Annotated in this window: 46 protein-coding genes; 16 read left to right on the forward strand and 30 right to left on the reverse strand. The window is 72.4% G+C overall.

Annotation, left to right across the window (positions count from 1 at the left end; translation table 11 throughout):
* Window positions 1-47 precede the first annotated feature (47 nt).
* From A5643_RS00815 to A5643_RS00830, 4 genes are read right to left on the reverse strand one after another with little or no spacing between them, the layout of a single operon-like run.
* On the reverse strand, window positions 48-1319 hold the full coding sequence (locus A5643_RS00815) for an HNH endonuclease signature motif containing protein (RefSeq protein ID WP_066851128.1): 1272 nt from the start codon (window positions 1317-1319) through the stop codon (window positions 48-50).
* Between the two features lie 36 nt (window positions 1320-1355).
* Window positions 1356-1715 (reverse strand): DoxX family protein, encoded by a 360-nt coding sequence (locus A5643_RS00820; RefSeq protein ID WP_066851129.1) that lies wholly within the window; start codon window positions 1713-1715, stop codon window positions 1356-1358.
* A gap of 9 nt (window positions 1716-1724) precedes the next feature.
* On the reverse strand, window positions 1725-2876 hold the full coding sequence (locus A5643_RS00825; RefSeq protein WP_066851130.1) for an SPFH domain-containing protein: 1152 nt from the start codon (window positions 2874-2876) through the stop codon (window positions 1725-1727).
* Window positions 2877-2888: 12 nt separating this feature from the next.
* Complete coding sequence (locus A5643_RS00830) at window positions 2889-3329, reverse strand: NfeD family protein (protein WP_066851131.1); 441 nt, start codon at window positions 3327-3329, stop codon at window positions 2889-2891.
* Window positions 3330-3387: 58 nt separating this feature from the next.
* Between A5643_RS00830 and A5643_RS00835 the strand changes: the two genes are divergently transcribed.
* Window positions 3388-4218: an Rv1486c family protein gene (locus A5643_RS00835; RefSeq protein ID WP_066851132.1), complete on the forward strand. Its 831-nt coding sequence runs from the start codon at window positions 3388-3390 to the stop codon at window positions 4216-4218.
* On the opposite strand, the gene A5643_RS00840 is transcribed toward A5643_RS00835, so the two are convergent.
* The 9 genes from A5643_RS00840 to A5643_RS00880 all read right to left on the reverse strand — a co-directional run bounded on the left by A5643_RS00840 (window position 4215) and on the right by A5643_RS00880 (window position 12986).
* A complete protein-coding gene (locus tag A5643_RS00840) occupies window positions 4215-5222 on the reverse strand; it encodes a ferrochelatase (RefSeq protein WP_066851133.1) in 1008 nt (335 codons plus the stop codon). The genes A5643_RS00835 and A5643_RS00840 overlap by 4 nt on opposite strands.
* 5 nt (window positions 5223-5227) lie before the next feature.
* The gene (gene inhA / locus A5643_RS00845; RefSeq protein WP_066851134.1) at window positions 5228-6037 is read right to left on the reverse strand and encodes an NADH-dependent enoyl-ACP reductase InhA; all 810 of its coding nucleotides are present in this window, start codon (window positions 6035-6037) and stop codon (window positions 5228-5230) included.
* A gap of 26 nt (window positions 6038-6063) precedes the next feature.
* Window positions 6064-6816, reverse strand: a complete 753-nt coding sequence (gene fabG1 / locus A5643_RS00850) for a 3-oxoacyl-ACP reductase FabG1 (RefSeq protein WP_066851135.1) — start codon at window positions 6814-6816, stop codon at window positions 6064-6066.
* Window positions 6817-6866: 50 nt separating this feature from the next.
* On the reverse strand, window positions 6867-7874 hold the full coding sequence (locus tag A5643_RS00855; protein ID WP_066851136.1) for a VWA domain-containing protein: 1008 nt from the start codon (window positions 7872-7874) through the stop codon (window positions 6867-6869).
* Window positions 7875-7893: 19 nt separating this feature from the next.
* Window positions 7894-8805, reverse strand: coding sequence for a DUF58 domain-containing protein (locus A5643_RS00860; protein ID WP_066851169.1), 912 nt, complete (start codon window positions 8803-8805; stop codon window positions 7894-7896).
* A 50-nt stretch (window positions 8806-8855) separates the two neighbouring features.
* Window positions 8856-9932 carry a chaperone MoxR1 gene (moxR1, locus tag A5643_RS00865; protein ID WP_066851137.1) on the reverse strand — a complete coding sequence of 359 codons (1077 nt, stop codon included), beginning with the start codon at window positions 9930-9932 and terminating at the stop codon, window positions 8856-8858.
* Window positions 9933-10057: 125 nt separating this feature from the next.
* On the reverse strand, window positions 10058-10789 hold the full coding sequence (gene ripB, locus A5643_RS00870) for an NlpC/P60 family peptidoglycan endopeptidase RipB (RefSeq protein ID WP_066851138.1): 732 nt from the start codon (window positions 10787-10789) through the stop codon (window positions 10058-10060).
* Window positions 10789-12189: an NlpC/P60 family peptidoglycan endopeptidase RipA gene (gene ripA / locus A5643_RS00875; protein ID WP_082948639.1), complete on the reverse strand. Its 1401-nt coding sequence runs from the start codon at window positions 12187-12189 to the stop codon at window positions 10789-10791. Before ripA ends, ripB begins: the two co-directional genes overlap by 1 nt.
* A gap of 212 nt (window positions 12190-12401) precedes the next feature.
* A complete protein-coding gene (locus tag A5643_RS00880) occupies window positions 12402-12986 on the reverse strand; it encodes an Rv1476 family membrane protein (protein WP_066851139.1) in 585 nt (194 codons plus the stop codon).
* A gap of 173 nt (window positions 12987-13159) precedes the next feature.
* Here A5643_RS00880 and A5643_RS00885 point away from each other — a divergent pair, with 173 nt between their 5' ends.
* Window positions 13160-15982 (forward strand): aconitate hydratase, encoded by a 2823-nt coding sequence (locus A5643_RS00885; RefSeq protein WP_066851140.1) that lies wholly within the window; start codon window positions 13160-13162, stop codon window positions 15980-15982.
* A gap of 11 nt (window positions 15983-15993) precedes the next feature.
* A complete protein-coding gene (locus tag A5643_RS00890; protein WP_066851141.1) occupies window positions 15994-16557 on the forward strand; it encodes a TetR/AcrR family transcriptional regulator in 564 nt (187 codons plus the stop codon).
* Window positions 16558-16567: 10 nt separating this feature from the next.
* Here the strand turns inward: A5643_RS00890 and A5643_RS00895 are convergent, their stop codons facing one another.
* From A5643_RS00895 to trxA, 3 genes are read right to left on the reverse strand one after another with little or no spacing between them, the layout of a single operon-like run.
* Window positions 16568-18199, reverse strand: coding sequence for an ABC-F family ATP-binding cassette domain-containing protein (locus A5643_RS00895; RefSeq protein WP_066851142.1), 1632 nt, complete (start codon window positions 18197-18199; stop codon window positions 16568-16570).
* A gap of 28 nt (window positions 18200-18227) precedes the next feature.
* Entirely contained in the window at window positions 18228-19052 is an 825-nt protein-coding gene (locus A5643_RS00900; RefSeq protein WP_156628418.1) for an enoyl-CoA hydratase, read from the reverse strand.
* A gap of 43 nt (window positions 19053-19095) precedes the next feature.
* Window positions 19096-19461: a thioredoxin gene (trxA, locus tag A5643_RS00905; RefSeq protein WP_066851143.1), complete on the reverse strand. Its 366-nt coding sequence runs from the start codon at window positions 19459-19461 to the stop codon at window positions 19096-19098.
* Window positions 19462-19565: 104 nt separating this feature from the next.
* Between trxA and A5643_RS18360 the strand changes: the two genes are divergently transcribed.
* The gene (locus A5643_RS18360; protein ID WP_197497609.1) at window positions 19566-19739 is read left to right on the forward strand and encodes a DUF8730 family Cys-rich protein; all 174 of its coding nucleotides are present in this window, start codon (window positions 19566-19568) and stop codon (window positions 19737-19739) included.
* Here the strand turns inward: A5643_RS18360 and A5643_RS00910 are convergent.
* From A5643_RS00910 to A5643_RS00940, 7 genes are all read right to left on the reverse strand, one after another.
* Entirely contained in the window at window positions 19736-20083 is a 348-nt protein-coding gene (locus A5643_RS00910; protein ID WP_066851144.1) for a metal-sulfur cluster assembly factor, read from the reverse strand. The two genes, A5643_RS18360 and A5643_RS00910, sit on opposite strands and share 4 nt — an antisense overlap.
* Window positions 20080-20574, reverse strand: a complete 495-nt coding sequence (gene sufU / locus A5643_RS00915) for a Fe-S cluster assembly sulfur transfer protein SufU (protein WP_066851145.1) — start codon at window positions 20572-20574, stop codon at window positions 20080-20082. Before sufU ends, A5643_RS00910 begins: the two co-directional genes overlap by 4 nt.
* 3 nt (window positions 20575-20577) lie before the next feature.
* Entirely contained in the window at window positions 20578-21813 is a 1236-nt protein-coding gene (locus A5643_RS00920; RefSeq protein WP_502686194.1) for a cysteine desulfurase, read from the reverse strand.
* A 28-nt stretch (window positions 21814-21841) separates the two neighbouring features.
* The gene (gene sufC, locus A5643_RS00925; protein ID WP_066851147.1) at window positions 21842-22615 is read right to left on the reverse strand and encodes a Fe-S cluster assembly ATPase SufC; all 774 of its coding nucleotides are present in this window, start codon (window positions 22613-22615) and stop codon (window positions 21842-21844) included.
* Entirely contained in the window at window positions 22612-23802 is a 1191-nt protein-coding gene (gene sufD, locus A5643_RS00930; protein WP_066851148.1) for a Fe-S cluster assembly protein SufD, read from the reverse strand. Before sufD ends, sufC begins: the two co-directional genes overlap by 4 nt.
* Window positions 23802-25253: a Fe-S cluster assembly protein SufB gene (gene sufB / locus A5643_RS00935; RefSeq protein WP_066851149.1), complete on the reverse strand. Its 1452-nt coding sequence runs from the start codon at window positions 25251-25253 to the stop codon at window positions 23802-23804. The genes sufD and sufB overlap by 1 nt, the downstream gene beginning before the upstream one ends.
* A gap of 69 nt (window positions 25254-25322) precedes the next feature.
* A complete protein-coding gene (locus tag A5643_RS00940) occupies window positions 25323-26027 on the reverse strand; it encodes a helix-turn-helix transcriptional regulator (protein ID WP_502686193.1) in 705 nt (234 codons plus the stop codon).
* Between the two features lie 116 nt (window positions 26028-26143).
* Between A5643_RS00940 and mptB the strand changes: the two genes are divergently transcribed.
* The 4 genes from mptB to A5643_RS00960 are packed head-to-tail and all read left to right on the forward strand — an operon-like array spanning window position 26144 to window position 30562.
* Window positions 26144-27823, forward strand: a complete 1680-nt coding sequence (gene mptB, locus A5643_RS00945) for a polyprenol phosphomannose-dependent alpha 1,6 mannosyltransferase MptB (protein ID WP_066851151.1) — start codon at window positions 26144-26146, stop codon at window positions 27821-27823.
* Window positions 27820-28770 (forward strand): ABC transporter ATP-binding protein, encoded by a 951-nt coding sequence (locus tag A5643_RS00950; protein ID WP_066851152.1) that lies wholly within the window; start codon window positions 27820-27822, stop codon window positions 28768-28770. Before mptB ends, A5643_RS00950 begins: the two co-directional genes overlap by 4 nt.
* Complete coding sequence (locus A5643_RS00955; RefSeq protein ID WP_066851153.1) at window positions 28767-29561, forward strand: ABC transporter permease; 795 nt, start codon at window positions 28767-28769, stop codon at window positions 29559-29561. The genes A5643_RS00950 and A5643_RS00955 overlap by 4 nt, the downstream gene beginning before the upstream one ends.
* Window positions 29562-29605: 44 nt before the next feature.
* Window positions 29606-30562: a COX15/CtaA family protein gene (locus A5643_RS00960; protein ID WP_066851154.1), complete on the forward strand. Its 957-nt coding sequence runs from the start codon at window positions 29606-29608 to the stop codon at window positions 30560-30562.
* Here A5643_RS00960 and A5643_RS00965 read toward each other — a convergent pair.
* Complete coding sequence (locus A5643_RS00965; RefSeq protein WP_066851155.1) at window positions 30512-31363, reverse strand: DcsG N-terminal domain-containing protein; 852 nt, start codon at window positions 31361-31363, stop codon at window positions 30512-30514. The two genes, A5643_RS00960 and A5643_RS00965, sit on opposite strands and share 51 nt — an antisense overlap.
* Window positions 31364-31421: 58 nt before the next feature.
* On the opposite strand from A5643_RS00965, the gene A5643_RS00970 reads away from it, so the two are divergent.
* Together A5643_RS00970 and A5643_RS00975 are read left to right on the forward strand one after the other, a co-directional pair.
* Window positions 31422-32414: a quinone oxidoreductase family protein gene (locus A5643_RS00970; RefSeq protein WP_066851156.1), complete on the forward strand. Its 993-nt coding sequence runs from the start codon at window positions 31422-31424 to the stop codon at window positions 32412-32414.
* 9 nt (window positions 32415-32423) lie between these two features.
* Entirely contained in the window at window positions 32424-33437 is a 1014-nt protein-coding gene (locus A5643_RS00975) for a carbon-nitrogen hydrolase family protein (protein WP_066851157.1), read from the forward strand.
* Here A5643_RS00975 and A5643_RS00980 read toward each other — a convergent pair.
* Window positions 33356-34291 carry a heme o synthase gene (locus A5643_RS00980; protein WP_066851158.1) on the reverse strand — a complete coding sequence of 312 codons (936 nt, stop codon included), beginning with the start codon at window positions 34289-34291 and terminating at the stop codon, window positions 33356-33358. The two genes, A5643_RS00975 and A5643_RS00980, sit on opposite strands and share 82 nt — an antisense overlap.
* Before the next feature lie 191 nt (window positions 34292-34482).
* On the opposite strand from A5643_RS00980, the gene tkt reads away from it, so the two are divergent.
* From tkt to A5643_RS01010, 6 genes are read left to right on the forward strand one after another with little or no spacing between them, the layout of a single operon-like run.
* Window positions 34483-36594, forward strand: a complete 2112-nt coding sequence (gene tkt / locus A5643_RS00985) for a transketolase (protein WP_066851159.1) — start codon at window positions 34483-34485, stop codon at window positions 36592-36594.
* A gap of 7 nt (window positions 36595-36601) precedes the next feature.
* Window positions 36602-37735 carry a transaldolase gene (gene tal / locus A5643_RS00990; protein ID WP_066851160.1) on the forward strand — a complete coding sequence of 378 codons (1134 nt, stop codon included), beginning with the start codon at window positions 36602-36604 and terminating at the stop codon, window positions 37733-37735.
* Window positions 37736-37791: 56 nt separating this feature from the next.
* On the forward strand, window positions 37792-39273 hold the full coding sequence (gene zwf, locus A5643_RS00995) for a glucose-6-phosphate dehydrogenase (RefSeq protein WP_156628420.1): 1482 nt from the start codon (window positions 37792-37794) through the stop codon (window positions 39271-39273).
* Window positions 39270-40175 (forward strand): glucose-6-phosphate dehydrogenase assembly protein OpcA, encoded by a 906-nt coding sequence (gene opcA / locus A5643_RS01000; protein ID WP_066851172.1) that lies wholly within the window; start codon window positions 39270-39272, stop codon window positions 40173-40175. Before zwf ends, opcA begins: the two co-directional genes overlap by 4 nt.
* Window positions 40172-40900 (forward strand): 6-phosphogluconolactonase, encoded by a 729-nt coding sequence (pgl, locus tag A5643_RS01005; RefSeq protein ID WP_066851162.1) that lies wholly within the window; start codon window positions 40172-40174, stop codon window positions 40898-40900. The genes opcA and pgl overlap by 4 nt, the downstream gene beginning before the upstream one ends.
* A gap of 8 nt (window positions 40901-40908) precedes the next feature.
* Complete coding sequence (locus A5643_RS01010) at window positions 40909-41283, forward strand: hypothetical protein (protein WP_066851163.1); 375 nt, start codon at window positions 40909-40911, stop codon at window positions 41281-41283.
* 13 nt (window positions 41284-41296) lie between these two features.
* Here the strand turns inward: A5643_RS01010 and ppc are convergent, their stop codons facing one another.
* From ppc to A5643_RS01035, 5 genes are all read right to left on the reverse strand, one after another.
* Window positions 41297-44125 carry a phosphoenolpyruvate carboxylase gene (gene ppc / locus A5643_RS01015; RefSeq protein WP_066851164.1) on the reverse strand — a complete coding sequence of 943 codons (2829 nt, stop codon included), beginning with the start codon at window positions 44123-44125 and terminating at the stop codon, window positions 41297-41299.
* Window positions 44126-44147: 22 nt separating this feature from the next.
* Window positions 44148-44384: a preprotein translocase subunit SecG gene (gene secG / locus A5643_RS01020; RefSeq protein ID WP_066851165.1), complete on the reverse strand. Its 237-nt coding sequence runs from the start codon at window positions 44382-44384 to the stop codon at window positions 44148-44150.
* 32 nt (window positions 44385-44416) lie between these two features.
* On the reverse strand, window positions 44417-44644 hold the full coding sequence (locus tag A5643_RS01025; protein ID WP_066851166.1) for a hypothetical protein: 228 nt from the start codon (window positions 44642-44644) through the stop codon (window positions 44417-44419).
* A 78-nt stretch (window positions 44645-44722) separates the two neighbouring features.
* The gene (gene tpiA, locus A5643_RS01030) at window positions 44723-45508 is read right to left on the reverse strand and encodes a triose-phosphate isomerase (RefSeq protein WP_066851167.1); all 786 of its coding nucleotides are present in this window, start codon (window positions 45506-45508) and stop codon (window positions 44723-44725) included.
* Between the two features lie 34 nt (window positions 45509-45542).
* On the reverse strand, window positions 45543-46706 hold a 1164-nt coding region (locus A5643_RS01035; RefSeq protein ID WP_066851168.1), incomplete at its 5' end, for a phosphoglycerate kinase.

Here is a 46706-nt window from a genome sequence, read left to right on the forward strand (position 1 = left end):
CGGTGCATTAGGTTCGGGGTCCTACCCCGCGTAACGGGTGCGCCGCTTTAGTTGTCGGGGGGGGGGTGTTGGGGTTGGAAGGGGTCGTACCACCACCAGTCGGCGTGTTCGCCCAAGGGTCCGGCGCACGGGGGCACCTGCGGGGGTGCGGTGGTGGGAGGTCGGGCCAGGGAGCCGGGGTGCAGGGGTTGGCCGTCGGGGCCGGTGACGCTGAGTTGGTCGGCGGGGCCGGTGATGGTGATGGCGCCGGCGTGGTGTTGGCGGTGATGAAACGGGCAGATCAACACCAGGTTGGCCAACTCGGTGGCACCGCCGTCCTCCCAGTGCACGATGTGATGGGCGTGCAGACCGCGGCTGGCCCCACACCCGGGCACCGCGCAGCACGGATGGCGTTGCTCCAGGGCGCGCCGCAGCCGACGGTTGACGGTGCGGGTGGCCCGCCCGCACCCGATCGGGCGTCCGTCGCGTTCGAACCACACCTCGGCGGTGGCATCACAGGTCAGATAGCGCCGCTCGGCGTCGGTGAGCAACGGCCCCAGATGCAACCTCGCCAGCTTCTCCTTGATGTCGAGGTGGACCACCACGGTGGTGCGCTGCCCATGCGGACGCTCGGCGGCCTCGGCGTCCCAACCGACCTCCACCAGGTGTCGGAACGCATCCACGGTGGTGGGCATCGGCGGGCGCCCACCCCCATCGCTGGCCTGATCGCCGTCACCTGTGGGGTCGGTGTCGTCGTGATCGCGGCGCCACTGCGCGATCAGCGCATCACGGTGTGCGGCCAGCGCCGACTCGAAGACCGCGGAGTCGGTGTGCGCCAAGGTGAGGCGCCAGAAGTCGAACTGCCCATCGGAGGTCTTGGTGATCCCGGCGTGGCGCCCGGGCCGATCCGGCTCCGGACGCGGCTCCAGCTTCACCGCGGTGCGCAACTGGGCGACGGTGGCGATCTGCACCAACTCCGCATAATGCTCATCACAACCCGCCCCGGCGCCGGCCCGCTCGGCGATCACCGCCACCTGATCCAGCGAACACCGCCCCTCCCGCAGGCTTTGGGTGCAGCGCGGCAGTTCTTCCGAGCGCCGCGCCACCGCGGCGATGCGCTCGGCATTGCTCGGCGAACACCCGGTCTTCCACGCCACCAGCGCCGGCAACGATCGCACCCCGGTCGATCCCCACAGCTCGTCGCGGTCGATCTCGGCCACAATCGCCACGATCCGCCCATCGATCGCATTGCGCTGCCCGGTCAACTCCGCCAACTCCTCGAAGAGCGCATCCAACCGCGCACCGGGCGTCTCAGCGGCGGCTGAAGCGATGGCGGTCATGACCCCAGCCTCCCACCGGGGTCTGACACGCCGGGGCTACCGGCGCGGCGACGGGCCCCGCACGGTCATGGTCGCGAAGGTCACCAGGAACGTCGCCGCCGGAATCGTGTTGACGACCCGGTCTTTGACCCGCACGTGCGCGGCCACCGCCAGGACGAAGTACAGCGTCAGCGCGGCGGTGGTCAGCCGGGCCAGCGCCGGGAACCGGGTGGCCGACAGCAATCCGAGCGCCGAGGCGATCTTGACCACCGGCAGGATCGGCCGCACCTCCGCCGGTACGCCCAGCGTGTCGAGGGACTGGGCGATGTAGGGCACCGGGATCGCGCAGGCCACCGCGTCGACGGCCTGGAAAGCGGCAAGCCCGGCATAGGTTTTCGGCGAGGTGAGGGCGCTCATGACCCGATCCTATTCCTCCCCGCGGGCCAGCTGCTGCGGCGTGGGCAGGCTGCCCTCCACCGGGGTGCGTGCGTCGGCTTCGGCCTTGGCCACCGCCTGGGCCAGCGCCGGGTCGGTGCGGGTGTGGAACCAGTCGGCCACCTCCTCGGAGTCGTCCTCCGGTTTGGGCAGGTCGTCCTCGACCGGCGACGGCTGGTAGCGGAACACCCCGTCCTCCCCGGGTGCGCCGAGCAGCTTGGTGAAGCCCTGCAGGGCGGTGCCGAAGTCGCTGGGGAGCACCCACACCTTGTTGGCCTCCCCCTTGGCCATCTCCGGCAGCACCTGCAGGTACTGGTAGGCCAGCAGCTCCGGGGTGGGCCGGCCGGCCTTGATCGCCGCGAACGTCTTCTCGATGGCCTTGGCCTGCCCCTGCGCCTGCAGATAGGCCGCGGCCCGCTCCCCCTGCGCCCGCAGCATCCGGGACTGCCGCTCGGCCTCGGCGGACAGGATCGCGGCCTGCTTGGCGCCCTCGGCCTGCAGGATCTGCGCCTGCTTCTGGCCCTCGGCCTGTTTGATCGCCGACTCCCGCTGCCCCTCGGCGGTCAGGATCATCGCCCGCTTCTCCCGGTCGGCCTTCATCTGCTTCTCCATCGAGGCCTGGATCGACGCCGGCGGGTCGATGCTGCGCAGCTCCACCCGCGCCACCCGCAGCCCCCACCGGCCGGTGGCCTCGTCGAGCACGCCGCGCAGCTGGCTGTTGATCACCTCCCGGGAGGTGAAGGTCTCCTCCAGCGTCATGCCGCCGACCACGTTGCGCAGCGTGGTCGTGGTCAGCTGTTCCACGCCGACGATGTAGTTGCTGATCTCATACACCGCGGCCTGCGGGTTGGTGACCTGGAAGTACACCACGGTGTCGATGGCCAGGGTGAGGTTGTCCTCGGTGATCACCGGCTGCGGCGGGAACGAGACGACCCGCTCGCGCAGGTCGACCCGGGCCCGGATGCGGTCGATGAACGGCATCAGCAGGGTCAGCTGGCCGGAGACGGTCCGGCTGTAGCGGCCCAGCCGTTCGATCACCGCCGCCTCGGCCTGCGGGATCAGCGCCACCGATTTGGCCACCACCACGATCGCGAAGCCGACCAGGATCAGCAGCACGATCAGGCCCGCTGCAGCACCGTCCATCGTTGTCTCCTTCTATTCCGTACCGGACTGCCACACCACCGCGGTGGCACCGTCGATCTCCACCACCGTGACGCGGCTACCCGGCTCGTAGGCGTCGATCTCGTTGAGCGGGCGGGCCGTCCAGACCTCCCCGTTGAGCAGCACCGTGCCGCCCTGGGCGGTGACCCGGTCGCGGACCTGGGCGTGTTTGCCCTCCAGCGCCTGGATGCCGGTCGGTGGGGCGGTGTCGGTGCGCATCCGGTGCCGCACCGCCGGGCGCACCAGCACCAACAGCAGCACCGACACCACCAGGAACACCACGCCGTCGGCCCAGATCGGCCACGGCAGCAGCGCCGAGGACCCGGCGGCGGCCAACGCCCCACCGGCGAGCATGAGCAACACCATGTCCCCGGTCAGGGTTTCCGCGCCGGCCAGCCCGAGCGCGGCGATCAACCAGATCAGAGCGGCGGGCATGACCCCACACTATCGCGCGGCCGGGCCGCGACGGCGCGGCAATTACACTGCCAGGATCATGTGGTGTCCGTCTGTGTCGCTGTCGGTGTGGGCCAACGCCTGGCTGGCCGGGGCGGCCGCCCCCGACGACGTGCTCGACGCGCTGGCCGCCTGGGCTCCGGTGCAGGCCATCGCCGCGCACGACCCGGTGGCCGCCGGCCACGCCGGGCTGCCGTATCCGGCCGCCGAGCACGGCGGGGCCACCTCGGTGCTGCAGACCCTGCGCACGGCCGCCGGCGCGCCCACCCGGCCCGGCGCCCCGCTCGAGGTGGTGTTGCCGGTGCCCGGCGACGTGCGGGGCCTGCCGCCCGGTAGTGCGTTCGCCCGCGACGCCCTCGACGTCGGGGAGGCGCTGATCCTCACCGGCGGCGCCGACGGCACCGCGGTCGGCCTGGTGCCCGACTACCCCGAGCAGGATCCCACCGAGCCGGTGACGCTGTGCTGGACGGCCTACTCGCTGCCCGCGCCGATGCCGACACCGCCCGCCGACCTGGGGGCCGCCGAGTACGAGCTGCGCTCGGCGGTGCGCACCGCCGCGGAGACCCTGGGCGCGCTGGACCTGGCGGCCGGGGCCGACGCCGACCCGCGCGCGCTGGTGGAGCAGTTCCTCGATGCCACCGCCGGGCACCGGGTGCCCGACCACGCCCCCGCCCGGGCGCTGCGGGTGCTCGAGCAGGCCGCCCACGTCGAGGCGATCCTGGCGGTCAGCGCCGAGTTGGCGCCGCTGGCGATGCACTCCTTCTCCCAGCACCGCCTCGGCGAGGGGGCGCTGCGGCCGCTGACCGGCGTGGTGCGCACCGCCCGGCTGGCCGCCCTCGACGCGATTCTGCGGTCGGCCTGGCCGGCTTAGCGCTCGCAGTGCGGGGTGCACGGCACCCCGTTGCGGCTCTGCCCGTACAGCGGCACCGGGTCGGGATCGGCGAGCCGGACCGGCTCGCGGCCGTCGCGCAGCTCGGCGATGAGTTCGGCGGCCAGCCCGGCGAACCGGGGGTCCGCGCCCGGGGTGCCGGCCCGGGCGAATGCCACCCCGGCCGCGCGGGCCTCCTCGGCGAGTTCGTGGTCGAGGTCCCACACCACCTCGATGTGGTCGGCGACGAACCCGATCGGGCAGACGATCACCGCCCGGGTCCCCGCGGCCGCCAGCGCCGCGACGTGGTCGCCGACGTCGGGCTCCAGCCACGGCACCTGCGGCGGCCCGGAGCGCGACTGCCAGACCAGGTCGTGGTCGGGGCGCCCGGCGGCGGCGGCCACCAGCCGCGCGGCGTGCGCGACCTGGCGGGCGTAAAGCCGCTCCCCGCACCAGGATTCGGCGGCGATCGGGATGGAATGGGCGGTGAACACCAGCCGGGCCTGCTCCGCCAGCCCGGCCGGCAGGGTGGCCGCGGCGGCGCCGATCGCCTCGGCGAACAGCGCCACGAACAGCGGATGGTCGAAGTACTGGCGCAGCTTGACCAGTTCCGGCGCCCCGTCGCCCGCGCTGCGGCGGGCCCGGGCCAGGTCGTCGACGTACTGCCGGCAGCTGGAGTAGCCGCCCCACGCCGAGGTGGTGAACACCGCGGCCCGGCGCACCCCGTCGGCGCCCATCGCGGCCACCGTGTCCTCCAGGTAGGGCGCCCAGTTGCGGTTGCCGAAGTAGACCGGCAGCCCGGTGTGGGTGCGCAGTTGGTCGACCAGCGCCCGGTTGATCGCGTTGATCGGGGACACCCCGCCGAAGTGCAGGTAGTGCTCGGCGACGTCGTCGAGGCGCTCGGGCGGCACGTTGCGGCCCCGGGTCACGTTCTCCAGGAACGGCCGCACCTGCTCGGGGCCCTCCGGCCCGCCGAAGGACTGCAGCAGGACGGCGTCGAAATCCATGGCCGTTAGAGCAACTGGGTGTGTGCGCCGCCGTCGGCGTAGACCACGGTGCCGGTGGTGGCGGGCAGCCAGTCGGACAGCAGCGCGCAGACCGTCTTGGCCACCGGGGTGGGGTCCTTCATGTCCCAGCCGACCGGGGCGCGCTGGTCCCAGCCCTCCTCGAGCAGTCGGATCTGTTCGCCGGCGCCCTCACCGAGGGCTCCGCCGACGATGGCGCTCATGGCTAGGGTGCGGATCGGGCCGGCGGCGACCAGGTTGGAGCGCACCCCGTGCGGACCGACCTCGCGGGCCACGAACCGGTTCACCGACTCCAGTGCGCTCTTGGCGACCGTCATCCAGTTGTAGGCGGGCATCGCGCGGGTCGGGTCGAAGTCCATGCCGACGATCCCGCCGCCGGCGTTCATGATCGGCAGCACCGCCTTGGCCAGCGCGGCATACGAGTAGGCGGAGATGTGGATGCCCTTGGCGACGTCCTCGTAGGGGGCGTCGAAGAACGGGTTGACCCCCATGCCGGTCTGCGGCATGAAGCCGATGGAGTGCACCACCCCGTCGAGTTTGTTGCCTGCGCCGATCACCTCGGTGACCCGGTCGGCCAGGGTGTCGAGGTGCTCGTCGTTCTGCACGTCGAGCTCCAGCAGGGGCGCCGGGTTGGGCAGCCGGTCGACGATGCGCTGGATCAGCCGCAGCCGGTCGAAGCCGGTACACACGATCTCCGCGCCGGCCTCCTGGGCGACCCGCGCGATGTGGAACGCGATCGAGGAGTCGGTGATGATCCCGGTGACCAGGATCCGTTTGCCTTCGAGAATGCCTGCCATGAGAAGTCCTTATCTGTCGGTGGCCGTCAGTGGCCCATGCCCATGCCGCCGTCGACCGGGATCACCGCACCGGCGATGTACCCGGCGTCCTCCGACGCCAGGAAGCTGACCGCGCCGGCGACGTCCTCGGCGGTGCCGACCCGCTTGGCCGGGATGAACTCCAGCGCGCCCTCCTGGATCCGCTCGTCCAGCGCCCGGGTCATCTCGGTGTCGATGTAGCCCGGCGCGACGACGTTGGCGGTCACCCCGGCCTTGGACAGCTCCCGGGAGATGGAGCGGGCCATGCCGATCAGACCGGCCTTGGCGGCGGCGTAGTTGGCCTGGTTGCCGATGCCCCACATGCCCGACACCGAGCCGATGTAGATGATCCGGCCGAACCGCTTGCGCTGCATGCTGCGCGACGCCCGCTGGGTGACCCGGAACGCGCCGGTCAGGTTGGCGTCGATGACCTCGGTGAACCGTTCCTCGGTCATCCGCATCAAAAAGGCGTCCTTGGAGATGCCGGCGTTGGCCACCAGCACCTCGACCGGGCCCTGGTGCTCCTCGACCTCTTTGAAGGCGCGGTCGACGGCGTCGTTGTCGGTGACGTCGCAGACCACCCCGAACAGCCCCTCGGGCGCCCCGGAACCGCGGTGGGTGACCGCCACCTTGTGGCCGTCGGCGGCCAGCCGCTGGGCGATGGCCAGGCCGATGCCCCGGTTGCCACCGGTGACGAGGACGGATCGGGACACGAAGGGCGGTCTGCCGGGGTTCTCCGCGGCACTCTGGGTGTCAGTCACCGGTTCAACTTATCGCCTCGGCCGCCGGGGGCCGAAACCGGCCGCGCCGCTCAGCTGGGCAGCCGGCGGTTGATCAGCAGCGCCGCCAGCGCCGCCAGCGCCAGGATCAGTGTGCCCAGCCGCAGCCAGGCCGCGCTGGCGTCGCCCTGGATGGTCTCGTAGCCGATCTGGTCCTGCAGGCTGTCGTAGACTTCGTTGAGCTGTTCGAGGCTGGAGGCGGTGTAGAAGGTGCCCTCGGAGAGGTCGGCGATCTTGTGCAGCGAATCGTCGTCGACCGGCACCGGCTGGCGCTGGTCGTTGATCTCCACGTAGCCGTAGCGGGTGCCGAACGAGATCGTCGAGACCGGCACCCCCTGGTCGCGGGCGGCGCGGGCCGCGGTGAACCCGCCGCGCGGGTTGTCCGGGTTGGGCGGCACCGTCTCCTTGCCGTCGGAGAGCAGCACGATGCGGGCCGGCGGCGGGCCCTCGCCGCCGCCGATCACCGCGCCGACGGTGGCGATGGCCTGCAGGGCGGTGAAGATGGCCTCGCCGGTGGCGGTGCGCTCCTCCAGCTGCAGCCGGTCGATGGCCAGTTTCGTCGGTTCCCGCTCGGTGGTCGGCGACACCAGCACCGAGGCGGTGCCGGCGTAGGCGACCAGCCCGAGGTTGATGCCCGGGGTCAGTTCGTCGACGAACTGCTTGGCGGCCTCCTGCGCGGCGGCCAGCCGGGTGGGTTCGACGTCGGAGGCGCGCATCGACAGCGACACGTCGATCACCAGCATCACCACCGCCCGGTTGCGCGGGATCTTGACGTCGTGGGTGGGCCCGGCCATCGCGACGGTGAACAGCAGCATCGAGATCACCAGCAGGATCGCCGACAGGTGCCGCCAGCGCGACGGCCGTTGCGGGGCCACGCTTTCCAGCAGTTCCATGTTGGCGAACCGCAGCATCCGGCGTTGCCGGGCCTGCTGGGCCAACACGTAGAGGACGGCGATGGCGGCCACGACGAGCAGGAACAGCAGGAACCACGGGTGAGCGAGGCCGGAGAAGGTGATCGTCCCGAGCAGCGGCAAGGTCATGGTGAGTCGGTCCTGTCAGTCACTGGCGTCCGGCCAGTGCGCCGCGGCGCCGCGAGGCGACGAAACGCACGATGTCGGCGATCCAGTCCCGGTCGGTGCGCAGCGACAGCAGCGGGGCACCGCACCGGCGCAGGGTGCGGGCCACCTCGGCCCGGTGGGCGGCCGCGGCGGTGGCGAAGTCGTCGCGCAGTTTCTCGTCGATGGTGAACTCGCGGGTGACGCCGCTCTCGGCGTCCTGCAGCACCACGTCGCCGACGTCGGGCAGTTCCACGTCGCGGGGGTCGAGCACCTCCACCGCGAGCACCTCGTGGCGGGCGGCGATGGCACGCAGCGGGCGCATCCAGTCGATCGGGCCGAGGAAGTCGCTGATGATCACCGCCATGCCGCGGCGGCGCTGCGGGCGGCGCAGCGCGTCGATGAGCACCCCCAAATCGCCGCGCACCCCCGCCGGGGCGCGCGGGACCGTGGCGATGGCGCGCAGCAGGCTCTGTTCGTGCTGGCGGCCCGACCGGGCCGGCACCCGCACGGTGGTGTCGCCGTTGGAGACCAGTGCGCCCAGCCGGTTGCCGCCGCCGCTGTTGAGGAAGACGATGGCCGCGGCGGCCGCCACCGCCAGGTCGCGCTTCTCGCAGCCGGTGGTGCCGAAGTCCAGGCTGGCCGAGGCGTCGACCACCAGCCAGGTCTCCAGCTCCCGGTCGGCGATCATCTGGCGCACGTGCGGGTGGGTGGTGCGGGCGGTGACCGCCCAGTCCATCCGGCGCACGTCGTCGCCGGGCTGGTAGAGCCGCGACTCCCCCGGCTCGGAGCCCGGCCCGGGGATCAGCCCGAGGTGGTCGCCGTGCAGCACCCCGTCGAGCTTGCGTTTGACGGTCAGTTCCAGGGTGCGCAGCGCGGCGGACAGCTTGGGGTCCTCGATCGCCCCGCGCATCATCGACGGCGGGTGGTGGCCGCCCGCCTGCTGCGGGTCGTCGGGCTGCCGGCTCACCGACTACTGGCCGGGGCCGCGGCGGACGGTGCCGGGGCCGCCGGCGGGCCCTGCTGCGGGACCGCGTTGACCTGCGGCAGGGCGACGGTCTGCAGCACCCGGTTGATGATCATCTCCGGGGTGATCTCGTCGGCGAGCGCGTCGTAGGTCAGCACCAGCCGGTGGCGCAGCACGTCGGGGATGACCTCGATGACGTCTTGCGGGATCACGTAGTCGCGGCCGCGGACCAGGGCCAGCGCCCGGGCCGCGGCGATGATGCCCAGCGAGGCGCGCGGGGAGGCGCCGAAGGCGACCCAGGCCTTGACGTCGTGCATGCCGAACTGGTCGGGCCGGCGGGTGGCCTCCACGATGCGCACCACGTAGTCGACCAGCGCGTGGTGGACGAAGTTGTTGGCCGCCGCGTCCTGCAGCCGCAGCAGCTCGCCGGTGTCGAGCACCTGCTTGGGCTGCGGCGGGGTCACCCCCATCCGGTAGATGATCTCCCGCTCCTCCTCCGCCGACGGGTAGTCGACGTTGATCTTGAACAGGAACCGGTCGCGCTGGGCCTCGGGCAGCGGGTAGACGCCCTCGTTCTCGATCGGGTTCTGGGTGGCCATCACCAGGAACGGGTTGGGCAGCGGGAAGGTCTGCCCACCGATGGAGACCTTGCGTTCGGCCATCACCTCCAGCAGCGCGGACTGCACCTTGGCCGGGGCGCGGTTGATCTCGTCGGCGAGCAGGAAGTTGGCCACCACCGGGCCCAGCTCGGTGTCGAACTCCTCGCGGCCCTGCCGGTAGATGCGGGTGCCGATGATGTCGGTGGGCACCAGGTCGGGGGTGAACTGGATGCGCGCGAAGGTGCCGCCGACCACCCGGGCGAAGGTCTCCACCGCCAGGGTCTTGGCCACCCCGGGCACCCCTTCGAGCAGCACGTGCCCCTTGGCCAGCAGACCGACCAGGATCCGCTCGACGAGCTGGTCCTGGCCGACGATGATGCGCTTGACCTCGAAGATCGCCCGCTCCAGGGCCTGTGCCTCGGTGCCCAGCCCGTTACCGGTGGTCGGTGACGCCGAGGTCCCGCCTGGTGATGTCATCCACGTCCCTTTCGCAGCTTGGGGGTCAGGTCCCACCGCTTCGACCGTATACGCCCGGCGGCACGCCCTCGCTCAACTATTCCAGGCCGGTCCGGATCCGTCGACGCGCGGGGGCGGGCACCGCCTCAGTACTCGATGATGCGGGCCAGGTACTCGGTCATCCCGGCGGTGCGCACCGGGCTGACCGTCACCTTGCCCGCGCTGCCGGAGGCCTCCAGCATCTGCCCCTGCCCCAGGTAGATCGCCACGTGCTGGCTGCCGCCGGGCCCGTAGAAGATCAGGTCGCCGCGCTTGGCCTGCGAGCGCGGTACCTGCCGGCCCGTCTTGTACTGGTCGCCGGAGTACTTCGGGATCAGCACCCCCACCCCGGCGAAGGCGAACCGGGTGAACCCGGAGCAGTCGTAGCCGATCTTGCCGGCGTCGTAGTCCACCCCGGCGCTGGGGCCGTTGGGTTTGCCCCCGCCCCAGGAGTAGGGCACCCCGAGCTGGGACATGCCGCGCCGGATCACGTACTCCACGGCCTGCCTGCCGTAGACCCGCGGCACCGCGCTCGGGGAGGTGTTGACCGCGGCCGGGTTCTCCCCGCCGACGTTGAAGCCGAGCCCGCCGAGGAACTTGCGGCCCAGATCCATCGTGGTCTGGGTGGCCTGGGCGGTGGCCTGCAGGGAGGCGTTGGCGATGGCGACCGGGTCGCCGGGGGCGCCGGCGCTGACGACCGCGGGCAGGGTGGGGTCCCAGGCGCCGTCGGGGGCGGCCGAGGCCGGCGCGGCCAGCCCGAGCAGCAGCGCGGTGGCCACCCCGGCGGTGATCAGCAGCGCCCGGACCCGGCCCGGCAGCGGGAAAACGCGTCGTGCCATCAGTACTCGATGTAGCGCACCACGTAGGGCGTCATCCCGCTGGTGCGCACCGGCGAGATCTTCACGTGGGATCCGGTGTAGGGGGCCTCGAGCATCTGCCCGTTGCCCAGGTAGATGGTGACGTGCTGGCTGCCGCCGGGCCCGTAGAAGATGACGTCGCCGCGGCGCATCTGCGACGAGGGGATCTTGCGGCCCATCTCGTACTGCGAGCCGGAGTAGTGCGGCAGTTTGATGCCGACCCCGGCGAAGGCGTAGAGCACCAGCCCGGAGCAGTCGAAGCCGACGGTGTTGGCGCCGGAGTCGATGCCGCGGCTGGGGCCGGCCGCGTTGCCGCCGCCCCAGGAGTAGGGCACCCCCATCTGGGACATGCCGCGCCGGATCACATACTCCGAGGCCTGCCTGCCGTAGACGACCGGGATGGCGCCGTTGTTGGTGTAGCCGGTCGGGGTGGGGGCCAGACCCAGCTTCTGCAGGAACTTGCGGCCCATGTCCTGGGTGACCTGCGCGGAGGTCTGCGAGATCCCCAGCACCGTGTTGATGATCGCGATCGGGTCGCCGCTGACGAACGCGCTGGGCACCGCGGGCAGGGTGGGGTCCCACGGACCGTCCCACTTCGCCGGGGCCTGGGCGGGCGGCGGGCCGGCCCGGTCCCAGTCGTCGTTGCTGACCGCGACGGTGGCCGGCGGGCGCGCGGCATCCAGCCGGGCCTGGGCGGCGGCGCGCTCGGCGACCAACCGGTCGATCTGCTTCTGCTGCTCGCCGAAGGTCTGCTGGGCGCCGGTCAGCGCGGCCACCGCGGCGTCCTGGCTGGCCTGGGCGTCGGCGACGGCCCGGTCGGCGTCCGCCTTGGCCTGGCGGGCGGCGGACTCCTTGTTGACCTGTTCGGTGCGGGCGGTCACCAGCCGGTTCATCACCTTCTCCGAGGCGGAGTGCACCATGTCGTCGGTGCCCGCGGCGGCGACCATCTCATCGGGGTTGGCGGCGGTCAGATACCCGCCGCTGGGCCCGCCCATGTAGGAGGCGGCCGCGAAGGTGTCGATGTTCCGCTGTGCCTCGGCGATGGCCGCGTCGGCGCCGGCGACCGCCGCCCGGCTGGTCTCGACGTCCCGCTGGGCGGCCTCGGCGGCGTCGCGGGCCTCCTGCACCTCGACGATCGCCTTGTTGACGCTTTCCTGTTCGGTCTGGATCTGGGCGCCCAGGTCCTGCAGCCGCTGGTTGGCCTTGGCGACGTCGGCGATGAGCCCGGCCACGTTGTCCGGTGCGGGCGGCGGGTCGGCCTGCGCCAGCCCGGGGGTGGCCAGCAGCAGGGTCGCGGCCAGCGCGACCGGGGCCGCGGACCGGGCGAGGGTGGCCAGCCTGCCGGCGGCCGGACGGATCGAGCCGTGGCGAGGGCGTCTCATGCGACTTGGTACTCCTATGGCTCAGCACGAACGGATGGCGCCGACGCCCCAGCAGCCGCAAAAAAACAACTGCAACGCAGGCACCAATTGCACCGTACGTCACATTTGCCACGGAAAACCCGTAGGTCACAGACTACATGTGTGTAATTGAAATGATTGTGACCGAACGGTGACCCGGCGAATTTGCCGGCACCGCCGTCGACAATTCCGGCTCAGCTATTGGCGGCCGTCGCCGCGTCGGGCTCGCCGGGATCGGCCGCCGGCCCGGCGCGGCGGGCCCGGAGCTGCAGCAACCGGGTGCCGACCGCCGCCGCCAGCACCCCCGCCAGCAGCACCACGGTGAACGCGGTCCACGGAAACGCCGGCTTATTCAACTCGTCGAGGAAATTCTGCGCCGAGACCACCGGGTTACCGGTCTTGGCCACGTCCTCCCCCGCCTCGAGCACCACCCGGTCGAAGTGCGGGCTGTAGGTGCCGGCATAGGACGGGCTGATCGCCAGCACGGTGGCGTCGGAGTAGTCCTTGCCGACCAGGGTGGCGATGTCGCGCAGCGGGGTGTCGATCGGCGGGTTGGTCTCGATGACGACGATCTTCAACTCGATGCCGTCGTCGCGGGCCTCCTGCACCACCTCGCGCAGCTCGGGCAGCACCGGGGCGGGTGCGCTGACCCCGTAGGCGGCGACCGACTCGCGGACCGCGTCGATGTCGACGTCGACCGGGATGTAGGCGGGCAGCACCGGGTGCAGCGCCACCGCGGTGTGCGGCGGCGCCGGGACGATCACGACTGGTCCGCTCATCGGCGCCCTTCCTAATCCGAAAATCTGCAAGCACCGTACGCGACGCCGGGTCGATCGGCACCGACCCGCGCCGGTCGACCCAACCGCCGGTAGCAGTACGTCCGTACTGTTAGGGTTGGGGCGGAACCGCCGGCACAGCCCGCCCGCGGTGGAAACCCGATCCGGGAGTAGATATGTCCAGCACAGATTCGCTGAATTCGTTCCAGGCCCGCACCACCCTCGAAGTGGGCGACGACCGCTATGACATCTTCCGCCTCGACGCGGTGCCGGGGCTGGCCAAGCTGCCCTACAGCCTGAAGGTGCTCGCCGAGAACCTGCTGCGCAACGAGGACGGCGCCAACATCACCACCGAGCACATCGAGGCCCTGGCGAACTGGGACCCGGCCGCCGAACCGAGCACCGAGATCCAGTACACCCCGGCCCGGGTGGTGATGCAGGACTTCACCGGGGTGCCGTGCATCGTGGACCTGGCCACCATGCGCGAGGCCATCGCCACCCTCGGCGGCGACCCGGCCAAGGTGAACCCGCTGGCCCCGGCCGACCTGGTCATCGACCACTCGGTGATCGCCGACCTGTTCGGCCGCGCCGACGCGTTCGAGCGCAACGTGGAGATCGAATACCAGCGCAACGGCGAGCGCTACCAGTTCCTGCGCTGGGGCCAGGGCGCGTTCCGCGACTTCAAGGTGGTGCCGCCGGGCACCGGGATCGTCCACCAGGTCAACATCGAGTACCTGGCGCACGTGGTGATGGCCCGCGACGGCCTGGCCTACCCGGACACCTGTGTGGGCACCGACTCGCACACCACCATGGTCAACGGCCTCGGCGTGCTGGGCTGGGGGGTGGGCGGCATCGAGGCCGAGGCCGCGATGCTCGGCCAGCCGGTGTCGATGCTGATCCCGCGGGTCGTCGGGTTCAAGCTCACCGGGGAGATCCAGCCCGGGGTGACCGCCACCGACGTCGTGCTCACCGTCACCGAGATGCTGCGCCGGCACGGCGTGGTCGGCAAGTTCGTCGAGTTCTACGGCAAGGGCGTGGCCCAGGTGCCGCTGGCCAACCGCGCCACCCTGGGCAACATGAGCCCGGAGTTCGGTTCCACCGCGGCGATCTTCCCGGTCGACGCCGAGACCATCGACTACCTGCGGTTCACCGGCCGCGACGAGAAGCAGCTGGCGCTGGTGGAGGCCTACGCCAAGGCGCAGGGCATGTGGCACGACCCGGACGACGAGCCGGCCTTCTCCGAATACCTGGAGCTGGACCTGGCCGACGTGGTGCCCTCGATCGCCGGCCCGAAACGCCCGCAGGACCGCATCGCGCTCTCCGACGCCAAGACCGCCTTCCGCAAGGACATCCACAACTACGTCAACGAGGAGGCGGAGGCGCCGCAGACCCAGCTCGACGACCAGATCGAGGGCACCTTCCCGGCCAGCGACCCGGCGACGCTGTCGTTCGCCGACGACGGCGCCGTCGACGCCGCCCCGCGGGTGGCCTCGGCCGCCGACGGGTCGGAGGGCCGGCCCACCAAGCCGGTGACGGTGCGCTCCGAGCGCGGCGAGTTCGTCATCGACCACGGCGCGGTGGCGATCGCCGCGGTGACCTCCTGCACCAACACCTCCAACCCGGAGGTGATGCTGGGCGCGGCGCTGCTGGCCCGCAACGCGGTGGAGAAGGGCCTGAGCGTCAAACCGTGGGTGAAGACCACGATGGCGCCCGGCTCGCAGGTGGTCAGCGACTACTACGAGAAGGCCGGGCTCTGGCCCTACCTGGAGAAGCTCGGCTTCTACCTGGTCGGCTACGGCTGCACCACCTGCATCGGCAACTCCGGGCCGCTGACCACCGAGATCTCGGCGGCGGTCAACGACAACGACCTGTCGATGACCGCGGTGCTGTCGGGCAACCGCAACTTCGAGGGCCGGATCAACCCGGACGTGAAGATGAACTACCTGGCCTCCCCGCCGCTGGTGATCGCCTACGCGCTGGCCGGGACGATGGACTTCGACTTCGAGGCCCAGCCGCTCGGGCAGGACGGCGACGGCAACGACGTGTTCCTGCGCGACATCTGGCCGTCGCAGAAGGACGTCTCCGACACCATCGGCTCGGCGATCAACTCCGAGATGTTCACCCGCAACTACGCCGACGTGTTCAAGGGCGACGAGCGGTGGCGCAACCTGCCGACGCCCAGCGGGGACACCTTCGAGTGGGACCCGGAGTCGACCTACGTGCGCAAGCCGCCGTACTTCGAGGGCATGCCCGCCGAGCCCGAGCCGGTCGGCGACATCACCGGCGCGCGGGTGCTGGCCCTGCTCGGCGACTCGGTGACCACCGACCACATCTCCCCCGCGGGCAGCATCCAGCCGGGCACCCCGGCGGCGCAGTACCTCGAGGAACACGGCGTGGCCCGCAAGGACTTCAACTCCTTCGGGTCGCGCCGCGGCAACCACGAGGTGATGATCCGGGGCACCTTCGCCAACATCCGGCTGCGCAACCTGCTGCTCGATGACGTCGCCGGCGGCTACACCCGCGACTTCACCGTCGAGGGCGGCCCGCAGGCGTTCATCTACGACGCCGCGCAGAACTACGCCGCGGCCGGCACCCCGCTGGTGGTGCTCGGCGGCAAGGAGTACGGGTCCGGCTCGTCGCGGGACTGGGCGGCCAAGGGCACGCTGCTGCTGGGTGTGAAGGCGGTGATCGCGGAGTCCTTCGAGCGCATCCACCGGTCCAACCTGATCGGGATGGGGGTGATCCCGCTGCAGTTCCCCGAGGGCGAGACGGCGGCGTCGCTCAAGCTCGACGGCACCGAGGTCTACGACATCACCGGCATCGACGCCCTCAACGACGGCTCCACGCCGCGCACCGTGCACGTGACCGCCACCAAGTCCGACGGCGGCAGCGTCGAGTTCGACGCGGTGGTGCGCATCGACACCCCCGGTGAGGCCGACTACTACCGCAACGGCGGCATCCTGCAGTACGTGCTGCGCACCATGCTGTCCTCCGCTTAGGCGGCGCGGCGGTGCCCAGGCTCAGCCCGGCCGAGCTCGCCGCGCGTCGTCGACGCATCCTCGACGGCGCGCGGCGCTGCTTCGCCGAGTACGGCTACGAGGGCGCCACGGTGCGCCGCCTGGAGCAGGCCATCGGGATGTCGCGCGGCGCGATCTTCCACCACTTCCGCGACAAGGACACCCTGTTCTTCGAACTGGCCCGCGAGGACGCCGAGCGGATGGCCGAGACCGCGGCGCGGGAGGGGCTGATCCAGGTGATGCGCAACCTGCTGGCCGACCCGGACGAGTTCGACTGGCTGTCCACCCGGCTGGAGATCGCCCGCAAGCTGCGCAACGACCCGGAGTTCCACCGCGGCTGGGCGGAGCGCTGCGCCGAACTCGACGCGGCCACCACCGAGCGGCTGCGCCGCCAGAAGCAGGCCGGGCGGGTGCGCGACGACGTGCCCAGCGCGGTGCTGCACTGCTATCTGGACCTGGTGCTCGACGGGCTGGTGGCCCGGGTGTCCTCCGGGGAGGACCCGGCGCGGCTAGCCGCGGTGCTCGACCTGGTCGAGGATTCGGTGCGCACCCACTGACCGTCGCGGGTCAGGCCAGCTCGATGAGGTCGGCGTACTCCGCCGACCAGTGGTCCTCGGTGCCGTCGGGCAGCAGCACCACCCGCTGCGGGTCGAGCGCCTCGGCGGCGCCGGGATCGTGGGTGACCAGCACCACCGCGCCGACGTAGCTGCGCAGCGCGTCGAACACCTGCTCGCGGGAGGCCGGGTCGAGGTTGTTGGTGGGCTCGTCGAGCAGCAGCACGTTGGCCGCCGAGGCCACCAGCCCGGCCAGCGCCAGCCGGGTCTTCTCCCCGCCGGACAGCGTGCCCGCGGGCTGGTCGAGTTGGGCGCCGCTGAACATGAACGCCCCCAGCAGCCCGCGCAGCTCCTGCTCGGGGCTGTCCGGGGCGGCGTGGCGGATGTTCTGCCACACCGTGGCGGCGTCGTCGAGGGTGTCGTGCTCCTGGGCGAAGTAGCCGACCTTGAGGCCGTGGCCGGGCTCCAGCGTGCCGGCGTCCGGGCGCTCCACCCCGGCCAGGATCCGCAGCAGGGTGGTCTTGCCGGCCCCGTTGAGGCCCAGCACCACCACCCGCGAGCCGCGGTCGATGGCCAGGTCCACCCCGGCGAACACCTCCAGCGAGCCGTACTGCTTGGTCAGGCCGCTGGTCATCAGCGGGGTCTTGCCGCAGGCCGCCGGGGTGGGGAACTTGATCCGGGCGACCTTGTCGGCGACGCGCTCCTCGTCCAGCGCGGCCATCATCCGGTCGGCGCGGCGCAGCATGTTCTGCGCGGCGACCGCCTTGGTGGCCTTGGCGCCGAGTTTGGCGGCCTGGGTGCGCAGCGCGGCGGCCTTGCGTTCGGCGTTGGCGCGTTCCCGGCGGCGGCGGGCCTCGTCGGTGGCGCGCGCGTCGAGGTACTTCTGCCAGCCCATGTTGTAGACGTCGACCTCGCCGCGCACCGCGTCGAGGAACCACACCCGGTTGACCACGTCGGCCAGCAGGTCCACGTTGTGGCTGATCACCACCAGCCCGCCGGTGTGGGCGCGCAGGAAGTCGCGCAGCCAGCCCACCGAGTCGGCGTCGAGGTGGTTGGTCGGTTCGTCGAGCAGCAGCGTGGTGGCCGCTCCCCCGACCCCGGTGTCGGCGGCGGCGAACAGGATGCGGGCCAGCTCCACCCGCCTGCGCTGGCCGCCGGAGAGGGTGCGCAGCGGCTGGGCCAGCACCCGATCCGGCAGCCCGAGGCTGGCGCAGATGCGGCCGGCCTCGCTCTCGGCGCCGTAGCCGCCGAGCGCGGCGAACTGCTCCTCCAGCCGGCCGTAGCGGCGGATCGCCTTGTCGCGCACCGCGTCGTCGGCGGCCTCGGCCATCACCGCCTGCTGCTTCTCCATGTCGGCGAGCAGGGTGTCCAGCCCGCGGGCGGAGAGCACCCGGTCGCGGGCCAGCACCTCCAGGTCGCCCTGTTTGGGGTCCTGGGGCAGGTAGCCGAGTTCGCCGGCGCGGGTGATGGTGCCCGCATACGGTTCGCTCTCCCCGGCCAGGATGCGCAGCGTGGTGGTCTTGCCCGCGCCGTTGCGGCCGACCAGCCCGATGCGGTCACCGGGCTGGATGCGCAGCGCGGCGCCGTCGGTGGCCAGCAGGGTGCGGGCCCCGGCGCGGACCTCCAGGTCCGTTGCGGTGATCACGCGTATAGCTCCTGCCTGCCGCGTGGGGCTACTTGTCGTCGGTGAAATGCGGGGTGCGCCGCTCGGCGCGGGCGGCGACGGCTTCTTCGAAGTTGTGGGTGAGCAGCCGCACGTAGAGCTGCCCGAGGCCCTCGGCCTGCATGTGCCCTTCCAGGCTAGCGGCGTCCAGCCCGCTCCACAGGGTGCGCTTGGTCAGCTCCACCCCGGGCCGGGAGAAGCCGGCGATGCGCTCGGCCAGCGCATAGCAGCTGTCCAGCAGTTCCGCGTCGGGCACCCGCCGGGACACCAGCCCGATCCGGTCGGCCTCCTCGGCGGGCACGTCGCGGCCGGTGAGCATCAGCTCGAAGGCGCGGGAGGTGCCGACCGCGCGCGGCAGCAGGTAGCTCAGGCCCAGTTCGCTGGCCGTGAGCCCGTTGTTGATGCCGGCGGCGCGGAAGTAGGCGCTTTCGGCGGCTACCCGGATGTCGCAGGCCAGCGCCAGGCACAGCCCGCCGCCGATGGCGGCGCCGTTGACCGCGGCGATCACCGGCTGGTGCAGCCGGCGCAGCGCCAGGATCACCTCGTCGAGCACCTCCATCGAGCGCAGCGCGTAGCTGGGCCGGGTCAGCCCGGCCACGTGCGGGACGCTGCCCGCCGACTTGTGGTCGGCGCCCGAGGAGAAGCCCCGGCCCGCGCCGGTGAGCACCACCGCCCGCACCGCGTTGTCGTGGTGGACCTCGGCGAGCACCTCGCGCAGCGGGACCATGACGTCGAAGGCCATCGAGTTCATCCGCTCGGGGCGGTTGAGGGTGATCAGCGCGACGTCGGGGCGCGGGTGTTCGAGCAGGACCAGGGCGGAGTTCACGGTCTGCACGCTATCGCGCTCAGGCCGCGTCCCCGGGGGCTGGGGCGGGCGCTCAGCCCTGGTCGGTGTTCCGCTGCTCGGCCAGCGCCGCCTCCACGTCGAGGTCCTTGAGCTGCTGCACCAGGTCCTCCAGCGCGGGCGGCGGCAGCGCGCCGGGCTGGTTGAACACCAGCGTGCCCTTCTTGAACGCCATCAGGGTCGGGATCGAGCGGATGTTGGCCGCGGCGGCCAGCTGCTGCTCGGCCTCGGTGTCGACCTTGGCGTGCACGATGTCGGGGTGTTTCTCCGCCGACGCGGTGAAGGTGGGCGCGAAGGCGCGGCACGGGCCGCACCAGGACGCCCAGAAGTCGACCAGGACCATGTCGTTGTCCTTGACGAGGTTGTCGAATTCGGCGGCGGTGATGTCTTGGGTAGCCATGCCCCGCCCAACGCGTGGGCTGCGGGTGATGTTCCCGGCCCGGCGGCCGGCCCCGCCGTTTATACCCCCGGGCGTATGATTCGGCGGGACGGAAGGAGACGGTCATGTGCCAGCCAGTGCGCTGCCGGCAGTGCGGGAAGACCACCTGGGCCGGGTGCGGCCGCCACATCGAGGCGGTGCGGGCCACCGTGCCCGCCGACCAGTGGTGCGGCGGGCACCAGCGGACGCGGCCGGAACCGCTGTTCGCGCGGCTGCGCCGCCGGCTGCGGGGTCGCTAGACGGTGAAGCCGAGCGCGCGCAGCTGCTCGCGACCGTCGTCGGTGATCTTGTCCGGGCCCCAGGCCGGGATCCACACCCAGTTCAGCTTGAGGTCGTTGACCAGGCCGCTGCCGATCAGCGCGGTGTGGATCTGATCGGAGATCATGTCCTGCAGCGGGCACTCCGCCGAGGTCAGCGTCATGTCGATGAGCACGGTGGTCTGGTCGCCCTCGCGCTGCAGCTTCATGTCGTAGACCAGCCCGAGGTCGACCACGTTGATGCCGATCTCGGGGTCGATGACATCGTGCATCGCCTCGTCGACCTCGGCGAACAGTTCGTCGTCGGTGGTGATGGTGTCGGTCATTGCTCTCCCTCCACTGAGTGGGCGGCGGCGGCTCGCGCCCCCGCCGAGTCTGTCGTGCCCGCCTCCGCGAGCGCCGCGATGAACGCCGTCCAGGCCAGCAGTGCGCATTTGACCCGTGCCGGATATTTTGCCACTCCGGCGAAGGCGATGCCGTCGCCGATGACGTCCTCGTCGCCCTCGACGGTGCCGCGCGAGGACACCATCTCGGTGAACGCGGACACGATCGTCATCGCCTCGGCCACGCTGCGCCCGATCAGCTGCTCGGCGAGCACCGAGGTGGCGGCCTGGCTGATCGAGCAGCCCTGCCCGTCGTAGGAGATGTCGGCGACGGTCTCCCCGCCGTCGGACAGCGCCACCCGCAGGGTCAGCTCGTCCCCGCAGACCGGGTTGACGTGGTGCACCTCGGCGTCGTAGGGCTCCCGCAGCCCGCGGTGGTGCGGGTGCTTGTAGTGGTCCAGGATCACTTCCTGGTAGATCTGCTGCAGCCGCACCGGTCACGCCCTCCCGAAGAAGTCCACGGCCCGGCGCACCCCGTCGACCAGCCGGTCCACCTCCTCGGCGGTGTTGTACACCGCGAATGAGGCCCGCGCGGTCGCGGCGATGCCGAACCGGCGGTGCAGCGGCATCGCGCAGTGGTGCCCGACCCGGACCGCCACCCCGTCGTCGTCGAGGACCTGGCTGACGTCGTGGGCGTGCACCCCGTCGACCACGAACGACACCGGCGAGCCGCGCTCGGCCAGCCCGGCCGGCCCGATGATGCGCACCCCGTCGACACCGGCCAGCCCGTCCAGGGCGGCGGCGACCAGCTGCTGTTCGTGCGCCTCCACCGCGGCCATCCCGATCGCGTCGAGGTAGCGGGCGGCGGCGGCCAGCCCGACGACCTGCGAGGTCATCGGCGTTCCTGCCTCGTAGCGTTGCGGGGCCGGCGCGTAGGTGACCTCGGTCATGCTGACCGTTTCGATCATCGATCCGCCGGTCAGAAACGGCGGCGCCCCGGCCAGCTGGTCGCGGCGGCCGTAGAGCACCCCGATGCCGGTGGGGCCGAGCATCTTGTGCCCGGAGAACGCCGCGAAGTCCACCCCCAGGGCGTGCAGGTCCACCGGCTGGTGCGGCACCGACTGGCAGGCGTCGAGCACCGTGAGCGCGCCGACCGCCCGGGCGCGGGCCACCAGCTCGCCGACCGGCGCGATCGCGCCGGTGACGTTGGAGTGGTGGCTGAACGCGACCACCTTGACCCGCTCGTCGAGCTGCAGCGAGTCCAGGTCGATGCGGCCGTCGTCGGTGACGCCGTACCAGCGCAGCGTCGCCCCGGTGCGCCGGGCCAGCTCGTGCCAGGGCACCAGGTTGGCGTGGTGTTCGAGCTCGGTGGTGACGATGACGTCGCCGGGGCCCACGGCCGCGGCGAACCGGTCGTCGCCGAACAGGTAGGCCACCAGGTTCAGCGACTCGGTGGCGTTCTTGGTGAACACCAGCTCGTCGGGGTCGGCGCCGACGAACCCGGCGATGGCGGCCCGGCTGTCCTCGTAGGCGTCGGTGGCCTCCTCCATCAGCTGGTGGGCGCCGCGGTGCACCGCCCCGTTGGAGGTGGTCAGGAAGTCCCGTTCGGCGTCGAGGACCTGGCGGGGCCGCTGCGAGGTCGCCCCCGAGTCGAGGTAGGCCAGCGTGTTGCCGCCGCGCATCACCCGGCTCAGGATCGGGAAGTCGGCCCGGATCGCGGTGGTGTCCAGCACCGGGCCGCCGCTGACCGAGACCGACACCTCAGGCCCCCGTGGCGGCCGCGTGGGTGAAGCGCTCGTAACCGCTCTCCTCGAGTTCGTCGGCGAGTTCCGGCCCCCCGGACTCGGCGATGCGGCCGTCGACGAAGACGTGCACGTGCTGCGGGCGGATGTAGCGCAGGATGCGGGTGTAGTGGGTGATCAGCAGGATGCCGCCGTTCTCGGTCTCCGCGTAGCGGTTCACCCCGTCGCTGACCACCCGCAGGGCGTCGACGTCCAGCCCCGAGTCGGTCTCGTCGAGCACCGCGATCTTCGGCTTGAGCAGCCCCAGCTGCAGGATCTCGTGGCGCTTCTTCTCCCCGCCGGAGAAGCCCTCGTTGACGCTGCGCTCACCGAACGACGGGTCGATCTCCAGCTCGCCCATCGCCGACTTGACCTCTTTGACCCAGTGCCGCAACTTGGGCGCCTCGCCGCGCACCGCGGTCACCGCCGTGCGCAGGAAGTTCGACATCGACACCCCCGGCACCTCCACCGGGTACTGCATGGCCAGGAACAGGCCGGCGCGGGCGCGTTCGTCGACGCTCATCGCCAGCACGTCCTCGCCGTCGAGGGTGATCGATCCGCTGGTGACGGTGTACTTGGGGTGGCCGGCCACCGCGTAGGACAGGGTGGACTTGCCCGACCCGTTGGGGCCCATCAACGCGTGCACCTCACCGGAGCGCACCGTGAGGTTCACGCCCTTGAGGATGGGGATGTCGTCCTCGGCCTCGCCGCGGTGCACGCTGACGTGCAGATCCTTGATTTCCAGGGTGGTCATGAGGGGGTGTCTTCCTTTTCGGTCAGGGCCAGTTCGGTCTCGATCGCCTCGGTGAGGCGGTCCTGCACGGCGGGCACGCCGATCCGCGCGATCACCTCGCCGAAGAAGCCGCGCACGATCAGCCGGCGGGCCTGCTTCTCCGGGATGCCCCGGGACAGCAGGTAGAACAGCTGCTCGTCGTCGAACCGGCCGGTGGCGCTGGCGTGCCCGGCGCCGGCGATCTCGCCGGACTCGATCTCCAGGTTGGGCACCGAGTCGGCGCGGGCGCCGTCGGTGAGCACCAGGTTGCGGTTGAGCTCGTAGGTGTCGGTGCCCGACGCCTCGGCCCGGATCAGCACGTCGCCCACCCACACCGAGCGGGCGTCGGGCAGCGCCGAGTCGGGGTCGCCCTGCAGCGCCCCCTTGTACAGCACCCGGGAGCGGCAGTCCGGCCGGCTGTGGTCGATCAGCAGCCGCGACTCCAGGTGCTGGCCGTCGTCGGCGAAGTACAGCCCCAGCAGTTCAGCGTCACCGCCGGTGCCGGTGTAGCCCACCCGGCCGGTGAGCCGCACGATCTCCCCGCCGAGCTGCACCGCGCTGTGCCGCAGCACCGCGTCCTTGCCCAGGCTCAGGTGGTGCATGCTGATGTGCAGCGCGTCGGCGGCCCAGTCGGCCAGCCACACCACGGTGAGCCGGGCGGCGTCGCCGACGACGAACTCGACGTTGTCGGCGTAGCTGCCGCTGCCGCGGTGGTCGATCACCACGGTCGCGGCGCCGAGCTCCTCGACCCGCACCTGCAGGTGCCCGTAGCCGGTGTTGCCCTCCCCCGGGCCGGTCACGACGATCTCGATCGGCTCCGGCGGGGCGGCCTCGCGGGCCACGGTGACCACGGTGGCGGTGTCGAACGCCGAGAACGCCTGCGCGGCGATCCGGTCGGCGGGCACCCCGGCCGCGCCGAGCCGCTCGTCGTCGCGGCCGACCCGCTCGACGCGGACCCCGTCCTGCTCGGTCACGGTGATCTCGGCGGTGCCTGTGGCCGGCGCCGAGCCGTCGTGCAGGCCGCGCAGCCGGCGCAGCGGGGTGAACCGCCAGGCTTCGTCGCGGCGGCTGGGCACCTCGAAGGCGTCGACGTCGAAGGAGGTGAACGCCTCCCCCTTGTTGGCGACGATGCCGGCGGTGCCCTCGACCGCTTCGGTGAGGTTGGTCACTAGCCCACCGACCCTTCCATCTGCAGCTCGATGAGCCGGTTGAGCTCCAGGGCGTACTCCATCGGCAGCTCCTTGGCGATCGGCTCGACGAACCCGCGCACGATGGTGGCGGTGGCCTCCTCCTCGGTCAGCCCGCGGCTCATCAGGTAGAACAGCTGGTTCTCGTTGACCTTGGAGACGGTGGCCTCGTGCCCGATCGTCACGTCGTCCTCGCGGATGTCGACGTAGGGGTAGGTGTCGCTGCGGCTGATGGTGTCGACCAGCAGCGCGTCGCACTCGACGTTGGACTTCGACCCGTGCGCGCCCTTGTGCACCTCGACCAGGCCGCGGTAGGAGGACCGGCCGCCGCCGCGGGCCACCGACTTGGAGACGATGTTGGAGGAGGTGTTGGGCGCCAGGTGCAGCATCTTGGCGCCGGTGTCCTGGTGCTGGCCCTCCCCGGCGAACGCCAGCGAGAGCACCTCGCCGCGGGCGTGCTCCCCGGTCATCCACACCGCCGGGTACTTCATCGTGACCTTGGAGCCGATGTTGCCGTCGATCCACTCCATGGTGGCGCCGGCTTCGGCGCGGGCCCGCTTGGTCACCAGGTTGTAGACGTTGCCCGACCAGTTCTGGATCGTGGTGTAGCGGCAGCGCCCGCCCTTCCTGACGATGATCTCGACGACCGCGGAGTGCAGCGAGTCACTCGAGTACACCGGCGCGGTGCAGCCCTCGACGTAGTGCACGTAGGCGTCCTCGTCGACGATGATCAGGGTCCGCTCGAACTGGCCCATGTTCTCGGTGTTGATCCGGAAGTAGGCCTGCAGCGGGATGTCGACGTGCACGCCCGGCGGGACGTAGACGAACGACCCGCCCGACCAGGTGGCGGTGTTGAGCGCGGAGAACTTGTTGTCCCCGGCCGGGATCACCGTGCCGAAGTACTCCCTCATCATGTCTTCGTGCTCGCGCAGCGCGGTGTCGGTGTCGACGAAGACGACGCCCTTCTCCTCCAGATCCTCCCGGATCTTGTGGTAGACGACCTCCGACTCGTACTGGGCGGCCACCCCGGAGACGTACCGCTGCTTCTCGGCTTCCGGGATGCCCAGCTTGTCGTAGGTGTTGCGGATGTCCTCGGGCAGGTCCTCCCAGGTCTGGGCCTGCCGCTCGGTGGAGCGCACGAAGTACTTGATGTTGTCGAAGTCGATGTCGCCCAGGTCGGCCGCCCAGGTCGGCATCGGCTTCTTGTCGAAGATGCCCAGCGCCTTCAGCCGGGTCTGCAGCATCCAGTCCGGCTCGTCCTTCTTCGCCGAGATGTCGCGCACGACCGCCTCGGACAGCCCGCGCTGGGCGGCGGCGCCGGCGGCGTCGGAGTCCGCCCAGCCGTACTCGTAGCGGCCCAGCGAGGCGATCGCCTCGTCCTGGGTGAGCTCCGGTCCCGCGCGCCCTGTGGTGGCTTCTGGTGTGACGGTCATGTCGTCGCTCCTTCACTGCTCGTGGTGGCCCCGGCGCGCGGGCTGTGCGCCGGAGTCCGGACGGTGTTGCTAATGGCTTGCACCCGGTAACGGGATGTGGGTGGTGCAGGCGTGGTCGCCGTTGGCGATCGTGGCCAGCCGCTGGACGTGGGTGCCCAGCACCGCCGCCATGGCTTCGCGTTCAGCCTCGCACAACTCCGGGAACTCCTCGGCGACGTGGGAGACCGGGCAGTGATGCTGGCAGATCTGCATGCCCTGCATCGGGCCCTCCACCCGCGCGGTGCTGGCCACGTAGCCGGCCCGGGTGAACGCCCCGGCGACCCGGTCGGCGGCGGCGGCGACCGCCCCGTCCTCACCGCCCGCGGCCGGCGCGACCTCGGCGAGGATCCCGTCGATGCGGCGGCGGGCGAAGGTGCGGATCGCCTCCTTGCCGCCGATCTCCCGCAGCTGGCGCAGCGCGGCGACCGCCAGGTCGTCGTAGCTGTGCTCGAGCTTGGCGCGGCCCGCGGCGGTCAGCCGGAACCGTTTGGCGGGCCGGCCCCGGCCGGCGTGCTGCCAGGCGGCGGGGGCGCACGCCTCGGCGTCCCCGGCGGCGATCAGCGCGTCGAGGTGGCGGCGCACCCCGGCCGCCGAGACCCCCAGCCGCTCGCCGATCTGGCCTGCGGTGATCGTGCCGGACTCGGCCAGCAGCCGGACCACCGCGCCACGGGTGCCGCCGTCCCGGGCGCCCACCGTGGTGGCGCCCGCGCACTCCGCAGCCGACTGGAATTTCACAACATCAGTGTGACGCAATTCCGGCGTCGGGTCCAGCCCGACCCTCCCCACCTGGGGTGACACCGCCCACAACCGGCCCGCGCGGCCGGCCCGGCACGGCCGGTTACGCTGCTGCAATGTCCGCGCGCCGGTCTTCGTTGAGCACGACGATCGCCCGCTGGCACGCCGACGAACGCCCGGTCGGCTCCCCGCTGAACCCCGCCGAACTGGTCGCGCTGCGCCACACCCGGCTGTTCGGGGCCACCGGAACGGTGCTGATGGGCATCGGCGCGCTGGGTGCCGGCGCCCGCCCGGTGATCCAGGACCCGACGTTCGGGGTGCGCCTGCTGAACCTACCGTCGCGCATCCAGACGGTGTCGCTGACCATGACCACCACCGGCGCGGTGATGATGGCGCTGGCCTGGCTGCTGCTGGGCCGGTTCACCCAGGGCACCCGGCGGATGTCACGCAGCCAGCTGGACCGCACGCTGCTGCTGTGGCTGCTGCCGCTGCTGCTGGCGCCGCCGATGTACAGCAAGGACGTCTACTCCTACCTGGCGCAGAGCCAGATCTCGCTGCTGGGCAAGGACCCCTACCGGGTGGGCCCGGCGCCCGGCCTCGGCCTCGACCACGTGTTCACCCTGTCGGTGCCCAGCCTGTGGCGCGAGACCCCGGCGCCCTACGGCCCGCTGTTCTTATGGATCGGCCGCGGCATCTCCCGGCTGACCGGGGAGGACATCGTCGCCGCGGTGCTCTTCCACCGGCTGGTGGTGCTGGTGGGCGTCGGGATGATCGTGTGGGCGGTGCCGCGGCTGGCCCGCCGCTGCGGGGTGGCCGAGGTCTCCGCATTGTGGCTGGGCGCGGCCAACCCGCTGCTGCTGATGCACCTGGTCGCCGGCATCCACAACGAGGCGCTGATGCTCGGGCTGATGCTGACCGGCACCGAGTTCGCGCTGCGCGGCGTCGCCGCCACCGGCCCGCTGCTGCCCGACCGGCCGCTGCGCCGACCGGCGGACCCGGCGGCCTGGCGGGCCTGGGCGCCGCTGGGGCTGCTGGTCGGCGGGTCGGTGCTGATCGTGCTGTCCGCGCTGGTCAAGCTGCCCTCGCTGCTGGCGTTGGGGTTCGTGGCGATGGCGCTGGCCCGCCGCTGGGGGGCCGGTCCGCGCGCCTTCGTGCTCGCCGGCGGGCTCCTGGGGGTGCTGGCCGTCGCGGTGACGCAGCTGGTCGGGCTGGCCAGCGGGCTGGGCTTCGGCTGGGTCAACACGCTGGGCACCGCCAACGTGGTGCGCAGCTGGATGTCGCCGCCGACGCTGATCGCGTTGGGCACCGGGCAGGTCGGCATCCTGCTGGGACTCGGCGACCACACCACCGCGGTGCTGTCGCTGACCCGCGGTATCGGCGTGCTGATCATCGCGGTGATGGTGACCTGGCTGCTGCTGGCGGTGCTGCGCGGCCGGCTCTCCCCGGTGGGCGGCCTGGGGGTGGCGCTGGGCATCACGGTGCTGCTGTTCCCGGTGGTCCAGCCCTGGTATCTGCTGTGGGCGATCATCCCGCTGGCGGCCTGGGCCACCCGGCCCGGTTTCCGGATCGCGGTGATCGCGGTGACCCTGATCGTCGGGGTGTTCGGCCCCACCGCCAACGGCGACCGGTTCGCGTTGTTCCAGATCGTCGACGCCACCGTGGCCAGCACCGTGATCGTGGCGGCGGTGATCGCGCTGACGCACCGCCAGCTGCCGTGGCGGCGGCTGCCCGAACCCCCCGAGCAGGCTGCCCGTGGCCGCGCCCCGGACCCCGACGCCTACGCTGAGTCCCCGTGAGCTCGTCCACCACCGCCGCGGTGCCGGTCCGGCTGCGCGGTGTCACCAAGCGGTTCCGCTCCGGCGCAACCACCGTCACCGCCGTCGACGGCCTGGACCTGGAGGTCCACCACGCCGAGGTGTTCGCGCTGCTCGGCCCCAACGGCGCCGGCAAGACCACCACGGTCGAGATGTGCGAGGGCTTCGTCCGGCCCGACCAGGGCAGCATCGAGGTGCTCGGGCTCGACCCGATCGCCGACAACGCCGCGCTGCGCGAACGGATCGGGGTGATGCTGCAGGGCGGCGGCGGCTACCCCGCCGCCCGCGCCGGGGAGATGCTCAACCTGGTGGCGTCCTACTCCGCCGACCCGCTGGACCCGCAGTGGCTGCTGGACACCCTGGGCCTGACCGACGCGGCGCGCACCACCTACCGGCGGCTCTCCGGCGGCCAGCAGCAGCGGCTGGCGCTGGCCTGCGCGCTGGTGGGCCGCCCGGAGCTGGTGTTCCTCGACGAGCCGACCGCCGGGATGGACGCCCACGCCCGGGTGCTGGTGTGGGAGCTGATCGACGCGCTGCGCCGCGACGGGGTGACCGTGGTGCTCACCACCCACCACCTCAAGGAGGCCGAGGAGCTCGCCGACCGGCTGGTGATCATCGACCGCGGCGCCCTGGTGGCCGCGGGCACCCCCGCCGAACTGACCCGCCGCGGCGCCACCGGCGAGCTGCGGTTCACCGCCCCGCACCGGCTGGACCTGGCGGCGCTGGCCGCGCGGCTGCCCGCCGGCTACCGGGCCGTCGAGTCCACCCCTGGCGAGTACCTGGTGGAGGGCCCGATCGATCCGGGCGTGCTGGCCGCGGTCACCGCCTGGTGCGCCGAGATCGACGTGCTGGTCACCGCGATCCGGGTGGAGCAGCGCAGCCTGGAAGACGTGTTCCTCGAGCTCACCGGCCGGGAGGTGCGGTCATGACCGACGCGACGCCGTCACCGTTCCCGCCGGGCACCTTCGCCCCCGACCCGCGCCCCAACGCGGTGCCGCGGATGCTGGCCGCCCAGTTCGGCCTCGAACTCAAACTGCTGCTGCGCAACGGCGAACAGCTGCTGTTGACCATGTTCATCCCGATCACGCTGCTGGTCGGGCTGACGCTGCTGCCGCTGGGCTCCTTCGGCGACGGGCCGGGCGCGCGGGCCGCGGTGTTCACCCCGGCGATCATGGCGCTGGCGGTGATCTCCACCGCGTTCACCGGCCAGGCCATCGCGGTGGCCTTCGACCGCCGCTACGGCGCCCTGAAGCGGCTCGGCGCCACCGCGCTGCCGGTGTGGGGCGTCATCGTCGGCAAGTCGCTGGCCGTGGTCGCAGTGGTCTTCCTGCAGGCGCTGCTGCTCGGCTCGATCGGGTTCGCGCTGGGCTGGCGTCCCGAACCGGTCGGGCTGGCCTGGGGGGCCGGGATGATCGCGCTGGGCACCGCGACGTTCGCCGCGATGGGGCTGCTGCTCGGCGGCACCCTGAAGGCCGAGATCGTGTTGGCCGCGGGCAACCTGCTGTGGTTCGTCTTCGCCGGGTTGGGCGCGCTGGCCATCGACTCCGACACGGTGCCCGAGGCGGCCCGGTGGTTGGCGCGGCTCACCCCGTCCGGCGCGCTGACCGAGGCGCTCATCCAGGCGATGGCGCTGTCGGTGGACTGGTTCGGGCTGGTCGTGCTGGCGCTGTGGGGGGTGGTGGCGGCGCTCGGCGCGCTGCGCTGGTTCCGGTTCACCTGAGCCGGGGCGACCCCGCCGCTACTACATCAGGTAGTTTCACGGGCGTGGGTGTCGGACGGGCGCTGCTGCGGGTGGTGGACCTGCTGCCGTACCCCAGCCTGCGCGTGCAGCGGCTGCTGGCCGCCGCCGTCGTCCTCACCCAGGGCCTGATCTCGGTCACCGGATCCGTCGTGCGGGTCACCGCCTCGGGGCTGGGCTGCCCGACCTGGCCGCAGTGCTTCCCGGGCAGCTTCACCCCGGTCGCCGTCGCCGAGGTGCCCCACATCCACCAGGCCATCGAGTTCGGCAACCGGCTGGTCACGTTCGCGGTGGTGATCACCGCCGGGCTGGCGGTGCTGGCCGTGATCCGCGCCCGCCGCCGCGCCGAGGTGCAGGTCTACGCCTGGCTGATGCCGGCGTCCACGGTGGCCCAGGCGGTGCTCGGCGGGATCACCGTGCGCACCGGGCTGCTGTGGTGGACCGTGGCGCTGCACCTGCTGGTGTCGATGGCGATGGTGTGGCTGGCGGTGCTGCTGTTCGTCAAGGTCGGCGAGCCCGACGACGGGGTGAGCGTCCCGCGGGTGCCCGCGCCGCTGCGCTGGCAGACCGCGCTGACCGGGGTGGTGCTCGGCGCCATCCTGGTGGCCGGCACCCTGGTCACCGGCGCCGGCCCGCACGCCGGGGACAAGAACATCGACAACCCGGTGCCGCGGCTGCAGGTCGAGATCACCACGCTGGTGCACGCCCACTCCTCGCTGACCGTGGCGTATCTGACGCTGCTGGTCGGGCTGGGCTTCGGGCTGGCCGCGGTGCGCGCCCCGCGGGTCGTGGTCACCCGGCTGGCGGTGCTCGGCGCGCTGGTCTGCGCCCAGGCGATCGTCGGGATCGTCCAGTTCTACGCCGGCATCCCGGAGGCGCTGGTCATCATCCACGTGGCGTTCGCGGTGCTGTGCACCGGGGCCACCGCCGCGCTATGGACGGCGATGCGACAGCGGACCCAGCCCGCGGCGCTGCAGGACTGACTCCACCGCGAGCGCGAACTCGCGCTGCCGCGCCGCCCGGGCCGCGGAGTCCAGCGCCAGCCAGCCCAGCCGGGGCGCGATCAGGTGCAGCCGCAGCAGCCGCGCCGCGCCCACCGCGCCCACCAGTTCGGCGCGGGCGGTCAGGAAGTCGGTGACCGCCACCCCCAGCCGCTCGGCGGCGGCGGCCAGCGCGGCCGCGGCGAGGTCCCACAGCGTGAAATCGGCGTCGACGGCGCCCGCGGCGGTGAACGCGTGCGAGGGCCGCCCGGCCAGGAACACCAGCGCGGTGCGCGGCCCGGACAGGTAGGGCTGCACCAGCGCCACCCGCCCCGCCCGGTGCAGCTGCCCGGCGTAGTGCGCGGCGGCGGCCGGCTCGGCGAACCGGCGCACGCCGGACCCGACCGCCGGGCTGACCACCAGCGGGCCGGCCGGGCCGTCGACCGGCTGCCCGTCCGGGCCCGCCACCGCGGTGGGCACGACGGGCACCCCCCGCTCGGCCAGCTCCAGCAGGCAGCGCCGGTCGCTGTTCCAGTCCAGCGTCGCGGGGTCGAGCAGCACGTTGGGTGCGGCGACCACAGCCCGGAACTCGGCGAGGCGGTCGGCGTAGCCGGTCGCGCAGCGCGGGATCACCAGGTCGGCGGCGCCGAGTTCGGGGGCGTCCCAGGAGCGCCAGCGCGCGTGCAGGCCGCGGGCGGCCAGCGCGGGCACCAGCGCGTCGTCGTCGCGCTCCCCGGCCGGCAGTGCCGGGCAGCCGGCCAGCACGATCCGCGGGTGGAACACGTCGGGGCGGGCCAGCTTCATCCCGGCGATGATACGGGTGGGCTGGCCGGGTCTCGGGGCGTCGGCGTTAGATGGCGGTATGCACGCCATCGAAGTCGCCGAGGTCGGCGGTCCCGAAGTCCTGCGTCCGGTGCAGCGGCCGCGGCCCTCCCCCGCCGCCGGTGAGGTGCTCATCGAGAACGCCGCGGTCGGGGTGAACTTCATCGACACCTACTTCCGGTCCGGGCAGTACCCGCGCGAGCTGCCGTTCGTGGTGGGCAGCGAGGCCGCGGGTACGGTCGCCGAGGTCGGCGCCGGGGTGAGCGGGCTGCACGTCGGTGACGCGGTGGTCACCGCCAGCGCCGACGGCGCCTACGCGCAGTTCTGCACCGCCCCCGCCGACCTGACCGCCAAGCTGCCCGCCGGGCTGGCCCCCGACCTGGTCGCCTCGGCGCTGCTGAAGGGCATGACCGCGCACTACCTGATCCACTCGGTGTACCCGGTGCGCGAGGGCGACACCGTGCTGGTGCACGCCGGGGCCGGCGGGGTGGGGCTGCTGCTGACCCAGTGGGCCACCCGGCTGGGGGCGCGGGTGCTCACCACCGCCTCGACACCGGCCAAGGCGGAGCTGTCCCGGGCGGCCGGGGCCACCGACGTGCTCGACTACCCCGGCTCCGACCCGACGGAGTTCGCCGGGCGGGTCCGCGACCTGACCGGCGGGGCCGGGGTGGCCGCCGTCTACGACGGGGTGGGGGCCGCCACCTTCGAGGCCAGCCTGGCCAGCCTGGCGGTGCGCGGGATGCTGGTGTTGTTCGGCGCGGCCAGCGGCCCGGTGCCGCCGTTCGACCCGCAGCGGCTCAACCCGGCCGGATCCCTGGTGCTGACCCGGCCGTCACTGGCCCACTTCATCCGCACCGCCGACGAATTCACCTGGCGGGCAAGCGCATTCCTCGACGCGGTGGCCGCCGGGGAGCTGACCGTCACGGTGAGCGAACGCTACCCGCTGGACCGGGCCGAACAGGCGCACCGGGACCTGGCCGGCCGGGCCACGGTGGGCTCGGTGATCCTGGTCCCCGGCGCCGATCCGCTCTAACCTGGGGACATGCTGCCCGACCAGATGCCCGCCGCCGGCACCACCACGGTGGCCGCGATCCAACAGGAAGCCCGCCTCGCCGACGTCCCGGCCAACCTCGCGATGTGCGAGCAGCTGGCCACCGCCGCCGCGAGCAAGGGCGCCGAGATCATCGTGTTGCCGGAGTTCTTCACCACCGGGATGGGGTTCGTGGCCGAGCTGGCCGACTGCGCGCTGCCGCCCGACGGCGCGGCCACCACACTGCTGACCGACCTGGCCCGCCGGCACCGGGTGCTGGTGGGCGGCTCGTTCCTGTGCCGCGCGACCGACGGGGAGGTCTACAACCGGTTCCTGCTGGCCACCCCCGACGGGGTGGTCGGCGAACACGACAAGGACCTGCCCACCATGTGGGAGAACTGCTTCTACGTCGGCGGCGCCGACGACGGGGTGCTGCCCGACGTCGGGTTCACCCCCGGCGCGGCGGTGTGCTGGGAGTTCATGCGCACCCAGACCGCGCACCGGATGCGCGGCCGGGTCGACGTGGTGCTCGGCGGCTCCTGCTGGTGGAGCGTGCCGGCCTGGTGGCCGCGGCGGGTCACCGCCGCCTGGCAGGACCGCAACGCCGCGACCGCCGCGGCGGCCGCCCCCGCCTTCGCCCGGCTGGTCGGGGCGCCGGTGGTGCACGCCGCGCACTGCGGAACACTGACCTGCCGGCTGCCGGGCACCCCGCTGACCTACCGCGGTCATCTGGAGGGCGGGGCGGTGATCGCCGCCGCCGACGGCACGGTGCTGGCCCGCCGGGACCGCACGCAGGGCGCCGGGTTCGCGCTCGCCGAGATCACGATCGGCCGCACCGCCCCCGCCGACCCGGTGCCGGCCGGGTTCTGGCTGCATCCGCGCGGGCCGCTACCGGCGGTGGCGTGGGCCTACCAGAACCCGCTGGGCCGGCGCTGGTACGCGCGTCACCAGCCGAGCAGGGCGGGCACGGTGGGCAGCGCGAACGCCGAGTCGATCGCGAGCACGCAGAACACGCCCGCCAGGTAGTTGTTGGACTGCAGGAACAGCCGCAGCGGCTGCACCGGGCGGCCGCGGCGCACCCCGGCGAACAACTGGTGGGCCAGCACCAGGAACCAGCCGCCGGCCAGCACCGCGGCGGCCGCGTACAGCCAACCGGTGGCCGGGATCAGCGCCAGCGTCGCCAGCACCATCAGCCAGCTGTAGATCAAGATCTGGCGGGTCACCTGCTGCTCGGTGGCGACCACCGGCAGCATCGGCACCCCGGCCGCCTTGTAGTCGTCCTTGTAGCGCATGGCCAGCGCCCAGGTGTGCGGCGGCGTCCAGAAGAAGATCACCGCGAACATCACCAGCGCCGGCCATTCGATGGTCCCGGTCACCGCCGACCAGCCGATCATCACCGGCATACACCCGGCGGCGCCGCCCCAGACCACGTTCTGCGCGGTGCGGCGCTTGAGGATCAGCGTGTAGACCACCACGTAGAAAGCGATGGTGGCCACCGCGAGCACCCCGGAGAGCAGGTTAGTGGTCAGCCACAGCCAGACGAACGACACCGCGCCGAGCACCAGCCCGAAGACCAGGGCGTGCCGCGGGGTCACGGTGTCGCGGGCCAGCGGCCGGCGCGCGGTGCGCTTCATCACCTTGTCGATGTCGGCGTCGGCCACGCAGTTCAACGTGTTGGCGCTGGCCGCGGCCAGCATCCCGCCGACCAGGGTGACCCCGATCAGCAGCGGGTCGACCACACCGCGCCGGGCCAGCAGCATCGCCGGGATGGTGGTGACCAGCAGCAGTTCGATGATGCGCGGTTTGGTCAACGCCAGATAGGCGAGCAGCCGGTCACGCACCCTCGGTGCGGACGGCACGACGCGCTCGCGAATGCTCACGCACCAACTCCTCAGATTGCCTCAGCCCGCTGGCCTCTACTACACCCGATGGTAGACCGCGGGACCGCCGGGACCGAAATGCAGGGTCGATCGGGCCGGATCGGCGCACCGGGCGGCGGGCGCTGCGGGCGACGATCCCCGGGACTAGGGTTTGGGGAGAAACACCGGACCAGCCCCGAGGAATAACCTACGTGACCACTGTCGAAGAGATTTCCGCCCTCACCGAGCCGCACCTGCCCGCCGACTGGCACCAGATCGATTCGGTCGCGGTGGACACCGCGCGGGTGCTGGCCGCCGACGCGGTCCAGCACTGTGGCAGCGGCCACCCCGGAACCGCGATGAGCCTGGCCCCGCTGGCCTACTCGCTGTTCCAGCGGGTGATGCGCCACGACCCGGCCGACCCGGAGTGGCTGGGCCGGGACCGCTTCGTGCTGTCCTGCGGGCATTCCAGCCTGACCCTCTACATCCAGCTCTACCTGGGCGGGTTCGGTCTGGAGCTGGCCGACATCGAGGCGCTGCGCACCTGGGACTCCAAGACGCCGGGCCACCCGGAGTTCCGGCACACCAAGGGGGTGGAGATCACCACCGGGCCGCTCGGGCAGGGGCTGGCCTCGGCGGTGGGCATGGCGATGGCCGCCCGCTACGAGCGCGGCCTGTTCGACCCGGACGCCGCGCCGGGCACCAGCCCGTTCGACCACTACATCTACGTGATCGCCTCCGACGGCGACATCCAGGAGGGGGTGACCAGCGAGGCGTCGTCGCTGGCGGCGGTACAGCAGCTGGGCAACCTGATCGTCTTCTACGACGACAACGAGATCTCCATCGAGGACGACACCGACATCGCGCTGTGCGAGGACACCGCGGCCCGCTACGCCGCCTACGGCTGGCATGTGCAGAGCGTGCGGGGCGGGGAGAACGTCGCCGCCATCGAGGAGGCCATCGCCAACGCCAAAGCGGTCACCGACCGGCCGTCGTTCATCGCGCTGCGCACGATCATCGGCTACCCCGCGCCGACCAAGATGAACACCGGCGCCGCGCACGGCGCCGCGCTCGGTGAGGACGAGGTGGCCGGCGTCAAACGCGCGCTCGGCTTCGACCCGGAGCAGCATTTCCAGGTGCCCGAGGACGTCATCACCCACACCCGGGGGCTGGTCGGGCGCGGCAAGGACGCCCACGACGCCTGGCGGACGGAGTTCGAGGCGTGGGCGGCGCGTGAACCGGAGCGCAAGGCGCTGCTGGACCGGCTGCTCGAGCACCGGCTGCCGGCGGGCTGGGACGCCGACCTGCCGTCCTGGGAGCCCGGCTCCAAGGCGGTGGCCACCCGGGCCGCCTCCGGGGCGGTGCTGTCCGCGGTCGGCCCCAAACTGCCCGAATTGTGGGGCGGCTCAGCGGATCTGGCCGGCTCGAACAACACCACGATCAAGGGCGCCGACTCGTTCGGCCCGCCGTCGATCTCCACCCGGGAGTTCACCGCGCACTGGTACGGACGCACCCTGCACTTCGGGGTGCGCGAGCACGCCATGGGGGCGATCCTGTCCGGGATCGTGCTGCACGGCCCCACCCGCGCCTACGGCGGCACGTTCCTGCAGTTCTCCGACTACATGCGCCCGGCGGTGCGGCTGGCGTCGCTGATGGACATCGACACCATCTACGTGTGGACCCACGATTCGATCGGCCTGGGTGAGGACGGCCCCACCCACCAGCCGATCGAGCACCTGGCCGCGCTGCGCGCCATCCCCAACCTGTCGGTGGTGCGCCCGGCCGACGCCAACGAGACCGCCCACGCCTGGCGCACCGTGCTCGAGCGCGGCGCCGCCTCCGGCCCGGTCGGGCTGGCGCTGACCCGCCAGGGCGTGCCGGTGCTCGAGGGCACCAGCGCCGAGGGGGTGGCCCGCGGCGGCTACATCCTCGGCGATGCGCAGGCCGCCGGCGGCGACGACCCCGACGTGCTGCTGATCGCCACCGGCTCCGAGGTGCAGCTGGCCGTCGAGGCCCGCCAACTGTTGGCGGACAAGAACATCACCGCCCGCGTGGTGTCGATGCCGTGCCTGGAGTGGTTTTCCGCGCAGCCCGCCGAGTACCGCGACGCGGTGCTGCCGCCGGCGGTGCGGGCGCGGGTGGCGGTGGAGGCCGGCATCGCGCTGAGCTGGCATGCGCTGGTCGGTGAGACCGGCGAGATCGTGTCGATCGAGCACTACGGGGCGTCGGCCGACTACCAGACATTGTTCCGCGAATACGGGTTCACCGCGGAGGCCGTGGCCGCGGCCGCCGAGCGGACCCTGCACAACCAGCGAGAGGGGTAACGCCGATATGAGCACACCAACCCAGAACCCGAACCTGGCGGCGCTCAGCGCCGCGGGCGTCTCGGTGTGGCTGGACGACCTGTCCCGCGACCGGCTCACCACCGGCAACCTCGCCGAGCTGATCGCCACCCGCAGCGTGGTGGGCATCACCACCAACCCGACGATCTTCCAGAAGGCGCTCGCCGAGGGCGACGCCTACGAGGCGCAGCTGGCCGAGCTGGCCGGCCGCGGCGCCGACGTCGACGCGGCGATCCGCACCGCCACCACCGACGACGTCCGGCAGGCCTGCGACGTGCTGCGGCCGCAGTGGGAGGCCTCCGGCGGCGTCGACGGGCGGGTGTCGATCGAGGTGGACCCGCGGCTGGCGCACGAGACCGACAAGACCGTGGCGCAGGCCGTCGAGCTGTGGAAGATCGTCGACCGGCCCAACCTGTTCATCAAGATCCCGGCCACCGAGGCGGGGCTGCCCGCGATCACCGCGACCCTGGCCGAGGGCATCTCGGTCAACGTCACGCTGATCTTCTCGGTGGAGCGCTACCGCGGGGTGGCCGAGGCCTTCCTGGCCGGGATGGAGGCGGCCCGCACCGCCGGCCACGACCTGTCCTCGATCGAGTCGGTGGCCTCGTTCTTCGTCTCCCGGGTCGACACCGAGATCGACGCCCGGCTGGAGAAGATCGGCACGCCCGAGGCGCTGGCGTTGCGCGGCAAGGCCGGGGTGGCCAACGCCCGGCTGGCCTACGCCGCCTACCGGGAGGTCTTCGAGTCCGGGGAGCGGTTCGCCGCGCTGGCGGCCGCCGGGGCGCGGGTGCAGCGCCCGCTGTGGGCCTCCACCGGGGTGAAGAACCCCGACTACCCCGACACCCTGTATGTGACCGAGCTGGTCGCGCCGCACACGGTGAACACCATGCCGGAGAAGACGATCGAGGCGGTCGCCGACCACGGCACGATCAGCGGGGACACCGTCACCGGCACCGAGGCGGCCGCCGCCGCGGTCTTCGACGACCTCGCCGCGGTCGGTGTCGACGTGGCCGACGTGTTCGTCGTGCTGGAGGACGAGGGCGTGCAGAAGTTCGAGGCGTCCTGGTCGGAACTGGCCGACGAGGTCGCCGCCCATCTGGACTCGGCCAACCGCCAGGCGTGACCGGCACCGACGGCGGGCCATGGCGTAACCCGCTGCGGGACAAGCGCGACAAGCGGATGCCGCGCATCGCGGGGCCGTGCGCGGTGGTCATCTTCGGGGTGACCGGGGACCTGTCGCGCAAGAAGCTGATGCCGGCCATCTACGACCTGGCCAACCGCGGGCTGCTGCCGCCCAACTTCGCGCTGGTCGGGTTCGCCCGCCGCGACTGGGCCGACGAGGACTTCGGGCAGGTGGTCTACGACGCGGTGCGCGAGCACGCCCGCACCCCGTTCCGGCAGCCGGTGTGGGACCGGCTGGCCGAGGGTTTCCGGTTCGTGCCGGGCAGTTTCGACGACGACGCCGCCTTCGCCGAGCTGGCCCGCACCCTCGGCCGACTCGACACCGAACGCGGCACCGGCGGCAACCACGCCTTCTACCTGTCGGTGCCGCCGAAGATGTTCCCGATCGTGTGCGAGCAGCTGCACCGCACCGGGCTGGCCGAGGCCCGCGGCGACCGGTGGAGCCGGGTGGTCATCGAGAAGCCGTTCGGCCACGACCTGGCCAGCGCCCGGGAGCTCAACGCGGTGGTCAACGCGGTGTTCCCGGAGGAGGCGGTGTTCCGCATCGACCACTACCTGGGCAAGGAGACGGTGCAGAACGTGCTCGCGCTGCGCTTCGCCAACCAGTTGTTCGACCCGATCTGGAACGCCCACTACGTCGACCACGTGCAGATCACGATGGCCGAGGACATCGGGCTGGGCGGGCGGGCCGGCTACTACGACGGCATCGGCGCCGCCCGCGACGTCATCCAGAACCATCTGCTGCAGCTGCTGGCGCTGACCGCCATGGAGGAGCCGGTCAGTTTCGGCCCCGCCGAACTGCAGGTCGAGAAGATCAAGGTGCTCTCGGCGACCCGGCTGGCCCAGCCGCTGGACCAGACCACCGCCCGCGGCCAGTACACCCGCGGCTGGCAGGGCGACCGGCCGGTGGCCGGCCTGCTGGAGGAGGAGGGGTTCGCCCCCGACTCGACCACCGAGACGTTCGCCGCGATCACCCTGGAGGTCGACACCCGGCGCTGGGCCGGGGTGCCGTTCTACCTGCGCACCGGCAAGCGGCTGGGCCGGCGGGTCACCGAGATCGCGCTGGTGTTCAAACGCGCCCCGCACCTGCCGTTCGACTCCACCATGACCGACGAACTGGGCAAGAACGCGCTGGTGATCCGGGTGCAGCCGGACGAGGGCATCACGCTGCGGTTCGGGTCGAAGGTGCCCGGGCATCTGATGGAGGTCCGCGACGTCACCATGGACTTCTCCTACGGCTCGGCGTTCGCCGAGGACTCCCCCGAGGCCTACGAGCGGCTCATCCTCGACGTCCTGCTCGGCGAGCCGTCCCTGTTCCCGGTGAACGCCGAGGTCGAGCTGTCGTGGCAGATCCTCGACCCGGTGCTGGAGAACTGGGCGGCGCACGGCGCGCCGGAGCCCTACCCGGCCGGCGGCTGGGGCCCGGAGTCGGCCGACCGGATGTTGGCCGGCACCGGCCGGGAATGGCGGCGGCCGTGATCATCGACCTGCCCGACACCAGCACCACCGCGGTCAACAAGCGTCTCAACCGGGTCCGCGAGGAGGTCGGCGCGGTGACGATGGGCCGGGTGCTGACCCTGCTCATCGCCACCAGCGGCGCGCAGCTGATCGAGGAGTCGATCGCGGCGGCCAACACCGCCAGCCATGAGCATCCCTGCCGGGTGATCGTGGTGACCCCCGGCGGCGGCCGGGAGCCGCGGCTGGACGCCCAGCTGCGGGTGGCCGGGGACGCCGGGGCCGGGGAGGTGGTGGTGCTGCGGCTGGGCGGTCCGCTGGCCGGGCACGCCGACAGCGTGGTGCTGCCGTTCCTGCTGCCGGACATCCCGGTGGTGGCGTGGTGGCCCGACGACGCGCCGGCCACCCCGGCGCGGGACCCGTTGGGCCGGTTGGCGATCCGGCGGCTGACCGATGCGACCAACGACCGCGACCCGCTGGCCGCGATCCGGCGGCGGCTGCCCGGCTACACCGCCGGCGACACCGACCTGGCCTGGAGCCGGATCACCTACTGGCGGGCGCTGCTGGCCTCGGCGCTGGATCAGCCGCCGCACGAGCCGGTCACCGCGGTGCGGGTCTCCGGGCTGCGCTCGGAACCGGCGCTCGACGTGCTGGCCGGCTGGCTGGCCAGCCGGCTCGACGCCCCGGTGCACCGGGAGTTCGGGGAGCTTAAGATCGAGTTGATACGTGACTCCGAGACGATCGCGCTGAGCCGACCGCAGGAAGGGGTTGTCGCCACCTTGAGCCGCACCGCCCGCCCCGACACGCTGATCTCGCTGCCCCGCCGCGACGTGGCCGAATGCCTGGCCGAGGATCTGCGCCGCCTCGACGGCGACGAGATCTACCGCGCCGCGCTCGACGGCATCAACCGGGTGCGCTACCCATGAGCGCCACCGTCCAGGTCTATCCGGACACCGCGACGCTGGTGGCCGCCGCCGGGGACCGGCTGGTGGGCGTGATCGAGTCGGCGCTGACCGCGCGGGGCCGGGCGTCGATCGTGCTGACCGGCGGCGGCACCGGCATCGGTCTGCTGCGCCACGCCGCCGCGCATCCGGCCTGCCTGGACTGGTCGGCGGTGCAGGTGTTCTTCGGCGACGAGCGGTTCGTGGCCGCCGACGACGACGAGCGCAACGCCAAACAGGCCCGGGAGGCGCTGCTGGACCGGATCGCGATCCCGGCGGGCAACGTGCACGAGATGGCCGCCAGCGACGGCGAGTTCGGCGACGACCTCGACGCCGCGGCCCGCGCCTACGAGCAGGTCCTGGCCGGTGTCGCCGCGTTCGACGTGCACCTGCTGGGGATGGGCGGCGAAGGCCACGTCAACTCGCTGTTCCCGCACACCGACGCGGTCGCCGAGACCGAGCGGCTGGTGGTGGGGGTGCCCGACTCCCCCAAACCGCCGCCGCGGCGGATCACGCTGACCCTGCCGGCGGTCCGCCGCGCCCGGCAGGTGTGGCTGGTGGTCGGCGGGGCGGCCAAGGCCGACGCGGTGGCCGCCGCGGTGGGCGGGGCCGACCCGGCCGAGATCCCGGCCGCCGGGGCGGTGGGCAGCGAGCACACGGTCTGGCTACTTGACCGGGATGCCGCCGCGAAGCTGCCGCAGCGGCCATAATGGCAGCCATGGCAGACCGCTCCGAGCGCACCCCGGCCCGCGAACGCATCAAGACCCTGGCGCAGGCGGCGATGAACGCCGACCTCACCGTCGGCCAGCTCGACGAGGTGCTCGACGGGCTGTCCAGCACGATCGACGGGCTGGACAACTCGATGGTGTCGCTGAACCGGACCCTCGATCACCTGGATCGGACGTTGGGCAGCCTCGACGAGGTCACCACCGCGCTCGGCGGGGTCGTCGACCGGCTGGAGGCGATCGCCGAACGCGTCGAATACATGCTGGGGCTCAAGGACATCCGCGGCGCGGTGGGCTCACCGCTGGCGACCGCCGAGGCGGCGATGCGCGGCGCGGTGAACACCCTGTTCGGCTGGACCCGCCGCTAGCCGCTGCGCGGCGTCAGCCGCTGTTGCGCAGCGCGCTGGCCAGCCCGTTCATCGTCAACAGGATGCCGCGCCGCACGGCGGCGTCGTCGTCGCCGGCCCGGTAGCGGCGCAGCAACTCCACCTGCAGGTGGTTCAACGGCTCCAGGTAGGGGAAGCGGTTGAACACCGAGCGCGCTAGGCCCGGGTTGTCGGCCAGCAGGTTGTCGTCGCCGGTGATGCGCCGGTGCGCCGCGATGGTGCGGCGGTGCTCGTCGCAGATGGCGGCGAACACCCGGGCGCGCAGCGCCTCGTCGCCCACCAGCGCGGCGTAGCGGGCGGCCAGCCCCAGATCCGTTTTGGCCAGCACCTGGGCCATGTTGGACAGCACGGTGGTGAAGAACGGCCAGCGGCGGTAGAGGTCCTGCAGCACCGCCAGGCGCTCGGCCTCGGGTTCGGGGCCGGCGGCCAGCCAGGACTCGACGGCGCTGCCCACCCCGTACCAGCCGGGCAGCATCACCCGGCACTGGGTCCAGGACAGCACCCACGGGATGGCCCGCAGGTCGTCGATCGAGGCGGTCGGGCGCCGTGAGGTCGGGCGGCTGCCGATGTTGAGCTCGCCGATCTCGGCGACCGGGGTGGACGCGGTGAAGTAGTCGACGAAACCCGGGGTGCGGTGCACCAGTTCGGCGTAGGCGTCGCGGGCGCGGTCGGCCAGGTCGTCGAGCACCGCATAGGCGGCCGCGGCGTGGTCGCCGAGACCCTCCACGTCCAGCAGGGTGGATTCCAGGGTGGCGGCCAGCAGCGCCTCCAGGTTGCGGTGCGCGCCGGCCGGGTCGGCGTACTTGGCGGCGATCACCTCGCCCTGTTCGGTGAGCCGCAGCGCGCCGTTGACCGCGCCGGGCGGCTGGGCCAGGATCGCCTCGTAGCTGGGGCCGCCGCCGCGCCCGATGGTGCCGCCGCGGCCGTGGAAGAGCCGCAGCCGGATCCCGGTGGCGCGGGCCGCCTCGACCAGGTCGAGTTCGGCGCGGTACAGCGCCCAGTTGGCGGTCAGGTAGCCGCCGTCCTTGTTGGAGTCGGAGTAGCCCAGCATCACCTCCTGGGTGTCGCCGCGGGCGGCCACCAGGGCGCGGTACCGCGGCACCGCCAGCGCGCGGCGCAGGATCTGCGCGCCGTCGCGCAGGTCGTCGATGGTCTCGAACAGCGGCACGATGCCCACCGGGGCATCCGGTTGGCGGCCGGCCGCGTCGAGCAGGCCGACCTCCTTGAGCAGCAGCGCCGCCTCCAGCATGTCCGAGACCGACCGGCACATCGAGATCACGTAGTTGGGCACCGCGCGGGCCCCGAACGCCGCGACCGCGTGCGCCGCGGCGGCCAGCACGCCCAGTTCCCGGGCCGCGGTGTCGGACAGGTCGGCGCCTGCGCGCAGCAGCGGCCGGCGGGTGGCCAGCTCGGCGGCCAGCAGCGCCACCCGCTCGTCCTCGCCCAGGCTCGGGTAGTCGGGGTGCACCCCCGCCCAGGCCAGCAGTTCGGCGACGACCTCCTCGTGCACGTCGGAGTTCTGCCGCAGGTCCAGCCCGCTGAGGTGGAAGCCGAAGGCGTGCACCGCCTCCCGCAGCCGGGCCAGCCGGTCCTCGGCGAGCAGGGTGCTGCCGTGCCCGCGCAGCGAGGCGTCGAGGACGTCGAGGTCGGCGCGCAGCTCGGCGGGGTCGCGGTAGGGCGCCAGCCCCAGCTCGAGGAGGTCCGGCGGGTCCCGGTCGAGCAGGCCGGTGGCGGTGGCGGTCAGCCGGCCGCGGATCAGCTCCACCGCCCGGCGGTAGGGTTCGTCCGCGCGGGCCGGGCCGGGTGCGGCGGCGGCCAGCGCGGCCAGCTCGTCGGTGACGGTGACCAGCCGGGCGGACAGCGACAGTTCCCGGCCCAGCAGCCGCAGCTCGCCCAGGTAGTGGGCCAGCGCGGTGTAGGCGGCGCTGCCGGTGGCGTAGCGCACCACCTCGGCGGTGACGTTGGGGTTGCCGTCGCGGTCCCCGCCGATCCAGGAGCCCAGCCGCAGGATCGGCTCGTCGAGCAGCCCGGCGTCGGGCCAGCGGCTCCGCAGCGCGGCCCGGACTTCCGCGTTGACCTCGGGCACCACCGCGAAGAAGGACGCCGGGTAGTAGCGCAGGCCCATCTTGATCTCGTCGGTCAGCTGCGGGCGGGTCAACCGGGTGAGCGCGGTCTGCCACAGCATCAGCACCGCCCGGCGCAGTTCGCGTTCGACGTCGCGGCCGTCGTCGGTGCGGGTGTGGCCGGCGGCGTGCAGGGTCATCAGCTCGGTGACCCGGCGCTGGATGGCGAACACGCTGCGCCTGCGGGTCTCGGTGGGGTGGGCGGTGATGACCGGCCCGACCAGCGCGCCGCGCAGCGCCTCGGCGACGGTGGCGGTGTCCAGCGCCCCGGTGTCGCGGCAGCGGTCGAGTTTGGCGTAGGTGGCGGCCAGGCTGCTGTCCTGCGGCGGCTCCCCGGCCGCCACGTGCAGGGCGCGGCGGCGTTCCCGGTGGATGTCCTCGGCGACGTTGGCCAGCAGCGCGAAGTGGCTGAACGCCCGGATCACCGGGATCGCCCGACGGGTGTCGAGCCCGGCGAACATGGCGGCCAGCTCGTCGCGGTCGAGTTCGGAGCGGCGCACCCGGAACGATTCGCGGCGGGCCCGCTCGACCAGCTCGAAGACCTCGTCGCCGTGTTGTTCGCGGATGGTGTCGCCGAGGATGGTGCCCAGCAGGCGGATGTCGGCGCGCAGCGGTTCGGTGGCCTCCCGGCCGATGCGGGTGCGGCGCACCGCCCCGATCGGGGCGAGGGCGGGGTCGGCGGCGTCGGGGGAAGAGCTCATGCCCCCAGTATCGCGGTGGGGGTCAGCCGCCGTACTTGATCAGCAGACCGATGCCGATGATCGACACGATCCAGATGCCGGTGACGAACAGGGTGAGCCGGTCGAGGTTCTTCTCCACCACGGTCGACCCGGACAGGCTGGACTGGACGCCGCCACCGAACAGGGTGGACAGCCCGCCGCCCTTGGCGCGGTGCAGCAGCACCAGCAGCATCACCAGCACGCTGGTGATCACCAGGAGGATCTGCAGGGTCAAAACCATGGCCGTTACCCTACCGCACCGGCCGCGGCGGGTTATTCGGCGGCGAGGTCGGCGGTGTCGGCGAAGACCAGGCCGCCGTCGTCGAGCAGCACCGCGTAGCGGCGGGCCGGGTCGGCGATGTGGTTGGGGCCGATCTCCACGGCGAAGCCGGCGGCTTCGCCGAAGTCGTCGACGATCACGCCGGTGGCCTCGGCGTCGGTGCCGGCGAACACCCGCACCCGGCTGTCGGTGGTCACGTCCTTGCCGTCCTGCACCGTCATGTCCGTTCCCTCAGCTGGCCGATTCGTCGCGGTACTCGTTGTCAAGTACAGCACACCGGGTGCGATGGTGGCCGCGGATTACGGCAGCGGCCCGCCCGCGGCGATCGCCGAGAGGGTGGCGAACTGCTCGCCGTCCAGCGACGCCCCGCCCACCAGGGCGCCATCGACGTCGTCGCAGGCGATGAGGTCGCCGATGTTCTTGGCGTTGACCGAACCGCCGTAGAGCACCCGGACGGTGTCGGCGACCGCCGGGGAGGCCAGCTCACCGAGCAGGGCCCGCAGCGCGGCGCACACCTCCTGGGCGTCGGCGGGGCCGGCCACCCGGCCGGTGCCGATCGCCCAGACCGGCTCGTAGGCGACGGTGGTGGCGGCGATCTGGTCGGCGGAGAGCCCGGCCAGGGAGCCGCGCAGCTGCTCCACGCAGTACTCGACGTGGTTGCCGGCCTCCCGGATCTCCAAGCCCTCCCCCACGCAGACGATCGGGGTGATCTCGTGTTTGAGTGCGGCGGCGGCCTTGGCGGCCACCAGCGCGTCGTCCTCGCCGTGGTAGCTGCGCCGCTCGGAGTGCCCGACCACCACGAAGCTGCAGCCCAGCTTGGCCAGGAAGGCGCCGCTGATCTCACCGGTGTAGGCGCCCGAGTCGTGCCGGGAGACGTCCTGGGCGCCGTAGGTGAGCCGCAGCTTGTCGCCGTCGACCAGGCTCTGCACGCTGCGCAGGTCGGTGAACGGCGGCAGCACCGTGACATCGACCTTGTCGAAGTACTTGTCCGGCAACGAGAACGCGATCTTCTGCACCAGGGCGATCGCCTCGAAGTGGTTGAGGTTCATCTTCCAGTTGCCGGCGATCAACGGCTTGCGGCTCATGGCTGTCCTTCGCTGCAGGGGTGGGGTGCGGGGGTCAGTTGCTCAATACGTCCAGGCCGGGCAGGGTCTTGCCCTCGAGGTACTCCAGGGAGGCGCCGCCCCCGGTGGAGATATGGGAGAAACCGTCGTCGGGCAGGCCCAGGGCGCGCACCGCGGCCGCCGAGTCCCCGCCGCCGACGACCGAGAACGCGCCGCGGCCGGTGGCGGTGGCGATCGCCTCGGCGACCCCCTTGGTGCCCGCGGCGAACGCCGGGAACTCGAAGACGCCCATCGGCCCGTTCCAGAACACGGTGCGCGCGTTGGTCAGCAGGGCGGTGAACCGCTCCACCGAGCCGGGCCCGATGTCCAGGCCCATCCGGTCGGCCGGGATCTGGTCGACGGCGACCACCTCGGCGGGGGCGTCGGCGGCGAACTCGGGGGCGACGACGACGTCGACCGGCAGCCGGATGACGTCGTGGTAGGTCTCCAGCAGCCGTTTGCAGGTGTCGACCATCTCCGGCTGCACCAGCGAGGTGCCCACCGACAGGCCCTGGGCGGCCAGGAAGGTGAAGCACATGCCGCCGCCGATCACCAGGCTGTCGGCCTTGCCGGCCAGCGACTCGATGACCGCCAGCTTGTCGGAGACCTTCGAGCCGCCCAGCACCACCGCGTAGGGCCGCTCGGTGGAGGTGGTCAGCTGCTCCAGCACCGCGACCTCGGCGGCCACCAACGTGCCCGCGTAGTGCGGCAGCAGGCCGGCCACGTCGTAGACCGAGGCCTGCTTGCGGTGCACCACCCCGAACCCGTCGGAGACGAACGCGCCCGGGCTGCCGTCGGGGGCGGCGACCAGCTCGGCGAGCTGCTCGGCCAGCGCGCGGCGCTGCGCGTCGTCCTTGCTGGTCTCGCGCGGGTCGAACCGGATGTTCTCCAGCAGCAGCACGTCCCCGTCGGTCAGGCCCTCGGCGCGGGCCAGCGCGTCGGTGCCCACGACGTCGCCGGCCAGCTGGACGTGCCGGCCCAGGTGTTCCGCCAGCGCCGCGGCGACCGGCGCCAGGGACAGCTTCGGGCCCGGGGCGCCCTGCGGCCGGCCCAGGTGCGCGGCGACCACCACCTTGGCGCCGGCGTCCACCAGCGCCTGCAGGGTGGGCACCGACGCGGCGATGCGGCCCGGGTCGGTGATGGCGCCGTCGGCGTCCAGCGGGACGTTGAGGTCGCTGCG

The sequence above is a fragment of the Mycobacterium sp. 1274756.6 genome (assembly GCF_001668625.1).
GTDB lineage: Bacteria > Actinomycetota > Actinomycetes > Mycobacteriales > Mycobacteriaceae > Mycobacterium.

Coding starts and splice junctions, on each gene's coding strand:
- A5643_RS00885 (WP_066851140.1), top strand. CDS start 13,160: ATGTCCAGCACAGATTCGCTGAATTCGTTCCAGGCCCGCACCACCCTC.
- A5643_RS00820 (WP_066851129.1), bottom strand. CDS start 1,715: ATGAGCGCCCTCACCTCGCCGAAAACCTATGCCGGGCTTGCCGCTTTC.
- A5643_RS00910 (WP_066851144.1), bottom strand. CDS start 20,083: ATGACCGACACCATCACCACCGACGACGAACTGTTCGCCGAGGTCGAC.
- A5643_RS18360 (WP_197497609.1), top strand. CDS start 19,566: ATGTGCCAGCCAGTGCGCTGCCGGCAGTGCGGGAAGACCACCTGGGCC.
- A5643_RS00840 (WP_066851133.1), bottom strand. CDS start 5,222: ATGGATTTCGACGCCGTCCTGCTGCAGTCCTTCGGCGGGCCGGAGGGC.
- A5643_RS00815 (WP_066851128.1), bottom strand. CDS start 1,319: ATGACCGCCATCGCTTCAGCCGCCGCTGAGACGCCCGGTGCGCGGTTG.
- A5643_RS00975 (WP_066851157.1), top strand. CDS start 32,424: ATGCTGCCCGACCAGATGCCCGCCGCCGGCACCACCACGGTGGCCGCG.
- A5643_RS01010 (WP_066851163.1), top strand. CDS start 40,909: ATGGCAGACCGCTCCGAGCGCACCCCGGCCCGCGAACGCATCAAGACC.
- A5643_RS01025 (WP_066851166.1), bottom strand. CDS start 44,644: ATGACGGTGCAGGACGGCAAGGACGTGACCACCGACAGCCGGGTGCGG.
- inhA (WP_066851134.1), bottom strand. CDS start 6,037: ATGGCAGGCATTCTCGAAGGCAAACGGATCCTGGTCACCGGGATCATC.
- A5643_RS00970 (WP_066851156.1), top strand. CDS start 31,422: ATGCACGCCATCGAAGTCGCCGAGGTCGGCGGTCCCGAAGTCCTGCGT.
- A5643_RS00830 (WP_066851131.1), bottom strand. CDS start 3,329: ATGCCCGCCGCTCTGATCTGGTTGATCGCCGCGCTCGGGCTGGCCGGC.
- A5643_RS00955 (WP_066851153.1), top strand. CDS start 28,767: ATGACCGACGCGACGCCGTCACCGTTCCCGCCGGGCACCTTCGCCCCC.
- sufC (WP_066851147.1), bottom strand. CDS start 22,615: ATGACCACCCTGGAAATCAAGGATCTGCACGTCAGCGTGCACCGCGGC.
- A5643_RS00855 (WP_066851136.1), bottom strand. CDS start 7,874: ATGACCTTGCCGCTGCTCGGGACGATCACCTTCTCCGGCCTCGCTCAC.
- moxR1 (WP_066851137.1), bottom strand. CDS start 9,932: ATGACATCACCAGGCGGGACCTCGGCGTCACCGACCACCGGTAACGGG.
- tal (WP_066851160.1), top strand. CDS start 36,602: ATGAGCACACCAACCCAGAACCCGAACCTGGCGGCGCTCAGCGCCGCG.
- ripB (WP_066851138.1), bottom strand. CDS start 10,789: ATGGCACGACGCGTTTTCCCGCTGCCGGGCCGGGTCCGGGCGCTGCTG.
- sufB (WP_066851149.1), bottom strand. CDS start 25,253: ATGACCGTCACACCAGAAGCCACCACAGGGCGCGCGGGACCGGAGCTC.
- trxA (WP_066851143.1), bottom strand. CDS start 19,461: ATGGCTACCCAAGACATCACCGCCGCCGAATTCGACAACCTCGTCAAG.
- A5643_RS00860 (WP_066851169.1), bottom strand. CDS start 8,805: ATGATGCGCGGGGCGATCGAGGACCCCAAGCTGTCCGCCGCGCTGCGC.
- A5643_RS00965 (WP_066851155.1), bottom strand. CDS start 31,363: ATGAAGCTGGCCCGCCCCGACGTGTTCCACCCGCGGATCGTGCTGGCC.
- ripA (WP_082948639.1), bottom strand. CDS start 12,189: ATGAGACGCCCTCGCCACGGCTCGATCCGTCCGGCCGCCGGCAGGCTG.
- A5643_RS00835 (WP_066851132.1), top strand. CDS start 3,388: ATGTGGTGTCCGTCTGTGTCGCTGTCGGTGTGGGCCAACGCCTGGCTG.
- A5643_RS00825 (WP_066851130.1), bottom strand. CDS start 2,876: ATGGACGGTGCTGCAGCGGGCCTGATCGTGCTGCTGATCCTGGTCGGC.
- secG (WP_066851165.1), bottom strand. CDS start 44,384: ATGGTTTTGACCCTGCAGATCCTCCTGGTGATCACCAGCGTGCTGGTG.
- tpiA (WP_066851167.1), bottom strand. CDS start 45,508: ATGAGCCGCAAGCCGTTGATCGCCGGCAACTGGAAGATGAACCTCAAC.
- ppc (WP_066851164.1), bottom strand. CDS start 44,125: ATGAGCTCTTCCCCCGACGCCGCCGACCCCGCCCTCGCCCCGATCGGG.
- pgl (WP_066851162.1), top strand. CDS start 40,172: ATGAGCGCCACCGTCCAGGTCTATCCGGACACCGCGACGCTGGTGGCC.
- zwf (WP_156628420.1), top strand. CDS start 37,792: ATGCCGCGCATCGCGGGGCCGTGCGCGGTGGTCATCTTCGGGGTGACC.
- A5643_RS00880 (WP_066851139.1), bottom strand. CDS start 12,986: ATGAGCGGACCAGTCGTGATCGTCCCGGCGCCGCCGCACACCGCGGTG.
- mptB (WP_066851151.1), top strand. CDS start 26,144: ATGTCCGCGCGCCGGTCTTCGTTGAGCACGACGATCGCCCGCTGGCAC.